Origin of the sequence: Pseudomonas sp. EL_65y_Pfl2_R96, assembly GCF_963970905.1 — a bacterium.
Lineage (GTDB): Bacteria > Pseudomonadota > Gammaproteobacteria > Pseudomonadales > Pseudomonadaceae > Aquipseudomonas.
Genome location: NZ_CAXAQH010000032.1, coordinates 1 through 57,671, shown reverse-complemented (window position 1 = coordinate 57,671; position 57,671 = coordinate 1). Strand labels below are relative to the sequence as shown.

51 protein-coding genes and 1 pseudogene (1 of these 52 running past the window's edge) are annotated in these 57,671 nt (G+C 59.2%); 30 read left to right on the top strand and 22 right to left on the bottom strand.

Going from position 1 to position 57,671, the window contains the following annotated elements; translation table 11 throughout:
• The 5 genes from rng to mreB form a co-directional block, all read right to left on the bottom strand.
• Positions 1–298 carry the 5' portion of a ribonuclease G gene (gene rng / locus AACY49_RS24980; RefSeq protein WP_339527042.1) on the bottom strand. Its footprint begins 1,160 nt before the window's first position, so 298 of the gene's 1,458 nt are visible here — the first part of the coding sequence; its start codon is at positions 296–298; its stop codon lies off the left edge, out of view.
• 57 nt (positions 299–355) lie between these two features.
• Positions 356–952, bottom strand: coding sequence for a Maf family protein (locus AACY49_RS24975; protein ID WP_339527040.1), 597 nt, complete (start codon positions 950–952; stop codon positions 356–358).
• 202 nt (positions 953–1,154) lie between these two features.
• Positions 1,155–1,646 carry a rod shape-determining protein MreD gene (mreD, locus tag AACY49_RS24970; protein ID WP_258697558.1) on the bottom strand — a complete coding sequence of 164 codons (492 nt, stop codon included), beginning with the start codon at positions 1,644–1,646 and terminating at the stop codon, positions 1,155–1,157.
• On the bottom strand, positions 1,646–2,788 hold the full coding sequence (gene mreC / locus AACY49_RS24965) for a rod shape-determining protein MreC (protein WP_339527054.1): 1,143 nt from the start codon (positions 2,786–2,788) through the stop codon (positions 1,646–1,648). Before mreC ends, mreD begins: the two co-directional genes overlap by 1 nt.
• A 142-nt stretch (positions 2,789–2,930) precedes the next feature.
• Complete coding sequence (mreB, locus tag AACY49_RS24960) at positions 2,931–3,968, bottom strand: rod shape-determining protein MreB (RefSeq protein WP_002555108.1); 1,038 nt, start codon at positions 3,966–3,968, stop codon at positions 2,931–2,933.
• A 210-nt stretch (positions 3,969–4,178) separates the two neighbouring features.
• On the opposite strand from mreB, the gene gatC reads away from it, so the two are divergent.
• The 6 genes from gatC to AACY49_RS24930 all read left to right on the top strand — a co-directional run bounded on the left by gatC (position 4,179) and on the right by AACY49_RS24930 (position 9,391).
• Complete coding sequence (gene gatC / locus AACY49_RS24955; protein WP_007941222.1) at positions 4,179–4,466, top strand: Asp-tRNA(Asn)/Glu-tRNA(Gln) amidotransferase subunit GatC; 288 nt, start codon at positions 4,179–4,181, stop codon at positions 4,464–4,466.
• A 16-nt stretch (positions 4,467–4,482) separates the two neighbouring features.
• Positions 4,483–5,934, top strand: coding sequence for an Asp-tRNA(Asn)/Glu-tRNA(Gln) amidotransferase subunit GatA (gene gatA / locus AACY49_RS24950; protein WP_258620073.1), 1,452 nt, complete (start codon positions 4,483–4,485; stop codon positions 5,932–5,934).
• 10 nt (positions 5,935–5,944) lie between these two features.
• A complete protein-coding gene (gatB, locus tag AACY49_RS24945; RefSeq protein ID WP_008008595.1) occupies positions 5,945–7,390 on the top strand; it encodes an Asp-tRNA(Asn)/Glu-tRNA(Gln) amidotransferase subunit GatB in 1,446 nt (481 codons plus the stop codon).
• A gap of 137 nt (positions 7,391–7,527) precedes the next feature.
• Positions 7,528–7,902 carry a septal ring lytic transglycosylase RlpA family protein gene (locus tag AACY49_RS24940; protein WP_258697559.1) on the top strand — a complete coding sequence of 125 codons (375 nt, stop codon included), beginning with the start codon at positions 7,528–7,530 and terminating at the stop codon, positions 7,900–7,902.
• Between the two features lie 50 nt (positions 7,903–7,952).
• Positions 7,953–9,014, top strand: a complete 1,062-nt coding sequence (locus AACY49_RS24935) for a calcium/sodium antiporter (protein WP_258697560.1) — start codon at positions 7,953–7,955, stop codon at positions 9,012–9,014.
• A complete protein-coding gene (locus AACY49_RS24930; RefSeq protein ID WP_095055134.1) occupies positions 9,011–9,391 on the top strand; it encodes a carboxymuconolactone decarboxylase family protein in 381 nt (126 codons plus the stop codon). The genes AACY49_RS24935 and AACY49_RS24930 overlap by 4 nt, the downstream gene beginning before the upstream one ends.
• Before the next feature lie 155 nt (positions 9,392–9,546).
• On the opposite strand, the gene AACY49_RS24925 is transcribed toward AACY49_RS24930, so the two are convergent.
• The 5 genes from AACY49_RS24925 to kdgD form a co-directional block, all read right to left on the bottom strand.
• Positions 9,547–10,488, bottom strand: a complete 942-nt coding sequence (locus AACY49_RS24925; protein WP_339527033.1) for an AEC family transporter — start codon at positions 10,486–10,488, stop codon at positions 9,547–9,549.
• 174 nt (positions 10,489–10,662) lie between these two features.
• Positions 10,663–12,216: a galactarate dehydratase gene (garD, locus tag AACY49_RS24920; RefSeq protein ID WP_339527032.1), complete on the bottom strand. Its 1,554-nt coding sequence runs from the start codon at positions 12,214–12,216 to the stop codon at positions 10,663–10,665.
• Between the two features lie 11 nt (positions 12,217–12,227).
• Entirely contained in the window at positions 12,228–13,595 is a 1,368-nt protein-coding gene (locus AACY49_RS24915; RefSeq protein ID WP_339527031.1) for an MFS transporter, read from the bottom strand.
• Between the two features lie 156 nt (positions 13,596–13,751).
• A complete protein-coding gene (locus tag AACY49_RS24910) occupies positions 13,752–15,197 on the bottom strand; it encodes an aldehyde dehydrogenase family protein (RefSeq protein ID WP_339527029.1) in 1,446 nt (481 codons plus the stop codon).
• A gap of 61 nt (positions 15,198–15,258) precedes the next feature.
• Positions 15,259–16,170: a 5-dehydro-4-deoxyglucarate dehydratase gene (kdgD, locus tag AACY49_RS24905; protein WP_258697564.1), complete on the bottom strand. Its 912-nt coding sequence runs from the start codon at positions 16,168–16,170 to the stop codon at positions 15,259–15,261.
• Between the two features lie 131 nt (positions 16,171–16,301).
• Between kdgD and AACY49_RS24900 the strand changes: the two genes are divergently transcribed.
• Together AACY49_RS24900 and AACY49_RS24895 are read left to right on the top strand one after the other, a co-directional pair.
• Positions 16,302–16,535 carry a hypothetical protein gene (locus tag AACY49_RS24900; RefSeq protein WP_320394592.1) on the top strand — a complete coding sequence of 78 codons (234 nt, stop codon included), beginning with the start codon at positions 16,302–16,304 and terminating at the stop codon, positions 16,533–16,535.
• A gap of 53 nt (positions 16,536–16,588) precedes the next feature.
• Positions 16,589–16,963, top strand: coding sequence for a hypothetical protein (locus AACY49_RS24895; protein WP_339527027.1), 375 nt, complete (start codon positions 16,589–16,591; stop codon positions 16,961–16,963).
• A gap of 71 nt (positions 16,964–17,034) precedes the next feature.
• Here AACY49_RS24895 and AACY49_RS24890 read toward each other — a convergent pair whose 3' ends face one another.
• The 4 genes from AACY49_RS24890 to AACY49_RS24875 form a co-directional block, all read right to left on the bottom strand.
• Positions 17,035–17,781: a FadR/GntR family transcriptional regulator gene (locus AACY49_RS24890; RefSeq protein ID WP_258697566.1), complete on the bottom strand. Its 747-nt coding sequence runs from the start codon at positions 17,779–17,781 to the stop codon at positions 17,035–17,037.
• Positions 17,782–17,970: 189 nt separating this feature from the next.
• Complete coding sequence (locus tag AACY49_RS24885; protein WP_258697567.1) at positions 17,971–19,698, bottom strand: ABC transporter ATP-binding protein/permease; 1,728 nt, start codon at positions 19,696–19,698, stop codon at positions 17,971–17,973.
• Between the two features lie 96 nt (positions 19,699–19,794).
• Complete coding sequence (locus tag AACY49_RS24880; protein WP_017336511.1) at positions 19,795–20,355, bottom strand: response regulator transcription factor; 561 nt, start codon at positions 20,353–20,355, stop codon at positions 19,795–19,797.
• Complete coding sequence (locus AACY49_RS24875; RefSeq protein ID WP_258697568.1) at positions 20,348–21,610, bottom strand: ATP-binding protein; 1,263 nt, start codon at positions 21,608–21,610, stop codon at positions 20,348–20,350. The genes AACY49_RS24880 and AACY49_RS24875 overlap by 8 nt, the downstream gene beginning before the upstream one ends.
• Positions 21,611–22,005: 395 nt before the next feature.
• Between AACY49_RS24875 and AACY49_RS24870 the strand changes: the two genes are divergently transcribed.
• Positions 22,006–22,722, top strand: a complete 717-nt coding sequence (locus AACY49_RS24870) for an SIMPL domain-containing protein (RefSeq protein WP_339527022.1) — start codon at positions 22,006–22,008, stop codon at positions 22,720–22,722.
• Positions 22,723–22,874: 152 nt separating this feature from the next.
• Here AACY49_RS24870 and AACY49_RS24865 read toward each other — a convergent pair whose 3' ends face one another.
• The gene (locus tag AACY49_RS24865; RefSeq protein ID WP_320392243.1) at positions 22,875–23,243 is read right to left on the bottom strand and encodes a DUF6124 family protein; all 369 of its coding nucleotides are present in this window, start codon (positions 23,241–23,243) and stop codon (positions 22,875–22,877) included.
• 207 nt (positions 23,244–23,450) lie between these two features.
• Complete coding sequence (locus tag AACY49_RS24860) at positions 23,451–23,801, bottom strand: NIPSNAP family protein (RefSeq protein WP_105340048.1); 351 nt, start codon at positions 23,799–23,801, stop codon at positions 23,451–23,453.
• Positions 23,802–24,108: 307 nt separating this feature from the next.
• Between AACY49_RS24860 and AACY49_RS24855 the strand changes: the two genes are divergently transcribed.
• The 9 genes from AACY49_RS24855 (at position 24,109) to AACY49_RS24815 (ending at position 36,739) form a co-directional block, all read left to right on the top strand.
• Positions 24,109–25,710 (top strand): ABC transporter substrate-binding protein, encoded by a 1,602-nt coding sequence (locus tag AACY49_RS24855; RefSeq protein WP_339527019.1) that lies wholly within the window; start codon positions 24,109–24,111, stop codon positions 25,708–25,710.
• A gap of 259 nt (positions 25,711–25,969) precedes the next feature.
• The gene (locus tag AACY49_RS24850) at positions 25,970–27,595 is read left to right on the top strand and encodes an ABC transporter substrate-binding protein (RefSeq protein ID WP_339527016.1); all 1,626 of its coding nucleotides are present in this window, start codon (positions 25,970–25,972) and stop codon (positions 27,593–27,595) included.
• 303 nt (positions 27,596–27,898) lie between these two features.
• Positions 27,899–29,500 carry an ABC transporter substrate-binding protein gene (locus AACY49_RS24845; protein WP_339527013.1) on the top strand — a complete coding sequence of 534 codons (1,602 nt, stop codon included), beginning with the start codon at positions 27,899–27,901 and terminating at the stop codon, positions 29,498–29,500.
• Positions 29,501–29,671: 171 nt separating this feature from the next.
• A complete protein-coding gene (locus AACY49_RS24840) occupies positions 29,672–31,087 on the top strand; it encodes an OprD family porin (RefSeq protein WP_258697575.1) in 1,416 nt (471 codons plus the stop codon).
• Positions 31,088–31,162: 75 nt separating this feature from the next.
• Positions 31,163–32,758 (top strand): ABC transporter substrate-binding protein, encoded by a 1,596-nt coding sequence (locus AACY49_RS24835; RefSeq protein WP_339527011.1) that lies wholly within the window; start codon positions 31,163–31,165, stop codon positions 32,756–32,758.
• A 73-nt stretch (positions 32,759–32,831) separates the two neighbouring features.
• Positions 32,832–33,842 (top strand): ABC transporter permease subunit, encoded by a 1,011-nt coding sequence (locus AACY49_RS24830; protein ID WP_258697577.1) that lies wholly within the window; start codon positions 32,832–32,834, stop codon positions 33,840–33,842.
• Positions 33,843–33,853: 11 nt separating this feature from the next.
• The gene (locus AACY49_RS24825; RefSeq protein ID WP_258697578.1) at positions 33,854–34,780 is read left to right on the top strand and encodes an ABC transporter permease subunit; all 927 of its coding nucleotides are present in this window, start codon (positions 33,854–33,856) and stop codon (positions 34,778–34,780) included.
• A gap of 10 nt (positions 34,781–34,790) precedes the next feature.
• Positions 34,791–35,759, top strand: coding sequence for an ABC transporter ATP-binding protein (locus AACY49_RS24820; RefSeq protein WP_258697579.1), 969 nt, complete (start codon positions 34,791–34,793; stop codon positions 35,757–35,759).
• Positions 35,759–36,739 (top strand): peptide ABC transporter ATP-binding protein, encoded by a 981-nt coding sequence (locus AACY49_RS24815; RefSeq protein WP_258697580.1) that lies wholly within the window; start codon positions 35,759–35,761, stop codon positions 36,737–36,739. Before AACY49_RS24820 ends, AACY49_RS24815 begins: the two co-directional genes overlap by 1 nt.
• A gap of 188 nt (positions 36,740–36,927) precedes the next feature.
• On the opposite strand, the gene AACY49_RS24810 is transcribed toward AACY49_RS24815, so the two are convergent.
• Positions 36,928–37,149 (bottom strand): hypothetical protein, encoded by a 222-nt coding sequence (locus AACY49_RS24810; protein ID WP_339527010.1) that lies wholly within the window; start codon positions 37,147–37,149, stop codon positions 36,928–36,930.
• A gap of 238 nt (positions 37,150–37,387) precedes the next feature.
• Positions 37,388–38,971, bottom strand: a complete 1,584-nt coding sequence (locus tag AACY49_RS24805) for a peptide chain release factor 3 (protein ID WP_258697582.1) — start codon at positions 38,969–38,971, stop codon at positions 37,388–37,390.
• A gap of 429 nt (positions 38,972–39,400) precedes the next feature.
• On the opposite strand from AACY49_RS24805, the gene AACY49_RS24800 reads away from it, so the two are divergent.
• The 7 genes from AACY49_RS24800 (at position 39,401) to AACY49_RS24770 (ending at position 46,755) form a co-directional block, all read left to right on the top strand.
• Entirely contained in the window at positions 39,401–40,117 is a 717-nt protein-coding gene (locus AACY49_RS24800; protein WP_339527009.1) for an ABC transporter permease, read from the top strand.
• Positions 40,118–40,137: 20 nt separating this feature from the next.
• Positions 40,138–41,031, top strand: coding sequence for a glycine betaine ABC transporter substrate-binding protein (locus tag AACY49_RS24795; protein ID WP_320392253.1), 894 nt, complete (start codon positions 40,138–40,140; stop codon positions 41,029–41,031).
• 12 nt (positions 41,032–41,043) lie between these two features.
• Positions 41,044–41,697 (top strand): ABC transporter permease, encoded by a 654-nt coding sequence (locus AACY49_RS24790; RefSeq protein ID WP_339527008.1) that lies wholly within the window; start codon positions 41,044–41,046, stop codon positions 41,695–41,697.
• Positions 41,694–42,851 (top strand): osmoprotectant ABC transporter ATP-binding protein OsmV, encoded by a 1,158-nt coding sequence (locus AACY49_RS24785; protein ID WP_339527006.1) that lies wholly within the window; start codon positions 41,694–41,696, stop codon positions 42,849–42,851. The genes AACY49_RS24790 and AACY49_RS24785 overlap by 4 nt, the downstream gene beginning before the upstream one ends.
• 466 nt (positions 42,852–43,317) lie before the next feature.
• Positions 43,318–44,481, top strand: coding sequence for a type III PLP-dependent enzyme (locus AACY49_RS24780; RefSeq protein WP_258697587.1), 1,164 nt, complete (start codon positions 43,318–43,320; stop codon positions 44,479–44,481).
• 175 nt (positions 44,482–44,656) lie between these two features.
• Positions 44,657–45,721: an alpha-xenorhabdolysin family binary toxin subunit A gene (locus AACY49_RS24775; RefSeq protein WP_320392256.1), complete on the top strand. Its 1,065-nt coding sequence runs from the start codon at positions 44,657–44,659 to the stop codon at positions 45,719–45,721.
• 35 nt (positions 45,722–45,756) lie between these two features.
• A complete protein-coding gene (locus AACY49_RS24770) occupies positions 45,757–46,755 on the top strand; it encodes an alpha-xenorhabdolysin family binary toxin subunit B (RefSeq protein ID WP_339527003.1) in 999 nt (332 codons plus the stop codon).
• Positions 46,756–46,805: 50 nt separating this feature from the next.
• Here the strand turns inward: AACY49_RS24770 and AACY49_RS24765 are convergent, their stop codons facing one another.
• Positions 46,806–47,564 carry a tetratricopeptide repeat protein gene (locus AACY49_RS24765; RefSeq protein ID WP_339527001.1) on the bottom strand — a complete coding sequence of 253 codons (759 nt, stop codon included), beginning with the start codon at positions 47,562–47,564 and terminating at the stop codon, positions 46,806–46,808.
• Positions 47,565–48,245, bottom strand: a complete 681-nt coding sequence (locus tag AACY49_RS24760; RefSeq protein WP_339526999.1) for a Fe2+-dependent dioxygenase — start codon at positions 48,243–48,245, stop codon at positions 47,565–47,567.
• A gap of 206 nt (positions 48,246–48,451) precedes the next feature.
• Here AACY49_RS24760 and AACY49_RS24755 point away from each other — a divergent pair, with 206 nt between their 5' ends.
• Together AACY49_RS24755 and AACY49_RS24750 are read left to right on the top strand one after the other, a co-directional pair.
• Entirely contained in the window at positions 48,452–50,710 is a 2,259-nt protein-coding gene (locus tag AACY49_RS24755) for a TonB-dependent receptor (protein WP_339526997.1), read from the top strand.
• A gap of 231 nt (positions 50,711–50,941) precedes the next feature.
• Entirely contained in the window at positions 50,942–53,470 is a 2,529-nt protein-coding gene (locus tag AACY49_RS24750; protein WP_339526995.1) for a sulfite reductase flavoprotein subunit alpha, read from the top strand.
• 139 nt (positions 53,471–53,609) lie between these two features.
• On the opposite strand, the gene AACY49_RS24745 is transcribed toward AACY49_RS24750, so the two are convergent.
• Both AACY49_RS24745 and AACY49_RS24740 read right to left on the bottom strand, forming a co-directional pair.
• Positions 53,610–55,151 (bottom strand): alkaline phosphatase D family protein, encoded by a 1,542-nt coding sequence (locus AACY49_RS24745; protein ID WP_339526993.1) that lies wholly within the window; start codon positions 55,149–55,151, stop codon positions 53,610–53,612.
• A gap of 163 nt (positions 55,152–55,314) precedes the next feature.
• The gene (locus AACY49_RS24740; protein WP_339526990.1) at positions 55,315–55,563 is read right to left on the bottom strand and encodes a DUF6124 family protein; all 249 of its coding nucleotides are present in this window, start codon (positions 55,561–55,563) and stop codon (positions 55,315–55,317) included.
• An 81-nt stretch (positions 55,564–55,644) separates the two neighbouring features.
• Here AACY49_RS24740 and AACY49_RS24735 point away from each other — a divergent pair.
• From AACY49_RS24735 to AACY49_RS24725, 3 genes and pseudogenes are all read left to right on the top strand, one after another.
• Positions 55,645–56,850 (top strand): annotated as a pseudogene (locus AACY49_RS24735) (colicin E3/pyocin S6 family cytotoxin).
• Positions 56,847–57,089, top strand: a complete 243-nt coding sequence (locus tag AACY49_RS24730; RefSeq protein WP_339526988.1) for a hypothetical protein — start codon at positions 56,847–56,849, stop codon at positions 57,087–57,089. The pseudogene AACY49_RS24735 and the gene AACY49_RS24730 overlap by 4 nt, the downstream one beginning before the upstream one ends.
• Positions 57,090–57,172: 83 nt before the next feature.
• The gene (locus AACY49_RS24725; RefSeq protein ID WP_339526986.1) at positions 57,173–57,403 is read left to right on the top strand and encodes a DUF7683 domain-containing protein; all 231 of its coding nucleotides are present in this window, start codon (positions 57,173–57,175) and stop codon (positions 57,401–57,403) included.
• The last annotated feature ends 268 nt before the right edge of the window (positions 57,404–57,671 follow it).

The window sequence follows — 57,671 nt, the reverse complement described above, 5'->3', positions numbered from 1 at the left end:
TGGTGACTTGCACCACCAGGCTCTGACCTTCGTGAACCAGCGCGCTGATGCTCTCCACCGACGGACCTTCGCGCAGGGAAATTTCCGAGGCATGAATGAATGCGGCGCGATCCAGACCGATATCGACGAAGGCAGCCTGCATGCCCGGCAATACCCGCACGACTTTCCCTTTATAGATGTTGCCGACGATCCCGCGCTTTTGCGTGCGCTCGACATGGACCTCTTGCAGCACACCGTTTTCGACCACCGCCACGCGCGATTCCATCGGCGTGATGTTGATCAGGATCTCTTCACTCATGGCAGGGTCTCGTTCAGGCATGTTCACGATAATGGCCGCATCTTGTCAGTACGACGCTCAGCGCGCGCTAAGGGTTTGCCAACAGGGTATGCCGAAATGGCCGAGTAGTTCTGCGGTTTCGCACAGCGGCAATCCGACCACCGCCGAGTAGCTGCCATTGAGCCCGGCGACGAACACCGCGCCCAGCCCTTGAATCCCATAGCCGCCAGCCTTGTCCCGAGGTTCGCCGCTGGCCCAGTAGGCCGCCGCTTCATCGCGGTCGATAGTGCGAAAACGTACCAGACTGCGCACCACCAAAGACTCGCAGCGCTCGCCGTCCTGCACCGCAATCGCCGTCAACACTTCATGTTCACGGCCGGACAACAGCATAAGCATGGCGCACGCCTGGGCTTCATCCACCGGTTTGCCGAGAATTTTCCCGTCCAGCACCACAGCGGTGTCGGCGCCCAGCACGCAGAAATTCGCGTCGGACACGACCGTCCCGCGCCCGGCTTCGGCCTTGCCGCGCGCCAGACGCTCGACATAGGCCGATGGAGATTCTTGAGGTAAAGGGGTTTCATCGATGTCCGCGCTGATGGCGGAGAACGGCACGCCGATCTGCATGAGCAGTTCACGCCGACGTGGCGAGCCTGAGGCGAGGTATAACGATTTCATCAAGACATCTCCCTGTCTAGTGCCCTGTCTCACAAATACTGTTCCTTTTTGGCGGCGTCTGCTGTTGCCATACTGCGTTGCCGCTCCTCGCCATAGCGAGCCATGACTCGTCGCGGCACCTTGTCTTGCAACAACAGCCACTCGCCAAAAAAGGAACGTATTTGCGAGACAGGGCACCGGTGCGGGCACATGCCTGACCGAATCAAGTGATTTTGTAGCGTCGACGCAAACCCCGCAAACCGAAGCTGATCCATGGCCAGAGCAATGCACTGACCAGCGCCGGCAACACCAGCGCCAGGGTCGGCTGACGATTGCCGGTCAGAGCACTCAGCCACAACTGAACCAGTTGGGCGAGGCCGAAGATCACCAGGATCACCAGGCTTTGTTGCCACATCGGGAACATGCGCAGGCGCTGTTGCAGCGACAGCACCAGAAACGTAATGAGCGTGAGGATCAACGCATTCTGGCCCAGCAACGTGCCATACAGCACGTCTTCGGCCAACCCCAGGCACCAGGCGGTCACCATGCCGACTTTCTGCGGCAAGGCCAATGCCCAGAAGGCCAACAGCAAGGCCAGCCACAGAGGACGCAGGATTTCCATGAATTGCGGCAGCGGCGAAACGCTGAGCAGCATGCCGATGGCGAACGTCAGCCAGACCATCCAGCCGTTACGAGATGCAGTTGTACCGCCCATTATTCTCTTCCCCCAGTGGTGGCCGGCGCGGAGACAGGCGGTTTGGCAGCAGGCTTCACGGCAGCGGGATGGGCCGCCGGTGGTTTAGTAGCCACTGGCGCCGCCGCGGGCGGTTTGGCGGCCGCAGGGTGAGCAGCGCCAGGCTTGACCGGGGTCGCCGCGGCAGGTGCTGCAGGTGCGGCTGCCGGCACAGCCGGAGCAGCAGCCGGGATCACCGACGCGGCCGGTTTCGGCACGGTCGCTGGAATGATCGGCCCACCGCCGTGTTGGTCCAGAGACTCCTGAGCCTGGGCCGCTTCGTTGGCGCGTTCCTCGGCTGTGCGGCCGTCACTGAACACCAGCAACAGATAACGGCTGCGGTTCAGCGCGGCGGTCGGCACCGCACGGACGATGGCAAATGGTTGGCCGGAGTCGTGGATCACTTCCTTGACCGTCGCCACCGGGTAACCCGCCGGGAAACGCTGACCAAGGCCGGAGCTGACCAGCAGATCGCCTTCTTTGATATCGGCGGTATCGGCCACATGACGCAGCTCAAGGCGTTCCGGGTTGCCGGTGCCGCTGGCAATCGCCCGCAGGCCATTACGGTTCACCTGCACCGGAATGCTGTGGGTGGTATCGGTCAGCAATAGCACGCGGGAGGTGTACGGCATCAACTCAACCACCTGACCCATCAGGCCGCGGGCGTCGAGCACCGGCTGACCGAGGATCACACCGTCGCGCTCACCTTTATTGATGATGATGCGATGGGTAAAGGGGTTGGGGTCCATGCCGATCAACTCGGCCACTTCGACTTTCTCGTTGACCAGCGCGGAAGAATTGAGCAGCTCGCGCAGCCGAACGTTCTGCTCGGTAAGGGCAGCAAGCTTTTGCATGCGCCCCTGCAACAGCAGGTTTTCGGTTTTGAGTTTTTCGTTTTCGGCGACCAGTTCGGTCCGGCTGCCGAATTGGCTGGCCACACCTTGCCATAGCCGCTGCGGCAGGTCGGTGATCCAGTAAGACTGCATCAGCACCAGCGACATTTGGCTACGCACTGGCTTGAGCAGTGTGAAGCGGGCATCGACCACCATCAGCGCGACCGATAGCACGACCAGCACCAACAAGCGCACGCCCAGTGAGGGGCCTTTGGTGAAAAGCGGTTTAATAAGCCGCTCCTCCCAGGCAAATGTTCTCTTTATTCATACGGCATCAAACCGGCCTGGATGCAGACTGACAGAAGATAAACGCCAACAGGCAGCACTGCAAAGTGCTGCCTGCGGGCCCACAGCATAGATGCAACCCAACGATTTATTCGCTGGAAAGCAGGTCCATGGTGTGTTTATCCATCATTTCCAATGCACGGCCACCGCCGCGAGCAACGCAGGTCAGCGGGTCTTCGGCGACGATCACCGGCAGACCGGTTTCCTGGGCCAGCAACTTGTCGAGGTCGCGCAGCAAGGCGCCACCACCGGTCAGTACCAGACCACGTTCGGCGATATCCGATGCCAGCTCCGGAGGCGATTGCTCCAGCGCGCTTTTCACAGCCTGAACGATGGTGGCCAGGGACTCTTGCAGAGCTTCCAGCACTTCGTTGGAGTTCAGGGTGAATGCACGTGGAACGCCTTCGGCCAGGTTACGGCCACGAACGTCGACTTCGCGAACTTCGCCGCCCGGGTACGCCGTACCGATTTCCTGCTTGATGCGCTCGGCGGTGGACTCGCCGATCAGGCTGCCGTAGTTGCGACGCACGTAGGTGATGATCGCTTCGTCGAAGCGGTCGCCGCCAACCCGTACGGATTCGGCATAGACCACACCATTGAGGGAGATCAGCGCGATTTCAGTGGTACCGCCACCGATATCGACCACCATCGAACCACGGGCTTCTTCAACCGGCAGGCCGGCACCGATCGCGGCAGCCATCGGCTCTTCGATCAGGAACACTTCGCGTGCACCGGCACCAAGGGCCGATTCACGGATGGCACGACGCTCAACCTGGGTGGATTTGCATGGAACGCAGATCAGCACACGAGGGCTAGGCTGCAAAAAGCTGTTTTCGTGAACCTTGTTGATAAAGTACTGCAGCATCTTTTCGCAGACGCTGAAGTCGGCGATCACGCCGTCCTTCATCGGACGAATGGCAGCAATATTGCCCGGCGTACGACCGAGCATGCGCTTGGCCTCGGTGCCGACAGCCACGACACTTTTCTGGTTACCGTGTGTCCGAATAGCCACAACGGAGGGCTCATTCAGGACGATACCGCGCTCGCGCACGTAAATAAGGGTGTTGGCAGTGCCCAGGTCAATGGAGAGATCGCTGGAAAACATGCCACGCAGTTTCTTGAACATGGGAAAGGGACCCTAGGCAACGCGTGGGTAAAAAAGTGCGGCAAACTCTAACAACGACAGGGATTTTGGGCAAGGCGCCAATATGTTAAATTGGCCGCTTTTCTGTGCACCAAGCCCCACAATCGCGGCCTTGAGACCGTAGAAATGCGGTAGTGTTCCGACAATCTAACACACGGACGCCGTCCGTTCTGTTTTCCACTGGAGATTCCCATGGCGCTTGAACGCTCCGACGTGGAAAAAATCGCTCATCTGGCCTGCCTTGGCCTCGATGATGCCGATCTTCCACACATCACTTCGGCCCTGAACAGCATTCTCGGGCTGGTCGACGAAATGCAAGCGGTCAATACCGACGGTATCGAGCCGCTGGCCCACCCACTGGAAGCCAGCCAGCGCCTGCGTGCAGACGTCGTGACCGAAACCAATCATCGTGAGGCCTATCAGTCCATCGCACCAGCGGTCGAAAACGGCCTGTACCTGGTTCCGAAAGTCATCGACTAAAGGGAAAGAGCCTGCAATGCATCAATTGACTCTGGCCGAGATCGCCCGCGGACTCGCCGATAAAAAGTTTTCTTCCGAAGAGCTGACCAAAGTCCTGCTGGCGCGCATCGCCCAGCTCGACCCGCAGCTCAACAGTTTCATCAGCCTCACCGAAGACCTGGCGCTTGAGCAGGCGAAAGCCGCTGACGCTCGTCGGGCCAATGGTGAGAGCGGCGCCCTGCTCGGCGCGCCGATCGCCCACAAAGACCTGTTCTGCACCCAGGGCATCCGCACCAGCTGCGGCTCGAAGATGCTCGACAACTTCAAAGCACCGTACGACGCCACCGTGGTCGCCAAACTGGCCGCTGCCGGGGCCGTGACCCTGGGCAAGACCAACATGGACGAATTCGCCATGGGGTCGGCCAACGAGTCGAGTTACTACGGCGCAGTGAAAAACCCGTGGAACCTGGAACACGTTCCGGGCGGTTCGTCTGGTGGTTCGGCTGCTGCAGTTGCCGCTCGTCTGTTACCGGCCGCGACCGCCACCGATACCGGCGGCTCGATCCGCCAACCGGCAGCGTTCACCAACCTCACCGGTCTGAAACCGACGTACGGTCGCGTTTCGCGTTGGGGCATGATCGCTTACGCGTCCAGCCTCGATCAGGGCGGCCCATTGGCCCGCACCGCCGAAGACTGCGCGATCCTGCTGCAAGGCATGGCCGGTTTCGACCCGCAGGACTCCACCAGCATCGACGAGCCCGTGCCAGATTACTGCGCCGGCCTCAACGGTTCGCTGCAAGGCCTGCGCATCGGCGTGCCGAAGGAATACTTCAGCGCCGGTCTCGACCCACGCATCGCCGACCTGGTCATGGCCAGCGTTGAAGAGCTGAAAAAGCTCGGCGCCGTGGTCAAGGAAATCAGCCTGCCGAACATGCAGCACGCAATCCCTGCGTACTACGTGATCGCTCCGGCGGAAGCGTCTTCCAACCTGTCGCGTTTCGACGGCGTGCGTTTCGGCTATCGCTGCGAAGCCCCGAAAAACCTGGAAGACCTGTACAAGCGTTCCCGTGGCGAAGGTTTCGGCCCGGAAGTGCAGCGCCGGATCATGGTCGGTGCCTACGCGCTGTCGGCCGGTTACTACGACGCCTATTACCTGAAGGCACAGAAGATCCGTCGCCTGGTGAAGAACGATTTCATGGCTGCCTTTAATGAGGTCGACGTCATCCTCGGCCCAACCACGCCGAACCCGGCCTGGAAGCTTGGTGCCAAGAAAGACGATCCTATTGCCGAGTACCTGGAAGACTTCTACACCATCACCGCCAACCTCGCCGGTCTGCCGGGCTTGTCCATGCCAGCAGGTTTTGTCGATGGCCTGCCGGTCGGCGTGCAGTTGCTCGCCCCGTATTTCCAGGAAGGCCGCTTGCTCAATGTTGCCCATCAGTACCAACTGAACACTGACTGGCACACTCGCACCCCAACCGGCTTCTGAGGAGAAACACATGCAATGGGAAGTCGTGATCGGGCTGGAGATTCATACCCAGCTCACCACCCGGTCGAAAATCTTTTCCGGTAGTTCCACCACCTTCGGTTCCGAGCCGAACACCCAGGCCAGTCTGGTAGACCTGGGCATGCCCGGCGTATTGCCGGTGCTGAACCAGGAAGCGGTGCGCATGGCAGTGATGTTCGGCCTGGCCATCGATGCCGAGATCGGTCAGCACAACGTGTTCGCCCGTAAAAACTACTTCTACCCGGACCTGCCCAAGGGCTACCAGATCAGCCAGATGGAATTGCCGATCGTCGGCAAGGGCCACTTGGACATCGCCATGGAAGACGGCACGATCAAACGTGTCGGTGTGACCCGTGCGCACCTGGAAGAAGACGCCGGCAAAAGCCTGCACGAAGAGTTCAACGGCGCCACCGGCATCGACCTGAACCGCGCCGGCACGCCGTTGCTGGAAATCGTTTCCGAGCCGGACATGCGCAGCGCCAAGGAAGCCGTGGCCTACGTCAAGACGATCCATGCGCTGGTGCGTTACCTCGGCATCTGCGACGGCAACATGGCCGAAGGCTCGCTGCGTTGCGACTGCAACGTGTCGATCCGTCCAAAGGGCCAGGTTGAATTCGGTACACGCTGCGAGATCAAGAACGTCAACTCGTTCCGCTTCATCGAAAAGGCGATCAACAGCGAAGTGCAACGTCAGATCGAGCTGATCGAAGACGGCGGCAAGGTGATCCAGCAGACCCGTCTGTACGATCCGAACAAGGACGAAACCCGTCCGATGCGCAGCAAAGAGGAAGCCAACGACTACCGTTACTTCCCCGATCCGGACCTGTTGCCGGTGGTTATCGAGGACTCATTCCTCGACGACGTACGCGCCACCCTGCCGGAACTGCCACCGCAGAAACGCGAGCGCTTCCAGGAACAGTTCGGTCTGTCGGTCTACGACGCCAGCGTCCTGGCCACCAGCCGCGAACAAGCCGATTACTTCGAGAAAGTCGTGAGCATCGGCGGCGACGCCAAACTGGCGGCCAACTGGGTGATGGTTGAACTGGGCAGCCTGTTGAACAAGCAAGGTCTGGACATCGACCAGTCGCCGGTGTCGGCCGAGCAACTGGGCGGCATGCTGTTGCGCATCAAGGACAACACCATCTCCGGCAAGATTGCCAAAGTGGTGTTTGAAGCCATGGCCAACGGCGAAGGCAGCGCGGACGAGATCATCGACAAGCGCGGCCTCAAGCAAGTGACCGACACCGGCGCAATCTCGGCGGTGCTGGACGAAATGCTCGCGGCCAACGCCGAACAGGTCGAACAATACCGCGCGGCAGACGAAGCCAAACGCGGCAAGATGTTCGGCTTCTTCGTCGGCCAGGCCATGAAAGCCTCCAAAGGCAAGGCCAACCCGCAACAGGTCAACGAACTGCTTAAAAGCAAGCTCGAAGGCTGATTGCGATCAATGGTGAGGGTGGGATGTTGTGTCCGACTCAAACCTTGTGGGAGCGGGCTTGCCCGCGATGGCGGTGTATCAGATACATTGCCATCGCGGGCAAGCCCGCTCCCACATTTATTTTGGGAGCCTTTTAAATGAAGCGTCTGCTCAGTGCCTGCGCCCTGCTCTCTCTGCTGGCCGGTTGCGCCAGCACGGACACCATCGATCCACACGGCTACGACAAAACCGGCGTAGCGTCCTACTACGGCGCCAAACACCAAGGTAAACGCACCGCCAGTGGCGAGCGTTTTGACAAGAACTCCCTGACCGCCGCCCACCGTCAGTTACCGTTCGGTACGCGGGTGAAAGTCACCAATCTGAATAACGACAAATCCTGCGTGGTGCGTATCAACGATCGCGGGCCGCACACTCGTGGGCGTCTGATCGATGTTTCACACGAGGCCGCGGAACAACTGGGTATGCTCAGAAGTGGCACCGCGCAGGTTCGCGTGCAAGCCCTCGACGACTGATAGACGGAGCGCTGACTATTTTCGGACTTGCCGATTTACCCCTGATCAGCGTGATTGAATTGCTCAGCGGTCTGTTTTTACTGATCGCCGGCGCAGAACTGATGGTACGCGCCGCCGTTCGCCTGGCTGCGCGACTGCATGTGCGGCCGCTGATCATCGGCCTGACCATCGTGGCCCTCGGCAGCAGCGCGCCGCAGATGGCGGTCAGCCTGCAAGCCACCCTGGCGCAAAACGCCGACATCGCCGTCGGCAGCGTGATCGGCAGCAGCATCTTCAACATCCTCGTCACCCTCGGGCTCTCGGCACTGATTATTCCGCTGCGGGTTTCGCGGCAATTGGTGCGCCTGGATATTCCACTGATGATCGGCGCCAGCCTGCTGGTGTTCGTGCTGGCGTGGAATGAAGAACTGACTCGGGTCGACGGTGTGATGCTGCTGACAGCGCTGGCTCTGTATCTGGGCTTGCTACTGCGCCAGTCGCGACACTCGGCCCGTCCGCTATCGGGGGCTCATGAAGCGCCGCAGGCACCGTGGTTCAGCAGCCTGCTGATGATCGTCGCCGGGCTGGCGATGCTGATATTCGCCGGGCACTTGCTGCTCGGCGCCGCCGTTGCGGTCGCCACCGACCTGGGGTTGTCGGAGCGGATCATCGGCCTGACCATCGTCGCCGTCAGCACCTCCCTGCCGGAGCTCGCCACGTCTTTGATCGCCGCATTGCGCGGTCAGCGGGACATTGCGGTGGGCAATGTGATCGGCAGCAACCTGTTCAACCTCTTGGGGGTGCTCGGGCTTACCACATTGGTCGCGCCGTCGCCGCTGTCGGTCTCGCCGAATGCCCTGGATTTCGACCTGCCGGTGATGCTTGGTGTCGCGGTGTTGTGCCTGCCGGTGTTTTATTCCGGCTACCGGGTGACTCGCGCCGAAGGCCTGCTGTTTTTGGGCTTGTACCTGGCCTATGGGCTGCATGTGGTGTCGTTCACTACCGGCATGCCGCTGGCCGGCAAGCTTGAACACCTGATGCTGTTTTTCGTCCTGCCGGCGCTGATGGCGTTTTTGCTGTTCACCTCGCTGCGCGCCTGGCGTCGCCAACACCACAAGAGGGAATTGCCATGAGCACTGATAAAAAGGCTGGGGTTGAAGTCCGCCGCCAAGTGATGGGCGACGCGTTCGTCGACCGCGCCTTGGGCAATGCCACCGAGTTCACCCAACCGTTGCAGGATTTCGTCAACGAACACGCTTGGGGCGGTGTGTGGAATCGCGAAGGTCTGCCGCTGAAAACCCGCAGCCTGATCACCCTCGCTGCGCTGACCGCGTTGAAGTGCCCGCAAGAATTGAAGGGCCATGTGCGCGGAGCGCTGAACAACGGCTGCACCGTGGAAGAGATCCGTGAGGCACTGCTGCATTGCGCGGTGTATGCCGGCGTGCCGGCGGCGATCGATGCGTTTCGGGCGGCGCAGGAAGTGATTGATAGCTACCAGAAGCCGGAGTGAGTCCCCGGATTTTCGCCGTCAGTGACAACGCCATCGCGGGCAAGCCCGCTCCCACAGGGATCTGCCTTGTTGCATGAATTGCATAAGCACTGAAGACCTTTGTGGGAGCGGGCTTGCCCGCGATGAGGCCCTGGAGAACACTGCAGCTCCCGAGGTTAAATCCACCCACCCCACTGCAACAAAAAGATCCCGATGTTGGTGGTGACCGCCGCCATCAGCGTGGTAATCACGATGATCGCCGCCGCCAGCTCATGATTGCCATTGGCCTGTCGGGCCATGACGAAACTGGCCGCGGCGGTCGGGCTGCCGAAGTACAGAAACAGAATCCCCAACTCCGCCCCGCGAAAGCCCCAGAGCCAGGCGCCCAGTGTCGCCAGCACCGGCAGGCCGATCATCTTCACCAGGCTTGAACTCAGCGCAATCGTGCCGCTTTTGCGCATTGCCGCCAGCGACAACGTGCCGCCGATGCAGATCAGCGCCAAGGGCAAGGTGGTTTGTGCCAGGTATTGGCCGGACGTTTCCAGCCACCCCGGCAGGCTGATCTTGAACCAGGCAAACGGTGCCGCCGAAAACACGCTGATGATCAAGGGGTTCATCATCACGCTCTTGCAGATGCTCCACGGATCAGACTTGATCACCGGGCTGTAGACCGCCAGCACGATGGTCGAGAGCGTATTGTAAAACAGGATCACCAGCGCCGCGAGAATCGCCCCGAGGGAAATCCCGTAGTCGCCGTACATACTCGCCGCCAGGGCCAGACCGATAACGCCGTTGTTGCCGCGAAACGCGCCTTGGGTGTAGATGCCTCGGTCTTCGCGCGGGCATTTCCAGATCGCCCAACCCCAGGCAATCGCAAAGCCCATCAGGGTCGCGATCGAAAAGTACATCAGCAGCGCCGGTTGCAACGCGGCGTGCAGGTCGGCATGCAAGATGCCCAGAAACAGCAACGCCGGCATGCTGACGTTGAACACCAGGGCCGACGCGGTATGAATGAAATTGTCGTTGATCCAGTCGATGCGCTTGAGCAGCACACCCAGAAACAGCATGGCAAACACCGGCGCGGTGATATTCAGGGTTTCGAGGAAAATAGCCAGCATGCCGGGGGAACCTTGGGTGAGCGTCGTTAGGGGGCTAATGATAAGCCACTTTCACCCGGATCGTTCCCACGCTCTGCGTGGGAATGCCTCTTGTGACGCTCTGCGTCACGCTTTTGGGACGCAGAGCGTCCCGGGCTGCATTCCCACGCAGAGCGTGGGAACGATCACTCGGTCTCAGGTAATCGGCGCAGGGTTGAACAGGGTGATGTCGTTATGCAGCTTGTGCCGCTGCGCCCACGTCTGTTTCTTGCCGCTGGCCACGTCCAGGTAATAGTGGAACAACTCCCAGCCGAGCTCTTCAATCGACGCCCGCCCGGTGGCAATCCGCCCGGCATCGATATCGATCAGGTCCGGCCAGCGCTGTGCCAGTTCTGTGCGGGTCGACACCTTCACCACCGGCGCCATGGCCAAACCGTAAGGCGTACCCCGCCCGGTGGTGAACACATGCAGGTTCATCCCTGCCGCCAATTGCAACGTCCCGCAGACAAAATCACTGGCCGGGGTCGCGCAGAAAATCAGCCCTTTGCGCTTGAACCGTTCCCCAGGGCCGAGCACTCCGTTGATCGCGCTGCTACCGGATTTGACGATCGAGCCCAACGACTTCTCGACAATGTTCGACAACCCGCCCTTCTTGTTCCCCGGCGTGGTGTTGGCACTGCGATCCGCTTCGCCCTTGGCCAGGTAACGGTCGTACCAGTCCATTTCCCGCACCAGTTCCTGAGCCACTTCCTCGGTTTCGGCGCGAGACGTCAGCAGGTAAATCGCATCACGCACTTCGGTGACTTCGGAAAACATCACCGTCGCACCGGCCCTCAGCAACAGGTCCGAGGCATAACCCAGCGCGAGGTTGGCGGTGATCCCGGAGAACGCATCGCTGCCGCCGCACTGCATACCAAGGATCAGCTCGGACGCCGGCACGGTTTCCCGACGACGCAGATCGAGCTTCTTCAAACGGGTTTCGGCCAGCGCCATGATCTGCTCGATCATCTCGGTGAAACCGTGGCTGGAATCCTGCAAGCGATACAGCCACGGCTCGCTCAAATCCACCGAGCTGTCGTTCTCGTGCATCACCTGTCCGGCCTGCAATTTCTCGCAGCCCAGGCTGATCACCAGCGCTTCGCCACCCAGGTTCGGGTTGCGCGCCAGATTGCGCACGGTGCGGATCGGGATGTACGCGTCGGTGGCGGTGATCGCCACGCCGCAACCGTAACTGTGGGTCAGCGCCACCACGTCGTCGACGTTCGGGTACTTGGGCAACAACTCGTCCTTGATGCGCTTCACCGCGTGATCCAGCACCCCGGTGACGCACTGCACGGTGGTGGTGATACCGAGAATGTTGCGCGTGCCGACGGTGCCGTCGGCGTTGCGATAACCCTCGAAGGTGAAGCCTTCCAGCGGTGCCTGCGCGGCCGGTACTTCGGTGGACAGCGGCAAGCTGTCCAGCGGTGGCGCGGTCGGCATGCGCAGTTGATCTTCCTTGACCCAGCTGCCGCGAGGAATCGGTTGCAACGCGTAGCCGATCGTCTGGCCATAACGAATCACCTGGCCGCCCTCGGGGATGTCCTCGAGAGTAACTTTGTGGCTCTGCGGCACAAAATCCACGGTGACCAGGCCATCGGGGAATTCGGTGCCGGCCGGCACGCCCTGATCATTGACCACAATCACTACGTTGTCCCGCTCGTGCAGGCGGATGTAGCGCGGCGAGTCGGAATGTTCAATCAACTGCATGACGCCGCTCCTCAGGAATGCGCTTCAGATAACTTGTTGTTCGTTTCAGGACCGCTGACTGGCGGCTCTTTGAGCACAACGCGTTTGATCGGGCCAACGATCACCAGATAGCTGAAGACGGCCACCAGCGCGTTGCAACCGACGAACACTAGCGCCCATTTGAACGAGCCGGTGGAGCTGATGATGTAACCGATGACAATCGGCGTGGTGATCGACGCGATGTTGCCGAAGGTGTTGAACAGGCCACCGCTGAGACCGGCGATCTGTTTCGGCGAGGTGTCGGACACCACCGCCCAGCCCAACGCACCGACGCCTTTGCCGAAGAAGGCCAGGGCCATGAAGCCGACGACCATCCATTCAACGTCCACATAGTTGCAAGCCACGATGCTGCTGGAAACCAGCAAGCCAGCGATGATCGGCGCCTTGCGGGCGAAGGTCAGCGAGTGACCTTTGCGCAGCAGGTAATCGGAAATCACCCCGCCGAGCACACCACCGATAAATCCGCAGATCGCCGGCAGCGAGGCAATGAAACCGGCCTTGAGAATGGTCATGCCGCGTTCCTGCACCAGGTACACCGGGAACCAGGTCAGGAAGAAGTAGGTGATACCGTTGATGCAGTACTGGCCCAGATACACGCCGAGCATCATGCGGTTGGTCAGCAACTGGCGGATGTAGTCCCACTTCGGACCGTCGCCTTTTTTGCCTTTGCCTTTGTCCGAGTCCATATCGACCATGCCGCCGTTGTCGGCGATGTGTTTGAACTCGGCGTCGTTGATCATCGGGTGTTGGCGCGGGCTGTGGATAACCTTCAGCCAGATCCCCGAGAAGATGATGCCGATCACCCCCATGACGATGAACACGTGCTGCCAACCGAAGCTGTAGACGATCCAGCCCATCAGCGGTGCAAACAACACGGTGGCAAAGTACTGCGCCGAGTTGAAGATCGCCGACGCTGTACCGCGTTCAGCGGTCGGAAACCAGGCCGCCACGACGCGTGCGTTGCCAGGGAAGGATGGCGCTTCGGCCAGGCCCACCAAAAAGCGCAGCATGAACAGCGCAACCACCGCCGTGGACATGCCGAACTCACCAACATAGCCCTGCAGCACGGTGAACAGCGACCAGGTGAAGATGCTCAGCGCATAGACTTTTTTCGAACCGAAACGGTCCAGCAGCCAGCCACCGGGAATTTGCCCGGCCACGTAGGCCCAACCGAATGCGGAGAAGATATAACCGAGGGTGACCGCGTCGATGCCGAGGTCTTTTTGCAGGCTGGAGCCGGCAATTGCGATGGTGGCCCGGTCGGAGTAGTTGATCGTGGTCACCAGAAACAGCATGAGCAGGATCAAATAGCGGACGTGAGTCGGCTTGGTCGATTGCATTGTAGATGTACTCCCACTGATTATTTTTATGCGCGGGTGAATCTTCTTTGGTCTTTTGTGGGAGCTGGCCTGCCAGCGATGACATCACCGCGATGCAACTGACAGACCGAGGTGCCCGCATCGCTGGCAAGCCAGCTCCCACAGGTATTGCGTGTATCAGGAGCCGATGTAGCTGGTCTTCACGACCGTGTAGAACTCTTGCGCATAGCGACCTTGCTCACGTGATCCATAGGATGAACCTTTACGCCCACCAAACGGAACGTGGTAATCCACGCCGGCGGTCGGCAGGTTGACCATCACCATCCCGGCCTGGGAGTGGCGCTTGAAGTGGTTGGCATACTTCAGCGACGTGGTAGCGATGCCCGCCGACAGACCGAACTCGGTGTCGTTGGCCATGACCAGCGCCGCCTCGTAGTCGGCCACGCGAACGATGTTGGCCACCGGGCCGAAGATCTCTTCGCGGCTGATGCGCATCGCGGCTTCGCTATCAGCAAACAGGGTTGGCGCGAGGTAGTAACCTTCGGTGTCGCATGTCACCAAACCACCGCCACTGACCAGACGCGCGCCTTCGGACCGGCCGATGTCGATGTACTTCATGTCTTGTTCAAGCTGAGCCTGCGAGACGACGGGACCGATATCAGTGCCGGTTTTCAGCGCGTGGCCGACCTTGATCGACTTCATGCGCTCGGCCATGGCCTCGACGAATTTGTCGTGGATGCCACCGGTGACGATGAAGCGGCTCGATGCCGTGCAGCGCTGACCGGTGGAGTAGAACGCGCTCTGTACCGACAGCTCGACCGCTTGCTTGAGGTCGGCGTCATCGAGAATGATCTGCGGGTTCTTGCCGCCCATTTCCAGCTGGACCTTGGCCTGGCGCGACACGCAGCTGACAGCGATCTGACGACCCACGCCCACGGAACCGGTGAAGCTGATGCCATCAACTTTCGGGCTCTGCACTAGCGCATCACCCACCACGCGGCCGCTGCCCATCACCAGGTTGAACACGCCGGCCGGGAAGCCTGCGCGGGAGATGATTTCCGCCAGCGCCCAGGCACAGCCCGGAACCAGATCAGCAGGTTTCAGGACGACGCAGTTGCCGTAAGCCAGAGCCGGAGCGATCTTCCACGCCGGGATCGCGATCGGGAAGTTCCACGGGGTGATCAGGCCGACCACACCCAACGCTTCACGGGTCACTTCAACGTTGACGCCCGGACGCACCGACGGCAAATAGTCGCCGGACAGGCGAAGGCATTCACCGGCGAAGAACTTGAAGATGTTGCCGGCGCGAGTCACTTCGCCGATGGCTTCGGGCAAGGTCTTGCCCTCTTCCCGGGCCAGCAAGGTGCCGAGTTCTTCGCGGCGGGCGAGGATTTCGCTGCCGACTTTATCCAGGGAATCGCTGCGCGCCTGAATGCCCGAAGTCGACCAGGCCGGGAATGCGGCGCGAGCGGCGTCGACGGCGGCGTGGACCTGAGCCAGATCAGCCTTGGCGTAGTGGCCGATGGTATCGGTCAGCTCGGACGGGTTGATGTTGGCGCAGTAATCACTGCCCGCCACCCATTCGCCGTTGATGTAGTTATCGAAACGCATTGCATCTGCCATCTGGAAATCTCCTCACGCAAAAGGCCGCTGATCACTCAGCGGCCTTGTTTAATCGGGTGTGTTACTGCGCACCTTGCTTGTCGATCAGCGCGGCGAGCATTTCGTACTCTTCGCCCGTCAGATCGGTCAGCGGCGCACGCACAGGACCTGCGTCATAACCGGCGATTTTCGCCCCGGCCTTGACGATGCTCACGGCGTAACCAGCCTTGCGGTTACGGATGTCCAGGTACGGCAGGAAGAAGTCGTCGATGATCTTGCCGACGGTGGCGTGATCTTCGCGAGCAATGGCGTGGTAGAAATCCATCGCGGTTTTCGGGATGAAGTTGAACACCGCCGAGGAGTAAACCGGCACTCCCAGCGCCTTGTAGGCCGCGGCGTAGACTTCAGCGGTCGGCAAACCGCCCAGATAGCTGAAACGATCACCGAGGCGGCGACGGATCGACACCATCAACTCGATATCGCCCAGGCCATCCTTGTAACCGATCAGGTTCGGGCAGCGCTCGGCCAGACGTTCCAGCAAAGGAGCGGTCAGGCGGCAGACGTTACGGTTGTAAACCACCACGCCGATGTTCACCGATTTGCACACCGCTTCAACGTGGGCGGCAACACCGTCCTGGCTGGCTTCGGTCAGGTAGTGCGGCAGCAGCAACAGGCCTTTGGCGCCCAGACGCTCGGCTTCCTGAGCATATTCGATGGCCTGGCGGGTGGCGCCACCGACACCGGCAAGGATCGGCACGCTGGTGGCGCAGGTGTCGACGGCAGTCTTGATGATTTCCGAATATTCGCTGGCCGCCAGAGAGAAGAACTCACCGGTGCCGCCCGCGGCGAACAATGCCGAGGCGCCGTATGGGGCCAGCCATTCGAGACGTTTGATGTAGCCCGCGCGATGAAAATCGCCCTGAGCATTGAAGTCGGTGACCGGGAACGACAGCAGGCCGGAAGAGAGGATGGACTTCAGTTCTTGTGGATTCATTATTCGAACACCCTGGGTAGCACGTTGTGTGAAGAAATCGTTCAGCCTTCGCTGAAGTTGTAGGTCATCGTACAACTTAAAATACAACCGTCAACTGCATTTCATCGCCGCCCTCAGAATTTGAGTCAGAAATGTCAGGTCTACACGCTCAACCGAAGGAATACACCCGACAGATCATTGCCGATCTGGATGATCTTTTTACTGAGCACGGCATCGCCGTTTCCGGCGATGGCGCCACGCTTAAACGCTGGCGAGTTGGCCGTGAGGGTGGATCGTTCGATCCTGACACAAGGCTCAGCCGTCACAACCGGAAACGGTTGGTCATGATCATTTTCGGCACACCTGGCAAGAGCCTCCTACAGTGATAAAACCGCCGTGAAGGAATCATGGCCCACCTCGCATGGAGAGCGAACCCATCATGACTTTTGCCCCACCCATTCTTCCCCAGCTTCTGAAACACGAACCTGAAAAAGCAACCGTAAAACTGTCGCACCTGGGCGATGACTTGATAGTCCGCGTCCCGGATCCGAGAGATATTCCGCCGAATTGGGAGGTCTATCCAATCCTCGGCGCAGATACGGAAGAGCCCGACTGGAAGGGCCTCGAAGGGCCTACCGGCGCCTGGGATGACGCCAGTGACGACATGGCAAAGCTGACAGGAATTGAATTGCGAATCCCGAAAGTTGAGCTGGAAAAGTACAAGAACACAGAAGTCGAATTGCGTTACAAATTCGCGGATGAGTCCAGTCTGGAGCCGTGTTCGGAGCCCCTGAGACTGTATATCGAAACCTGATCTCTCTTCGCGCCTGATCGTTTAGCGGTCAGGCGCGTTTTTGTGCCAGGCGTCTTCCTGGCACGCGCAATTTAACGCTGGGCCTGCGCCTCTTCATGGGCCTGGCGCAGCCGTTCGCGGCTATTGGTCAGGTGCAAGCGCATCGCCGCCCGCGCCGCATCGGAGTCCTGCCGCGCGATCGCGTCATAAATCTCTTCATGTTCACGGCTCAGGCGACTCATGTAGTGCTGCTGGTCGTCATGGGCCAGGCGCGCGGAGTTGAGGCGTGTGCGCGGAATGATGCTGGTGCCCAGGTGGGTCATGATGTCGGTGAAGTAGCGGTTGCCGGTGGCCAGGGCGATTTGCAGGTGGAACTGGAAGTCTGACGCCACGGCATCGCTGGCATGGGAGACACTTTCATTCAACGCGTCCAGCGCCGCTCGCATCAACGCCAACTGTTCAGGGCTGCGACGTTGCGCGGCAAGGCCGGCGGATTCCACTTCCAGGCTGATGCGCAGTTCCAGAATCGCCAATACGTCGCGCAAGGTCACCACGGTGGCCGGGTCGATACGAAAACCGCTCGGGCTTGGGGTGTCGAGCACGAAGGTGCCGATACCGTGACGGGTTTCCACCTGGCCTGCGGCCTGCAAACGGGAAATCGCTTCGCGCACCACGGTGCGGCTGACGCCGTGGGCATCCATGATCGCCGACTCGGTGGGCAACTTGTCGCCACGCTTGAGCTGACCGTCGCGGATCTGCTCGGAGAGCACCGTCACCAGTTCCTGAGCGAGGCTGCGGCGCTTGCGAGGGAGGCGAGGTGCGTCGATCGGGTTTTCCATGGTGAACATCTGTCTCGAAAAAACGGCTGAACCCGCATCATAGCTCAACACGGTTGTACGATCACCGTCAGCATCCACTATCCCCTATGGGAGCGGGCTTGCTCGCGAAGGCGGTGTGTCAGACACCTCAATACTGGATGTCAGACCGCTTTCGCGAGCAAGCCCGCTCCCACAAGGGGATTGCGGTGTTCAGGCGGTCACGGTTTGGTCCACCAAATGGCCATTCTCGATACGCACATGCCGTGGATGGAAACGCTTCAGGCTGCTGCGATGCCCGACGCTGACAATGCTCAGCCCCGGCAATTCATCGATCAACGCCTGATACAGCGACGCTTCATCCTCTTCATCCATCGCCGAAGTCGCTTCATCCATGTACAGCCATTGCGGCGCATAAAGCAGCGCTCGGGCGAAGGCCAGGCGTTGCTGCTCACCCGGCGAGAGCATGCGCTGCCAGTGATTAGCCTCATCCAGACGCGAAACCAGGTGCGGTAAGCGACAGGCTTCCAGTACGTGGACGTAGCGCTCGTGCGGGTAGGTGTCGCCGGGCTGTGGATAACTCAGCGCCTCGCGCAAGGTACCAATCGGCAGATACGGTTTTTGCGGCAGGAACAGATAACGCCCCGTCGGCAGGCGGATGCCGCCGTGCCCGGCCGGCCAAAGGTGCCCCATCGCCCGTAGCAAGGTTGATTTGCCGCTGCCGGAACGACCGCTGAGCATGACGCGCTCGCCCTCCTCCACGGTCATGTCGGCGTTGGTCAGCAGATGACGGCCGTCAGCCAGGTCGAGGCCAAGGTTATGCACCCGTAGCGCCGAACCCTGATTCTGCACATCGATGGCCGGTGCGCGTTCTTCGTTGTCGGTCATGGCCTGACGGAAACTCAGCAGACGATCACAAGTGGCACGCCACTCGGCGAGATCCTGGTACGCACTGATGAACCAGCTGAAGTTCTCCTGCACGTTACCGAACGCCGAGTTGATTTGCATCAGCTCACCGAGTTCGATCTTGCCGGCAAAGTAACGCGGCGCCGCGACCATGAACGGGAAGATGATCGCGATCTGGGCATAACCGGAGGTGAAGAAGGTCAGGCGCTTGGACACTTTCATGATGTCCCAGAAGTTGTGCCAGACCAGGCCGAAGCGGCTGCTCAGACGACGGTTCTCATTGGGCTCGCCGTTGTACAGCGCAATGCTTTCGGCGTTCTCGCGGACCCGCACCATGGAGAAACGCAGGTCGGCTTCGAAACGTTGCTGGTTGTTGTTGAGGCCAATCAGGCGACGACCGATCAAATGCGTGAGCCAACTGCCGACGGCGGCGTAAACCAGTGCACACCAGAACATGTAGCCGGGAATCGTGAAGCCAAGCACTTCGATACTGCCCGACACGCCCCACAAAATGATCGAGAACGACACCAGGCTGACGATGTTACGGATCAAACCCAAGCCCAGGCCCAAGGTATTGGTGGTGAACTTGTTGAGGTCTTCGGAAATCCGCTGGTCCGGGTTATCGGTGTAACCGCCCTGCTCCAGCTGGTAGTAGTTCTTGTTGCCGAGCCAACGGGCGAAGTGCTTCTCGGTGAGCCAGGCCCGCCAGCGAATCGTCAGCATCTGGGTCAGGTAGAGCCTGTACACCGCGCCGAGGATCGCCACGGCCGCGATGCCGCAAAAGTACAGGATCAATTGCCAGAACGCTGCTTCGTCTTTCTTCTGCAGGGCGTTATAGAAATCCTTGTACCAACTGTTGATCCACACCGAAATCGCCACGCTGAACAATGACAGCGCGATCACGGCGATCAACAGCGTCCAGGCCTTGCCCTTCTCTTCGCTGCGCCAGTAAGGCGTGGTCATCGCCCAGACTTTGCGAAAAAACTGCCCGCGCACAGCATCGTTGACCGCGGAATATTCAGCGTTCTGATTCATGAATAAGGCTCGATAAAGAAAAGAACACACACGAGCCGATCATAAATGAACGGCTCGGCTTGTAGCGAAGTGTGACAACAATTGTTCAGCGCCGGTTCAGCGACGGACCGGACGCTTTTGCAGTTTGCGCTGCAGCGTACGGCGGTGCATGCCCAAGGCACGGGCGGTGGCGGAGATGTTGCCTTCATGCTCGGTCAATACGCGCTGGATGTGCTCCCACTGGAGGCGGTCCACGGACATCGGGTTTTCCGGCACCAGGGTGTCGAGGTCGGCATGCTCGGAGAGCAACGCAGCCAACACGTCATCGGCGTCCGCCGGTTTGCACAGGTAATTGCAGGCGCCACGCTTGATTGCCTCGACGGCGGTGGCAATGCTCGAGTAACCGGTGAGGATCACCACGCGCATGTCCGGGTCGAGTTCGAGCAGCTTGGGCAGCAACACCAGGCCCGAGTCGCCGTCCATTTTCAGGTCCAGGGCGGCGTAATCCGGGATGTCGGCCTGGGCGATGGTCAGGCCCTCTTCGGCAGAACCTGCCGTGCTGACGCGAAAACCGCGGCGGGCCATGGCGCGGGCCATCACGCGGGTGAAGGTTGCATCGTCGTCTACCAGCAGCAAATGCGGCAGTTCTTCGCCTTCGACTTGGATCTCGTCACTCATGTTCGTCTCCTCGGGCGACACGGGGCAGGCGCAGCTCGGTGAGCGTGCCACCTTCCTCATGACTGTAGAGTTTCACTGAGCCGCCGGCGCGTGTCACGCTGGCCTTGCTCAAAAACAGGCCCAGGCCGAAACCTTTGCCCTTGGTAGTAAAAAACGGTTTGCCGATCTGCTCGGCAATGGCCAATGGCACACCGGCGCCATGGTCGCGAATGCTGATGGTCAGGTCCTCGGCATTCCAGTCCAGGGTCACTTGCAAGCCTTCGGGGCATGCATCGGCGGCGTTGTTCAGCAAATTCAGCAGGGCCTGGGTCAGGTCCGGCGGTGGCGCCATGCGCGGCACGGTCCCTTGGCCCAGGCGCTGGAAGCGATAACTGGCTTCCGGGCGCATCAGGTGCCAGCGGTTCAGGGCTTCGTCGAGCCAGTCGGTGACGTCCTGCATCTCCACCGCCAAACGACGATTGGCTTCCGCCGCCCGTACCAGCTGCTGCAAGGTTTCTTTGCAGAGTTTGACCTGATCCTGCAACACGCTCAAATCGTCCTGCAGCAACGGGTCGGGATGATCCTGGCGCATTTCCTTGAGCAATACACTCATGGTCGCCAGCGGCGTGCCCAGTTCATGGGCGGCGCCGGCAGCCTGGGTCGCGACAGCCAGCAATTGTTGATCGCGCAGGCCTTCTTCGCGACGAATGGCACGCAGTTCCTCCTGACGGCGCAACTCTTCGGCCATGCGCGCGGCGAAGAACGTGATGACCGCCGCCGCCAGGGCGAAGCTCAGCCACATGCCGTAGATCTGCAGGTTCTCCCGGGCGATCGGGAACGTTTCCAGCGGGTAGAACCGCGCCAGCAGCAACGTATACAGCGCCAGGGCAATACCGGACAGAATCACCGAAAAACGCCATGGCAAGGTCACGGCGGCGATGGTCAGCGGCACCAGGTAATAAGAGACGAACGGGTTGGTCGAACCGCCGGAGAAGTACAGCAAGGCACTGTGGATAAACAGGTCGCAGGCCAGTTGCACGGCGTACTCGAGCTCGGTCACCGGCCACGACGTGCGCAGGCGAATCGCGGTCAGGGCGCAGAGCACCATGGAAAAACCGAGGGTGATCGCCAATTGCATCCACGGCAACGGCAGCAGGTGGAACCAGTAGGCCAGGCCCACGGAACCGGCCTGCGCGGCCAGCACCAACGTGCGGATGAACGTGAGCCGCCAGAGGTTCTGGCGAGTGGCGGAAGTGATTTGAACGGGGGCGAGCATGAGCTCTCCTGATGAGCGCTCCAGGCGGATCGCACGGAGTATAACCAAGCCACGGGCCTGAGAGGCGAAAGTGCGGCAAACGACCACAGCCAAAGACCATTGATCTGTGGAAATACATCTGTGGCGAGGGAGCTTGCTCCCGCTCGGCTGCGCAGCAGTCGTAAACCTGTATGCAAGGTGAACCAGGCTCACTCGGTCGACTGACTTGGGCCTGCTTCGCAGTCCAGCGGGAGCAAGCTCCCTCGCCACAGAAGCCCCACTCACCACCGAAGTTCTTGTTGGTTGTCGATCTGTATAGAAGTTGTAACTGTGCGAACCGGACCATTGAAGCTAGAGTCTGATGGTTTCACGCAGGTTCGGACCTTAACCCCTGCGCACTGTCCAAGGAGCTTTTCATGCACACATTGCGCCGCAGCGCCGCCCTTCTTGCCTTAAGCGTTGGCACCGTCGCCAGCCTCCCGGCCCTGGCCGTCGACGAACTGCATTACAACCAGATCTCCCTGCGCGCCGAAGTCAGCCAGGAAGTGGCCCGCGACCTGATGATCGTGACCCTCTACACCGAAGAGCAAAACACCGACCCGGCCAAACTCGCCGCCGACGTCAGCACCACCATGAACAAGGCATTGGCCCAGGCCAAACAGGTCAAGGACATCACCCTGCGTCAGGGCAGCCGCAACAGCTACCCGATCTACGACACCAAAGGCCAGAAAATCACCGGCTGGCGTGAACGCGCCGAACTGCGCCTGGAAAGCTCGGACTTCGCCGCCCTGTCCAAACTCACCGGCGAACTGCTCACCGACCTGAAAATGGGCGGCATGGACTTCGCCATCGCCACCTCAACCCGCAAGGCCAGCGAAGACGCCCTGCTCAAAGAAGCCGTGACCGCCTTCAAGTCCCGCGCCCAACTGACCACCGACGCCTTGGGCGGCAAGGGCTACAAAATCGTCAACCTGAACCTCAACAGCAACGGTTATCCACAACCGTACATGCGCGGGCCGATGATGATGAAAGCCGCCGGCATGGATTCCGCGCCGGTGACGCCGGAGGTTGAAGCAGGGACCAGCCAGGTCAACATGACGGCGGATGGGGCGATTGAAGTGTTGATGCCTTGATGCGGTGGTGGATCAGTCAGTTTTGCAGTGACCGATCCGCCGCCTTCGCGGGCAAGCCCGCTCCCACAGTTGATATGTGTCGTACGCTGAATCTGTGAACGACGATGAACCACTGTGGGAGCGGGCTTGCTCGCGAAGAACGATAACGCGGTCTATGCCGGATCGACGTTATCCAACGCCCGGTTCACCGCCAACCCCGCCAGCATGATGATCTGTTGAATCGCCAACGCCGTATTGCGCTGCGGGCCGATCAGGTTTGTTGCGAAATCGCTGGCCAGGACACTGGCCGAGGCCAATGACTCGCAAGCTTGAGCCAGGAGACTTTCGGTGTCGCTGTCCGGGAAAACCAGGAACATCGTACTGGGGCGACGAGGTTTTGCGGAGTAAGGCTTGGGCGAATCGAGGTAGTAGTCGAGCGCACGTTTTATGGCTTCGCGGTCTTTGTGTAGCTCTTCGGTACGCAAAGCTTCGGCGTTGGGTGTGGAGGTGTTGAAGGGTAGGTCGGGGATTAACTTATCCATACAAACTTCCTTTTGATATTGGAGCCATCAATTTCCGATCTCACTCGGCGAAGAGGTGGCAGCTATGTGCGGTGTGAGATTACCGGCAAAAGGAACCCGGCCCGGGAAAGGTCTGCGCACTGAGACATCAATTAAACATTCAAAAGCGGAACGCGGAGCATCCCTGGCGGCGTTCCCACGCGGGAGCGTGGGAACGATCATTGAGCATCAGCTCTGGATAGATTTATGGGAAGCTCTGATGGCATCAATCGCCTCTTGAGTGAGCGTCATAACAGTCGTTGTGCTTACTTCAATCCGACTGATGATGTCTGCTCTCGGACCTTGCTTCCAATCAGTACTTGAGTAAAAAAGATCTTGAGAGGCTTGCCGATGATTCTCGCTCTCGTAGGAGCGAATTAAGTGATAACTGTCATCGTCATGCAAAGAGCCGCCATAAGAAACAACATCCATACCCGCCTTTAAGTGAAGCGGAACGCTTACTTCCCGCATTATTCGATGGAAATCCAATCCTGATCCCGGTTTCAAGGTGTACATCAGGATTTCAACAATTCGAGTCATTCCAAATCTTCCATGTGGGATTTCAGTTCCTGCCTAAGGATATGTGCTGGCTGATCCGCCGCCTTCGCGGGCAAGCCTCGTCCCTACAGTAGGACGGTGTACATCTGGGGGAGATTGAGACTGTCAGGCCGCCAAGATCAAGGTCAAAAGATCGCAGCCTTCGGCAGCTCCTAACCGTCCGCCATCAACGTAAAAACCGGCCAACTATGCCCGGATAGAGGGTTCCCCTCAAAAAACGATATTTCCGCCCGCCCCGCCAACAACGCTACCCTCAAAAAAACACCACCGCCCAAACCCCGGGGACTCCATGGAAAGAACCACCGTCAAACCACTCCTGCTCGCACTCGCCCTCGCCACAACCGCACCACTCGCCCAAGCCGCCACCACCCTGGTCTACTGCTCCGAAGCCAGCCCCGCCGGCTTCGACCCCAGCCAATACACCAGCGGCACCGACTTCGACGCCTCGGCCGAAACCGTCTTCAACCGCCTCACCCAGTTCAAACGCGGTGGCACCGAAGTCGAACCCGGCCTGGCCACAAGCTGGGATGTCTCGAAGGACGGCCTCGCCTACACCTTCCACCTGCGCGACGGCGTGAAGTTCCACACCACCGACTACTTCACCCCCACCCGCGACTTCAACGCCGACGACGTGCTGTTCACCTTCCAGCGCTTGCTCGACCCGGAAAACGCATTCCGCAAAGCCTATCCCGCCGAATCGCCGTACTTCACCGACATGGACCTGAACAAAACGATCAAGAGTGTCGACAAAATCAACGATCACACCGTGCGTTTCAGCCTGAACAACATCGACGCCGCGTTCATCCAAAACCTGGCCATGAGTTTCGCCTCGGTCCAGTCCGCCGAGTACGGCGCGCAGTTGTTAAAACAAGGCAAAGCGGCGGACATCAACCAGAAACCGGTCGGCACCGGCCCGTTCGTCTTCAAGCGTTATCAAAAGGACTCGCAGATCCGCTATGCCGCCAACAAGGCCTACTGGAAACCCGAGGATGTGAAGCTCGACAACCTGATTTTCTCGATCACCCCGGACGCCGCCGTGCGCTTGCAGAAGCTCAAGGCCGGCGAGTGTCAGGTCAGTGGCTACCCGCGCCCGGCGGACATAGAAGTGATGGAGAAAGACCCGAACCTGACCGTGCTCAAGCAGGCCGGTTTCAACCTCGGTTTCCTCGCCTACAACGTGACCCACCCGCCGCTGGACCAACTCAAGGTGCGTCAGGCGCTGGACATGGCCATCGACAAGCCCGCCATTATCAAAGCTGTCTACCAGAGTGCCGGGCAACTGGCACAGAACGCCTTGCCACCGGCGCAATGGTCCTATGACCCGACCATCAAAGACGCACCCCACGATCCGGCCAAAGCCCGCGCGCTACTAGAAGAAGCAGGAGTTGCACCCGGCACCACCATCGATTTGTGGGCCATGACTGTGCAGCGCGCGTCCAACCCCAACGCGCGGATGTCGGCACAGATGATCCAGCAGGATTGGGAGAAAGTCGGGATCAAGGCCAACATCGTCAGCTATGAGTGGGGCGAGTACATCAAACGCGCCAAGAATGGCGAACACGACGCAATGATCTACGGCTGGACCGGCGACAACGGTGACCCGGACAACTGGCTCGGCGTGCTCTACAGCTGCGCTGCGGTGAAAGGTAGCAACTACGCCAAATGGTGTGACCCGGCCTACGACAAACTGGTGCAGCAAGCCAAGGTGTCCACGGACAAACAGCAGCGAGTCAAACTGTACCAACAGGCACAGCAAATCCTTAAGCAACAAGTACCTATCACACCGATTGCCAACTCGACGGTGTTCCAGCCACTGCGCAAGGAAGTCACCGACTTCAAGATCAGCCCGTTCGGCCTCACCCCCTTCTATGGCGTGGGTATAAATAAGTAACACCAGGCTCCAACCGGGTGCGTCACACGCCTTGGGCGCCCCTTATCAGTGCGCGTTTTGCACCGTAAAAAACCTGCGCAAACGGTCAAATATGTCGCTATTTATACATATGCGACATTAAGGTACGTTCGTGCCACTCTTTAAGGCTTGTGGCCATTCAGGATCTTGCAATGGGTACGGCCCCTGCATAAGTATCCGCAGGGTCGACTCACGAGGTCGTCCTCTAATTCCAAAAATGACAACAAATCATGAGGCCACCATGCTTAAACACGCGGTCATTCCGTTTTTAGTCGGCGCAAGTCTGTTAGCCAGCGCACCTTTCGCCTTCGCTGCGACTAACCTGGTGTTTTGCTCCGAAGGGAGCCCGGCCGGTTTCGACCCTGGTCAGTACACCACCGGAACCGACTTCGACGCCTCTGCAGAAACCATGTTCAACCGCCTGACCCAGTTCGAGCGCGGCGGCACCGCCGTGATTCCTGGCCTGGCGACCAAGTGGGACATTTCCGATGACGGCCTGACTTACACCTTCCACTTGCGTGAAGGCGTCAAGTTCCACACCACCCCGTATTTCAAGCCGACGCGTGAGTTCAACGCCGACGACGTGCTGTTCACCTTCAATCGCATGATTAACAAGGATGACCCGTTCCGTAAGGCGTACCCGACCGAATTCCCGTACTTCACCGACATGGGGATGGACACCAACATCACCAAGATCGATAAAGTCGACGACCACACCGTCAAGTTCACCCTCAAGGATGTAGACGCCGCGTTCATCCAGAACATGGCCATGAGCTTCGCCTCGATCCAGTCCGCCGAGTATGCTGCCCAGCTGCTCAAGGAAGGCAAGGCCGCCGACATCAACCAGAAGCCAATCGGCACTGGCCCGTTCGTGTTCAAGAGCTACCAGAAAGACTCCAACATCCGCTACACCGGGAACAAGGACTACTGGAAGCCTGACGACGTGAAGATCGACAACCTGATCTTCGCCATCACCACCGACCCGTCGGTACGCATCCAGAAGCTGAAGAAGAACGAGTGCCAGATCACCCTGTTCCCGCGTCCAGCCGACCTGAAAGCGCTGAAAGAAGACAAGGATCTGAAGCTGCCTGACCAGGCCGGTTTCAACCTGGGCTACATCGCCTACAACGTGATGGACAAGGTCAAGGGCAGCAACGAGCCGAACCCGCTGGCCGACCTGCGTGTTCGTCAGGCGCTGGACATGGCGGTCAACAAGCCGCAGATCATCGACTCGGTTTATCAGGGCGCGGGCCAACTGGCCGTCAACGCCATGCCGCCGACCCAATGGTCCTATGACACCACCATCAAGGATGCCAAGTACGATCCTGAGAAAGCCAAGGCGCTGCTCAAGGAAGCCGGCGTCAAGGAAGGCACCGAGATCGTTCTGTGGGCGATGCCGGTACAGCGTCCGTACAACCCGAACGCCAAGCTGATGGCTGAAATGCTGCAATCCGACTGGAAGAAGATCGGCCTGAACGTCAAGATCACCAGCTACGAATGGGGCGAGTACATCAAACGCTCCAAAGGCGGCGAGAACCAGGCGATGATCATCGGCTGGAGCGGCGACAATGGTGACCCGGACAACTGGCTCAATGTGCTGTTCGGCTGCGACTCGCTGAGTGGCAACAACTTCTCCAAATGGTGCGACAAGAAATTCGACGGCCTCGTCAAGGAAGCCAAGCGCACCACCGATCAGGCCAAGCGCACCGAACTGTACAAACAGGCGCAACACGTCCTCAAAGATGCTGTTCCAATGACACCTATCGCTCACTCGACGGTGTTCCAACCCATGCGCGCCAACGTGCAGGACTTCAAGATCAGCCCATTCGGCTTGAACTCCTTCTACGGCGTCAGCGTCAGCAAATAAGAAAAAGCAGCGGCGACGTTTTCAGCGTCGCCGCTGCTTTTTTCTGCCGAGAAGCTAGGAATTTGCCTACATCCAAATCCGCTGTCTGACGCAGCCAGGGGTTAGGACGCGTTGCCTTTTCCTACGAGTCTTTAGGACTCAGCGCATTTACTGCCAGACCCACGGCACCTACCGTCGGGTTCTGACCAGTGACTGCGTGGGCTATCGGTTTGCTGCCCCGTATTGGTTTGGGCTCAATGCAGCCACAACGTCCCCGGACGGGATCCCGGCGCATTGAATAACACTACAAAAAGAGGGAGCGTCATGCGCCATACCTTGGTTTTATCCGCATTGCTGGGCACCGGCCTGCTGGCCGCCACTTCCATCAGCCAGGCCGCCAACAACAGCCTGGTGTTCTGCTCCGAAGGCAGCCCCGCCGGTTTCGATACCGCGCAGTACACCACTGCGACCGATAACGACGCCGCTGAGCCGCTGTACAACCGATTGGCAGAGTTTGAAAAAGGCGCCACCAACGTCGTACCAGGCCTGGCAACGAGCTGGGATATTTCCGAGGACGGTCTCAAGTACACCTTTCACCTGCGCGAAGGGGTGAAATTTCACACGACCAAATACTTCACGCCGACCCGCGACTTCAACGCCGACGACGTGCTGTTCACGTTCAATCGCATGCTCGATCCGCTGCAACCCTTCCGTAAGGCTTATCCGACCGAGTTCCCGTATTTCAACGGGATGAGCCTGAACAAGAACATCGCCAAGGTCGAGAAGACCGGGCCGCTGACCGTGGTGATGACGCTCAACAGCGTCGACGCCGCGTTCATCCAGAATATCGCCATGAGCTTCGCCGCCATCCTGTCTGCCGAGTACGCCGACAAACTGCTCGCCGAAGGCAAGCCGAGCGACATCAACCAGAAGCCGATCGGCACCGGGCCGTTCGTGTTCAAGAGCTACCAGAAAGACGCCAACATCCGTTACAGCGGCAACAAGCAGTACTGGGATCCGAGCCGGGTCAAGCTCGACAACCTGATTTTCGCCATCAACACCGACGCCTCGGTGCGCGTGCAGAAGCTCAAGGCCAACGAATGCCAGATTACCCTGCACCCGCGCCCCGCCGACGTGACCGCACTGAAGAACGACCCGACCCTCAAGCTCATCGAGAAGCCCGGCTTCAACCTCGGCTACATCGCCTATAACGTGCGCCACAAACCGTTCGACCAGCTCGAAGTGCGCCAGGCACTGGACATGGCGGTGAACAAACAAGGCATTCTCAACGCTGTCTACCAAGGTGCCGGTCAACTGGCGGTCAACGCCATGCCGCCGACCCAATGGCCCTACGACGAAACGATTAAAGACGCCGCCTACAACCCGGAAAAAGCCAAGGAACTGCTCAAGGCTGCCGGCGTCAAGGAAGGCACCGAAATCACCCTTTGGGCCATGCCGGTTCAGCGTCCGTACAACCCCAATGCCAAGCTGATGGCCGAAATGCTCCAGGCGGATTGGGCGAAGATCGGCCTCAAAGTCAAGATCGTCAGCTACGAATGGGGCGAGTACATCAAGCGCACCAAGAACGGCGAGCACGACATCAGCCTGATCGGCTGGACCGGTGACAACGGCGACCCGGACAACTGGCTCGGCACGCTCTACAGCTGCGACGCCATTGGCGGCAACAACTACTCCATGTGGTGTGATCCGGCCTACGACAAGCTGATCAAGCAGGCCAAAGTCGTCACCGATCGCGACCAGCGCACCGTGCTCTACAAACAGGCGCAACAGTACCTCAAGCAGCAGGTGCCGATCACGCCAGTCGCCCATTCAACGGTTAACCAGCCGTTGAGCGCCAAAATCGAAGGATTCAAGGTGAGTCCTTTCGGTCGCAACGTGTTCTCGGGTGTCAGTATCGACCAATAACCCATTAGCCAGAAACGCTGGGGGCGGATTCCGCCCTCACGCAAGCGTATTGCCGTAATTCGTCAATCTGGCCTGTAGCAAACGTTTGCGATGCCTTGAGTGTGTTTTAAACCAAATAGCCGGATCACCCAAAAAGACCGGCATTAAAAAAGAAAGAAAGGAGCTTCACCCATGAAACTGAGCAGCACCGCGTTATTGGCCTTGGCCATCAGCAGCGTGACCGCCACGGCGTACGCAGAATCCCAGAGCCAGGCGTTCACCCCGGTTACCGTGAAAGAGAAAAGCGCCCAAAGCGAAGCCACTGGTTTTGTCGAAGGCCAGTCGATCACCGGCAGCACGCGTAACTGGTACGCCAACGAGCATTTCAAGCGGGGTGCGACACTCAACTACCGTCAGAACGGTGAAACGCGCCAGACTGACCGTCGCATCAACTGGCTGCAAGGCACAATCATCAAGTACAACTCGGGGTTCACTGAAGGCACCGTCGGCTTCAGCACCGAAGTAGCGGCCTACAACGCCATTGCCCTGGATCGTGATCGCAAGGATCTGGCGTCCAACAACGGCGGTGCGCCGACCACGCGTCCTGGCGCGGGTAACAACCGTACGCTGACCAAAGAAGGCGGCGACGCCGTCGGCCAGTGGAGCAAACTGGGCCTGGCCAACGTCAAGGCCCGTATCTCCAACACCACGCTGACCGCCGGTCGCCAGAACTTCAGCAGCCCACAGGTAGACGTTATCGGTAACCGTGCCCTGCCTTCGAGCTTCGAAGGTGTGACCCTGCACAGCGAAGAGCTGGAGAACCTGTCCTTCGACCTTGGCACCTTCGACCGCAACTCACCGCGTACCGAACAAAGCCAGCGCAAGTTCCGTTCCGAATACGGCGACACCAATGCCGAGGCCGATCACGTCCACACTGCCGGTATCACCTACCAGCCGTTCGCCAGCCTGACCACCAGCCTTTGGGGCACCCAGGCTGAAGACTTGTGGAATCAGTACTACTTCGGCGCCACCCATGTACTGGGCGACAGCCAGGTCCTGAGCCTGACCACCGGCCTGAACTACTACAAAACCGTGGATGAAGGTAAAGCCAAGCTCGGCCAGATCGACAACGACACCTACTCCCTGTCGTTCGGCCTGACCCACCAGGCCCACAGCCTGACCTTCTCGTACCAGGAAGTGAACGGTAACGAGTACTTCGACTACCTGCACGAAACCAACGGCATCTACCTGGCCAACTCCCTGCTGTCGGACTTCAACGGCCCGAACGAGAAGTCCTTCCAGATCGCCTACGGCCTGAACATGGCCGAATACGGCGTGCCAGGCCTGAAGTTCAACATCTACCAGGCTCGCGGCTGGGGTATCGACGGTACTCACTACAACAGCACCGGCTACACCGATGTGAAGGCGATGGACGGCGAGCACCACTATGAATACGGCATCGGTGCTTCGTACGCCGTGCAGAGCGGCCCACTCAAGGCCACCGCTATCCGTGCGACGTACACCGCGCACCGTGCCAGCGAAAACCAGGCGGACGGCAGCCTCAACGAGTTCCGTCTCGTGACCACCATCCCGTTCAACATTTTGTAAAACCCATGCCTGCGGCTGACTCATGACGAGTCGGCCGCCTGGCTTTTCCGTTCAACCGATTGCAGAGGGCTCTAGATGAAAATGCTTCCCCTACGAGCAGCCATCGCTGCCGCGTTGCTGAGTGTCGCCGTTGGCGTCTCGGCCAAACCCTTGGTGGTCTGTACCGAAGCCAGCCCGGAAGGCTTCGATATGGTCCAGTACACGACTGCAGTCACAGCCGATGCGGTGGCCGAAACCATCTTCAATCGTCTGGCGGACTTCAAGCCCGGCACCACTGAAGTGATCCCGGCACTGGCCGAGTCCTGGGACATCAGCGACGACGGTCTGACCTACACATTCCACCTGCGCAAAGGCGTCAAGTTTCACACCACCGACTACTTCAAGCCGACTCGCGACATGAATGCCGACGATGTGGTCTGGAGCTTCCAGCGCCAGCTGGACCCGAATCATCCGTGGCACAAGAAATCGAGCGTGGGCTTCCCGTACTTTGAAAGCATGGGCTTCAAGGAACTGCTCAAAAGCGTCGAGAAAGTCGACGACAATACGGTCAAATTCAACCTGACCCGCCGTGAAGCGCCGTTCCTGGCCGACATCGCCATGGCCTTCTCCTCGATCTACTCCGCCGAGTACGCCGATCAGTTGCTCAAGGCCGACAAGACCGGCGACCTGAACAACAAGCCAGTCGGCACCGGCCCGTTTGTCTTCCAGCGTTACGCCAAAGACGCTCAGGTCCGCTTCAAGGCCAACCCGGGCTACTTCCGTGGCAAGCCACCGGCTGACGCGCTGGTGCTGGCGATTGCCACCGACAACAACGTACGCCTGCAAAAGCTCAAGGCCAACGAGTGCCAGATCGCGCTGTATCCGAAACCGGATGACATCCCGAGCATCAAGAAAGACGCCAACCTGAAGGTCGATGAACTGAACGCGATGACCGTTTCCTATATCGCCATGAACACCACCCACAAGTACATGAGTGACGTGCGGGTGCGCAAAGCGATCGACATCGCGTTCGACAAAGAAGCTTATGTCAACGCGCTGTTCGGCAAAGGCAATGCGACAGTGGCGGTCAACCCCTACCCGGACACCCTTCTGGGCTACAACCATAAACTGACCAACCCGCCTCGCGACCTCGACAAGGCTCGCGCCCTGCTCAAGGAAGCCGGTGTACCGGATGGCACCACGTTCACCCTGTTCACCCGTAACGGCGGCGGCACGACCAACCCGAACCCGATGCTCGGTGCGCAGATGATGCAGGCCGACCTGGCCAAGGTCGGGATCAAGGTCGATATTCGTGTCATGGAATGGGGCGAAATGCTCAAGCGCGCGAAAAACGGCGAGCACGATATGGTGTCCGCTGGATGGGCGGGCGATAACGGCGACCCGGATAATTTCCTGACGCCTATGCTCAGTTGTGAGGCCGCCAAAAACGGCGAAAACTATGCACGCTGGTGCAATGAAAAGTTCCAGGCGCTGATCGACGAAGCGAGGGCTAAAGTGAACCCGGACGAACGCGCGGCGCTCTACGAACAGGCCCAGGCCATTTTCAACCAGGACCAGCCATGGATCAGCATGGCGCACACCCGCATGTTCACTGCAATGCGCACCAATGTAGAGGGCTATCAAATTAGCCCCCTCACCACTAATAACTTCGCCACCACCCAGGTGAAGTAGATAAAAAACGCCCGGCATCGCTGACCCCAGCGCCGCCGGGCACGCCTAACCGGCTGATGAGGTACAACACACGATGTTTAGTTTTATTGCCCGCCGATTGGGATTACTGATCCCCACGTTCTTCGGCATCACCTTGCTGACTTTCGCGTTGATCCGCATGATTCCTGGCGACCCCGTAGAAGTGATGATGGGAGAACGTCGGGTCGACCCCGAAATGCATGCTCAGGCAATGGAACGCCTAGGTCTGAACAAACCGCTGTATGCCCAATACCTGGATTACATTGGCAAACTGGCCCACGGCGATCTCGGCGAATCCCTGCGTACCCGTGAAAGCGTGTGGAGTGAATTCAAGGTGTTGTTCCCGGCCACCTTCGAGCTGTCGATGGCGGCCCTGTTATTTGCCGGAGTCCTCGGACTGCTGGCCGGTGTAATCGCCGCGTTGAAGCGAGGATCCCTGTTCGACCATGGGGTCATGGGCATCTCCCTCACGGGATACTCGATGCCGATCTTCTGGTGGGGCCTGATCCTGATTATGTTCTTCTCGGTCAGCCTGGGTTGGACGCCGGTCTCCGGGCAGAACGACTTGTTGATCGACGTGGAGCGCAAAACCCATTTCATGCTGATCGACACCTGGCTCAGCGATGAACCGGGCGCGCTACTCGACTACCTGCATCACTTGATCCTGCCGGCCATCGTGCTGGGCACCATTCCGCTAGCGGTGATTGCCCGGATGACCCGTTCCTCCATGCTTGAAGTGCTGCGTGAGGACTACATCCGCACCGCTCGGGCCAAAGGCCTGTCGCCGGCACGCGTCGTGTTTGTCCATGGCCTGCGCAACGCGTTGATTCCGGTGCTGACCGTGGTCGGCCTGCAAGTCGGCACACTGCTGGCTGGCGCTGTTCTGACCGAAACGATCTTCTCCTGGCCCGGCATCGGCAAATGGCTGATCGAAGCCATCGGCGCCCGGGACTATCCCGTCGTGCAAAACGGCATCTTGTTGATTGCCTGCATCGTGATCCTGGTTAACTTCGTGGTGGATATCCTCTACGGCTTTGCCAACCCACGCATTCGTCACCAGCGCTGAGGTAAATACCCATGAGCACTCCAACTTCCTCAGCAGTCACGTCTACCTCCGCCGTGGATCAAAGCCTGCTGTATCCATCACCGTACAAAGAGTTCTGGCATGCATTTTCGAAGAATAAAGGCGCCGTGGCCGGCCTGATGTTCTTCACCCTGATTGTGTTCTGCGCGATTTTTGCCCCTTGGGTTGCGCCGCACAATCCAAGCGAGCAATACCGTGATTTTCTGCTGACGCCTCCGGTGTGGCTCGATGGCGGGCAATGGCGCTTTTTCCTCGGCACCGATGAACTGGGCCGCGACCTGCTGTCGCGTTTGATTCACGGCTCGCGCCTGTCGCTGTTGATCGGCCTGTCCTCGGTGGTCATGTCGCTGATTCCCGGCATCATGATGGGATTACTGGCCGGGTTCTTCCCACGCGTGCTCGGCCCGACCATCATGCGTCTGATGGACATCATGCTGGCGCTGCCGTCCCTGCTGCTGGCCGTGGCGATTGTCGCCATCCTCGGCCCTGGCCTGATCAACACCGTGATCGCCATCGCCGTGGTGTCCCTGCCGTCCTATGTTCGTCTGACCCGCGCCGCGGTGATGGGCGAGCTGAACCGCGACTACGTGACCGCCGCGCGCCTGGCCGGTGCCGGTCTGCCACGCCTGATGTTCATCACCGTGCTGCCCAACTGCATGGCGCCGCTGATCGTGCAGGCAACCCTGAGCTTTTCCTCGGCGATTCTCGATGCCGCGGCACTGGGCTTTCTCGGCCTTGGCGTACAACCGCCAACCCCTGAGTGGGGCACCATGCTGGCTTCGGCCCGCGACTACATCGAACGCGCCTGGTGGGTGGTGAGCTTGCCTGGTTTGACCATTTTGCTCAGCGTGCTGGCAATCAACTTGATGGGCGACGGCCTGCGCGATGCGCTGGACCCGAAACTCAAGAACGCCGCCTGAGGAGATTCAAATGTCACTGTTAGAAATCAAGAATCTCAACGTTCGCTTCGGCGACGCCAACGCCGTTCCGGTGGTCGACGGTCTCGACATAACCGTGGACAAGGGCGAAGTGCTGGCCATTGTTGGCGAATCGGGTTCTGGCAAGTCCGTGACCATGATGGCGCTGATGGGCCTGATTGAGCACCCGGGGATCGTCACTGCCGATGCCCTGAATTTCGACGGCAAGAACATGCTCAAGCTCAGCAACCGTCAGCGTCGGCAAATCGTCGGTAAAGACCTGGCCATGGTGTTCCAGGACCCGATGACCGCACTGAACCCGAGCTACACCGTCGGTTTCCAGATCGAAGAAGTGCTGCGTCTGCACCTGAAGATGTCCGGCAAGCAAGCCCGCAAGCGCGCCATCGAACTGCTGGAAAAAGTGGAAATCCCGGGCGCCGCCAGTCGTATGGATGCCTACCCGCATCAGCTCTCCGGCGGTATGAGCCAGCGCGTGGCGATTGCCATGGCGATTGCCGGCGAACCGAAACTGCTGATCGCCGACGAACCGACCACGGCACTGGACGTCACGATTCAGGCGCAGATCATGGACCTGCTGCTGGCCCTGCAGAAAGAGCAGAACATGGGCCTGGTGCTGATCACTCACGACCTCGCGGTCGTGGCCGAAACCGCCCAGCGCGTGTGCGTGATGTACGCCGGCCAAGCGGTTGAAGTCGGTCAGGTGCCACAGCTGTTCGATATTCCGGCGCATCCGTACAGCGAAGCACTGCTGGCGGCGATTCCGGAACACAGCATGGGTGCCGCGCGCCTGTCGACATTACCGGGCATCGTTCCCGGTCGTTACGACCGCCCGCAAGGCTGCCTGCTGTCGCCGCGCTGCCCGTATGTGCAAGACAACTGCCGCGTGCAACGTCCGGCCCTTGACCAGAAAAGTAACAGCCTCGCCCGCTGCTTCTACCCGTTGAACCAGGAGGTGGCGTAATGGCCGTCGTACTTACCGCCCGCGACCTGACCCGTCACTACGAAGTGTCCCGTGGCCTGTTCAAGGGCCATGCGATCGTGCGCGCCCTCAACGGTGTGTCGTTCGAACTGGAAGCCGGCAAGACCCTCGCCGTTGTGGGCGAATCGGGCTGCGGTAAATCCACCCTGGCCCGCGCCCTGACGCTGATCGAAGAACCGTCCTCCGGCTCCTTGAAAATCGCCGGGCAGGAAGTCGCCGGCGCTAACAAGGCCCAGCGCAAGCAACTGCGCAAAGACGTGCAGATGGTGTTCCAGAGCCCGTACGCGTCGTTGAACCCACGGCAGAAGATCGGTGATCAGCTTGCAGAGCCATTATTGATCAACACCAACCTCAGCGCCTCGGAACGTCGCGACAAAGTCCAGGCGATGATGAAGCAGGTGGGCTTGCGTCCCGAGCACTACCAGCGCTATCCGCACATGTTCTCTGGCGGTCAGCGCCAGCGGATCGCCCTGGCCCGCGCAATGATGCTGCAACCGAAAGTGCTGGTGGCGGACGAACCGACCTCGGCGCTGGACGTGTCGATTCAGGCACAGGTGCTCAACCTGTTCATGGATTTGCAGCAAGAGTTCAACACCGCCTACGTGTTCATCTCCCACAACCTCGCCGTGGTGCGCCACGTCGCCGATCACGTGATGGTGATGTACCTCGGCCGGCCGGTGGAAATGGGCCCGAAAGAGGACATCTACACCCGTCCTCTGCACCCGTACACCCAGGCGCTGCTGTCGGCCACTCCGACCATCCACCCGGATCCGGACAAACCGAAAATCAAGATCGTTGGCGAACTGCCCAACCCGCTGAACCCGCCGTCCGGCTGCGCCTTCCACAAGCGCTGCCCGTATGCGACCGAGCGCTGTGCCATCGAAGAGCCGGCCCTGCGCCTGCTCGACACCCGCCAGGTGGCTTGCCACTACGCCGAGCAATTCCTCGACGGCGCGGCATAAGATGTGGGAGCGGGCTTGCTCGCGAAAGCGATGTGTCAGGCGATATCAATGTTGATTGTGACGCCGCCTTCGCGAGCAAGCCCGCTCCCACAGAGATTTCGCTTAACTGACTGGCATTGACCAGTTGCCCCCTTTTATTCCGATTGCGCATCAGTCGGGGGAGAAGGGGGGGTTCTTTTGTCTGTCATTTACGTTTGCTTGTCTTCCTCATCCTCATCGGTGTCTGGGTCGTCAGTGGTTGAGTCGTCATCGCCTGTTTGGGACGCAGCGATCATCAACTGGCTGTGCGTACCTTGCCCGTACCAAGCCTGCTCATCATGGTTCGTGCATTGCGCCCATGCCGCCGACGTGCCGATGGACAGCATCACCAAAACCTTAAGCAGCAACATAATGCGTTGAAAAATGCTCATAGCCGATTCCATCCTTTGTTGGGTGAAGCATGGGACGCCTGACAGGTGCTGAGTGAAATCTAGTTCCGATTGACCGGGTTCTCCAGACAGGACGCTACCGGGTAGCAGAAAATGCCACTGGCAAGGAGATTGGTTTGGAATAGGTGTTATGCCGAACCGATATTACTGTGGCCCGAGGCAGATACCAAAAAGCCCCGCAGCTTTCGCAACGGGGCTTTTGATTTTCGCAACTCAGCGCTTAGTGATGCTCACGCGTCGCACGGAATTTCACGTCCGGCCAGCGCTCTTCCATCAGCGCCAGGTTGACCCGGGTCGGGGCCAGGTAGGTCAGGTGACCGCCGCCGTCCAGTGCCAGGTTTTCCACAGCCTTGTTGGAGAATTCCTCAAGCTTCTTCTTGTCGCTGCACTCGATCCAGCGCGCGGAATACACGGTGATCGGCTCGTAGGAGCACTCGACCTTGTATTCCTCTTTCAAGCGGCTGGCGACCACATCGAACTGCAGCACGCCGACCGCGCCGAGGATGATGTCGTTGCTGCGCTCGGGGAAGAACACCTGGGTGGCGCCCTCTTCCGCCAACTGCTGCAAGCCCTGGCGCAGTTGCTTGGATTTCAGCGGATCACGCAGGCGCACGCGACGGAACAGTTCCGGGGCGAAGTGCGGGATGCCGGTGAAGCCCAGGGCTTCACCTTCGGTGAAGGTGTCACCGATCTGGATGGTGCCGTGGTTGTGCAAACCGATGATGTCGCCAGCGAAGGCCTCTTCCAGTTGCTCACGCTCGGAGGAGAAGAAGGTCAGCGCGTCGCCGATCCGTACGTCCTTACCCGTGCGTACGTGGCGCATCTTCATGCCTTTTTCGTACTTGCCGGAGCAAATGCGCATGAAGGCGATGCGGTCGCGGTGTTTGGGGTCCATGTTCGCCTGGATCTTGAACACGAAACCTGAGAACTTCTCTTCCACCGGTTCCACGGTGCGCTCGTTGGCGACTCGGGCCAGCGGTTTCGGTGCCCAATCGACCACGGCGTCGAGCACGTGATCGACACCGAAGTTGCCCAGTGCGGTACCGAAGAACACCGGGGTCAGTTGGCCGTCGAGGAATTCCTGTTGATTGAATTCGTGGCAGGCGCCCTGCACCAGTTCCAGCTGTTCGACGAAGCGATCGTACTCGTCGCCCAAGTGCGCGCGGGCTTCGTCGGAGTCGAGCTTCTCGATGATTTTCACATCGGTGCGCTCGTGGCCGTGGCCGGCGGTGTAGACAATGATGTAGTCGTCGGCGAGGTGATAAACGCCCTTGAAGTCGCGGTAGCAACCGATCGGCCAGGTGATCGGCGCCGCCTTGATTTTCAGGACCGCTTCGATTTCGTCGAGCAGTTCGATCGGGTCGCGGATATCACGGTCGAGTTTGTTGATGAAGCTGACGATCGGCGTGTCACGCAGACGGCAGACGTCCATCAGCGCGATGGTGCGTGGTTCAACACCTTTACCGCCGTCGAGCACCATCAAGGCCGAGTCCACCGCCGTCAGGGTGCGATAGGTATCTTCGGAGAAGTCTTCGTGGCCCGGGGTGTCGAGCAGGTTGACCATGTGGTCGCGATACGGGAACTGCATGACCGACGTGGTAATGGAAATACCCCGTTGTTTTTCCATTTCCATCCAGTCGGAGGTGGCATGGCGGTCGGACTTGCGAGACTTCACCGTGCCGGCTACCGCAATCGCCTTGCCCATCAGCAAGAGCTTCTCGGTGATGGTGGTTTTACCGGCATCGGGGTGGGAAATAATGGCGAAAGTGCGGCGTTTCGCGACTTCGGCGGCCTGTTTGGTCATGGGAAATCGCCTGGCGGTGATTCAAAAAAGGGCGGCGAGTATAGCTTAAAAAGTGACCTACGGACCACCATCCACAGGGCTGACGGAGGTTGCGATCCAACGTTGGAGCTGCCGAAGGCTGCGATCTTTTGATCTTCGCTTCTAAAAGCAACATCAAAAGATCGCAGCCTTCGGCAGCTCCTACCCGGTGGCTAAATGCTGCTGATTATGGAACCTTTTAAAAGGTGGAGGCGTCCACTCCCCTGTTACGACCCATCGTCAGGGGCTGAAAAATCAGCAAGTCAGCCTGACGAGGCTGCGCTTATGGCTCGATTTCATGCGGTTTCATCACCGTGTAGAGCTGCTTCTCGCGAACGTTGTTTTCCCGGCAGCCAGGCATGGCATTGCCACTCGGGACTGCGTCCGCCGACAGAAAAAAGGAGTCCGCCTGTGGCTATTCGCTATGGCAAAGGGCTGACAGGAGGTGCGGTTGTCGTCGCCCTTCTGGCCCTGCTGATCCACTGGATTGGCATCAACACGATCGAACAGTACCGCGACGATTTGTTGTTTTACCTGCAAGCTCATCTGATTCTCGTCCTCGCTTCCATGCTGGCCGCCCTCATTGTGGGCATACCCGCTGGCATCTTCCTCAGCCGCCCGACCATGGTTGGCCGCGCCGAACGTTTCATGCAGATCTTCAACATCGGCAACACCGTGCCGCCTCTCGCCGTACTGGCCATCGCCCTGGGTATCCTCGGCATTGGCAGCGGTCCTGCGATTTTCGCTTTGTTCCTCGCCTCACTGTTGCCGATTGTGCGCAACACCTACGAAGGGCTGAAAAACGTCCAGGGCTCACTCAAGGAAGCGGCCGTCGGCATCGGCATGACGCCGACTCAGGTGCTATGGCGGGTCGAACTGCCGAACGCCGTGCCGATCATCATCGGTGGCGTGCGCGTGGCGCTGGCGATCAACGTCGGTACCGCACCGCTGGCGTTCCTGATCGGCGCCAACAGCCTGGGCAGCCTGATTTTCCCCGGTATCGCCCTGAACAATCAGCCGCAACTGCTGCTCGGCGCGGCCTGCACCGCCCTGCTGGCCTTGCTGCTCGACGGACTGGTGACACTCGCCAGCCGCCTCTGGCTCGAACGCGGCCTGCGCCCGTCTTAAGCCCCGGCAAAGGAATTTTCATGAAGACATCAAGCTTTTTACTAGGCTGCGTTCTGCTGTTCGCAGGATTTGCCCAAGCCGCTGAAAAACCCGTGATCCGCATTGGCGCCCGGGTGTTCACCGAACAAACCCTGCTGGCGGAAATCACCTCCCAATACCTGCGCGCCAAAGGTTACGACACTCAAGTGACGGGCGGTCTGGGCAGCAACCTCGCCCGCAGCGCCCACGAAAGCGGTCAGCTGGATTTGATGTGGGAATACACCGGCGTGTCGCTGGTGGCTTACAACCACGTCACTGAAAAACTCGACAGCGCTCAGTCCTACGCCAAGGTGAAAGCACTCGACGAAAAAAAAGGCCTGATCTGGCTGACCCCGTCGAAGTTCAGCAACACCTACGCCCTGGCGCTGCCGGAAAAAACCGCGAAGGCTTACCCGCAGATCAACACGATCAGCGAGCTGAACACGGTGTTGCAGGCTGAGCAGAAGCAAAATCATCTGGTAGCGCTGGATACCGAATTCGCCAACCGCTCCGACGGCCTAGCCGGCATGGTCGACCTCTACGGCATGAACCTGACCCGCAACAACATCCGCCAGATGGACGCCGGGCTGGTCTACACCGCCCTGCGTAACGGCCAGGTGTTTGCCGGTCTGGTTTACACCACCGACGGTCGCCTGAACGCCTTCAAGCTCAAATTGCTCGAAGACGACAAGCATTACTTCCCGGACTACACCGCCGCGCCGGTGGTGCGCCAGGCCTACCTCGATGCCCACCCGAAACTCACCGAAGAGCTCAAGCCACTGGCCCAGCTGTTCGACGACGCCACCATGCGCCAGCTCAATGCACGGGTCGATGTCGATCACGAAAGCCCTTCATCGGTTGCCGCAGATTTCCTGCGCCAGCATCCGTTGAACTAAAGAGGAAAAGTCATGGATTTTCTCAACGCCTTTTCCCATCTCGACGGGCCGCAGGTTTTGCACCTGACCTGGCAGCACATCACCCTGGTCGGCATCGCGGTAACACTGGCGATTCTGGTCGGCGTGCCGCTGGGCATCCTGATGACGCGCTTCCCGACGCTGGCCGGTCCCTTGCAAGCCAGCGCCACGGTGCTGCTGACCGTGCCGTCGATTGCGCTGTTCGGCCTGCTGCTGCCGTTCTATTCCAAGTTCGGTCAGGGCCTCGGCCCGATGCCGGCGATCACCGCCGTGTTTCTGTATTCGCTGCTGCCGATCATGCGTAACACCTACCTGGCACTGACCGGCGTGGAACCCGGCATTCGCGAAGCGGCGCGTGGCATCGGCATGACCTTCGGCCAGCGCCTGCGCATGGTCGAACTGCCCATCGCGGTGCCGGTGATCCTCGCCGGCGTACGCACCGCCGTGGTGATGAACATCGGCGTGATGACCATCGCCGCGACCATCGGCGCCGGCGGCCTTGGTGTACTCATTCTCGCTTCCATCAGCCGCAGCGACATGTCGATGCTGATCGTCGGCGCCGTGCTGGTCAGTCTCCTGGCCATCTTCGCCGACCTGCTTCTGCAATGGCTGCAACGCACGCTGACTCCAAAAGGACTCCTGAAATGATCGAACTTCAAAACCTCAGCAAGACCTTCCAAAGCAACGGCAAAGATGTGAAAGCCGTGGACTCGGTGAGCCTGACCGTCAATGAAGGCGAGATCTGTGTGTTCCTCGGGCCATCGGGCTGCGGCAAGAGCACCACGCTGAAGATGATCAACCGGTTGATCAAACCGACTTCGGGCAAGATCCTGATCAACGGTGAAGACACCACTGACCTCGACGAAGTGACCCTGCGTCGCAACATCGGTTACGTGATCCAGCAGATCGGTCTGTTCCCGAATATGACCATCGAGGAAAACATCACCATCGTTCCGCGCCTGCTCGGCTGGGACAAACAGAAGTGCCATGACCGCGCCCGCGAGTTGATGAGCATGATCAAGCTTGAGCCCAAGCAGTACCTGACTCGCTATCCCCGTGAATTGTCCGGTGGCCAGCAGCAACGGATCGGCGTGATTCGAGCGCTGGCGGCGGATGCGCCGCTGTTGCTGATGGACGAACCGTTCGGCGCGGTCGACCCGATCAACCGCGAGATGATCCAGAACGAGTTTTTCGAAATGCAACGGGCGCTGAACAAGACCGTGATCATGGTCAGCCACGACATCGACGAAGCGATCAAGCTCGGCGACAAGATCGCGATTTTCCGCGCCGGCAAACTGTTGCAGATCGACCACCCGGACACCTTGCTCGCGCATCCGGCGGACGACTTTGTCAGCAACTTCGTCGGCCAGGACAGCACGCTCAAGCGTCTGTTGCTGGTGAAGGCTGAAGATGCGGCGGACAACGCGCCATCGGTAAGCCCGGAAACCCCGGTGGCCGATGCACTTGAATTGATGGACGAACTGGACCGTCGCTACGTGGTGGTCACCTGCGCCGAGAACAAGGCCTTGGGCTATGTGCGTCGGCGCGACCTGCATCGCCAGGCCGGCACCTGCGCGCAATACCGGCGCGAGTTCAACGCCACCGCGGCCTACGACGAACACCTGCGCATCCTGTTGTCGCGCATGTACGAGTTCAACCGCTCGTGGCTGCCGGTGATGGACGCCGAGCGGGTGTTTCTGGGGGAAGTGACTCAGGAATCGATTGCCGAGTATTTAAGCTCTGGCAAGTCCCGTGGGGGCAAGACCAGCATTGTTTCGCCGGCTGAGACTGCTGTCGCCTGATCTGACGCCTTCGCGGGCAAGCCCGCTCCCACAGGGTTCTTGGCGTACACAAGATTTGTGTACGACAGAAATCACTGTGGGAGCGGGCTTGCCCGCGATTGGGGGCACTACAAACCCCTCTGACACTCCTCAAATATCCCTTCTACGGGAACATCACACTGTCATGCAGGTCGGTTACATCAGTAGCTGTCGGGGACCGCACGACGGAAGCGTGCAAAAACGCGACATTTTTTGTTGATCTCAAGCCCCTCACGCCCTAAAGTTCGCGCCGAACGTCCATGCTGGAAACGATCCATCCGGCTCAAGTACTGACGACGAGACAGCAAGGCCAAGGGAAAGCACCGCCTCCCATGGCCTTTTTGCTTTCGGCGACATGCCTTGGGAAGTAGGCGAACCAAAGTGGGGATACGGAGGACGTTCATTTGCACCCATTGTTAATTTCAGTTTGCCAGTAGGAGTTCCCAGCATGTCGATCAACGTCGAAGACTATTTCGCGCGCGATACCTTCAACAAAATGAAGGCCTTCGCCGACAAACAAGAAACCCCGTTCGTGGTGATCGACACCGCGATGATCGCCCAGGCCTATGACGACCTGCGCGCCGGTTTCGAATTCGCCAAGGTCTACTACGCGGTAAAGGCCAACCCGGCCGTGGAAATCATCGACCTGCTCAAAGAGAAAGGCTCGAACTTCGACATCGCCTCGATCTACGAGTTGGACAAAGTGCTGAGCCGCGGCGTCGGCCCGGATCAGATCAGCTACGGCAACACCATCAAGAAATCCAAAGACATTCGTTACTTCTACGACAAAGGCGTTCGCCTGTACGCCACCGACTCCGAAGCCGACCTGCGCAACATCGCCAAGGCAGCTCCGGGCTCGAAAGTCTACGTACGTATCCTGACTGAAGGCTCGACCACCGCCGACTGGCCACTGTCGCGCAAATTCGGCTGCCAGACCGACATGGCCATGGACCTGCTGATCCTCGCTCGCGACCTGGGTCTGGTGCCATACGGCATCTCGTTCCACGTCGGTTCGCAGCAACGCGACATCAGCGTCTGGGACGCGGCGATCGCCAAGGTCAAAGTGATCTTCGAACGCCTGAAAGAAGAAGACGGCATTCAACTGAAGCTGATCAACATGGGCGGCGGCTTCCCGGCCAACTACATCACCCGCACCAACAGCCTGGAAACCTACGCTGAAGAAATCATCCGTTTCCTCAAGGAAGACTTCGGCGACGACCTGCCGGAAATCATCCTGGAGCCAGGCCGCTCGCTGATCGCCAACGCCGGCATTCTGGTCAGTGAAGTGGTGCTGGTGGCGCGTAAATCCCGTACCGCTGTCGAGCGATGGGTGTACACGGATGTGGGCAAGTTCTCCGGCCTGATCGAAACCATGGACGAAGCCATCAAGTTCCCGATCTGGACCGAGAAGAAAGGCGAGATGGAAGAAGTGGTCATCGCCGGCCCAACCTGCGACAGCGCCGACATCATGTACGAAAACTACAAGTACGGTTTGCCGTTGAACCTGGCTATCGGTGATCGCTTGTACTGGTTGTCGACCGGTGCTTATACCACCAGTTACAGCGCTGTTGAGTTCAATGGCTTCCCGCCGCTGAAGTCGTTCTACGTGTAAACGTAACGCGCCCACAAAAAAGCCCGTGATAAATCACGGGCTTTTTTGTGGGCGATAGTTTTTAAAAAACATTAACTAACAACAACTAAAAACCGGTTACAGACAAAACATACACTTATTCTGAAAGCACCATTACCTTAGCCACTCGGACCACATATTAAATGGAATTAGACAAATGCAAACCAATAGCAACCCACCGACACCCATCATTACTAAAGACGACATCCAAAAAATCAAGCGCTATGTAACTACCGCCAAGGCCCTGCCCATTACCCTGAACGAAGTTGAGCAACAATTAAACACCCAAAAGACCGGCATTATCGGACTGGAACCGTTTGATGTGCTCAGCCTATATCACAAGATCATCAACAACGCCAATTCGTGGACAGATATAGAGTCTTCCATGAAGCGCGTAAGTGGCAGTCTTGCGACGTTCTCGGAAGATCTGGAAAGTTTTGGCCAGGACATTATCGACGCCATTGTGACCATGCCAGGTTATCAGAACTACATAGGCACGCTCGACAATATGAGCGAGGAAGAGATCAGCCTTCTTCCCCCGCTCGAAATTGGTCGAACGGAAAAAAACCGCTTTGGTTCAATCCAGGAATCTCTGAAATTTATCGCCAGTTCGATTGATGAAAAAAAGTTGAGCAGCCTGGATGTCCTGACCCGTCTGAAGTTTTTCAAGGACGAGATGAGTAACGAAGTCCAGCCCGGCATCGGCTCCAAATTGAAACTGGCCAATAGTGAAGACATCAACAGGCAAATCACGGCGCTGAACAAGGTAATCGACGAAGCCCAGAAGCGCATCGACGAAAAGATGCGGGAAACCTCGCCCAATTTCTTTGATTACATTTTCTCCGGCTACAGCCCGGTAGGTTTCCTGCACTCCGGCAACCTTGAACTATTGCAGAAAACCCACGTGGCGCCGCTGCTCAGGCAGCGTGAACAGCTGACGCAGCAAATCAAACAGAAAAGCATTCTCGCCGGCACCCTGGTGGAACTTCACGGCGACCTGGACAGTTTACTGACCTACGTTCAGGGTGCAATCACCAGCACCGCACAACTTGAAACCTTATGGATCTCAATCTCTGAATACATTAATGCCTCCAGAAACAAAGTTGCAGGCATTAACGACTTTCTAACCCTGAGAAGTTTTGTTTCCAGTCTCAAGATCATTCTCAAAAACTGGAAAACCATTCAGAACAATGCGAACACGATGATTGTCGCGTTCGACTAACCACGCCTTATAAAAACCGAAAAAAGGATTTCCCCATGACTAATCTTGCTTATGCTGTTCCTGACTTCGCCCAGCTTCGTGAAAGCCGCGCAGCCATTCGTTATCAGTCGATCGTCGGTTCCGCCAACCTGTACATCAAAGCTTTGAGTGACGAATTGATCAGCCTCAACGCCGCTATCAGCAGCACCGATCAACTGGTCGCCAACGCCATTACGTCAGCTATAACCGCGTTGGAAACCGATGATCTTCGCGAAAACCTGGAAGCGCTGGCGGTATTGAACGCTCGTGAGCCAGACCACAATACTAAAAAAGCAATTGCGCTCTATTCGAAAATTGCCAACCAACTGATGGAAATGTGCATCGACCAACTGTCACAACTGCACATTAAATTACACACCGGACTGTTCAATGTTCAGAGCGTGTCCATCAGTGACAATCGGTTCAGGCTTGCCGAACTGGCTGATTCCCGGATCGGCCTGGCCAAAGAACTGAGCGTCGAACAGGCGGCGCTGAACGAAGTGGTCAGTGACGAACGCATCTTGAATGAAGCGATCAAGCTGTTCGAAAAGATGACGTTTATCGATCGTATCAAGCCCCTTTTTGAACAACTGGCTGGACTGGCCGGCAAGCCTCAAACACCGGAGACCGCCGCGATGGAAGCTGGATTGGCAGTCGCCTTCAAGTTTCTGGATGAGGCCAATGAGTTGGTCAAGTACAGGGATTTGCTGAGGGCACGGCAGATTGTCCAGACTCGCATTGGCCAGCGACAGGAACGAGTGTCATCGCTGGAACAACAACTGCGCACCAACGAAAACCACACTCGACAGCTCAATGACACGCAGAAGGTCATTCCTCACCAACACACCTACGTCAGTGAAACCACCAAACTGGTCGATACACTGTCGATGTTCCTTAAGTCGATCATGCCTGGCACTGACGATGACATGTTGAAAACCGGTGAGCGCCTGATCGAACGTAGTCAGAGTTTGCTCGCGTACATGAATATTCTGCAGGGTCGCTGGTTACGCGGTTGATCTCATCCGTTGCCGCCCATCTGACGGTGGGCAGCAACGGAAGATGTCGGCTAACGCCCGGAAAGCTTAGCCATATGCGTGCGATAAGCTTGGCCCATCGCACGCATCTGCGGATGACAAGCGCCGAGCAGCGACTCACTGCTGACCCGCAGAAAATTCAGATTGCCGCCGACCAGCGCCCTCTCCAGCCACACGAGCGCTTCATCGACATGGCCTTCATCAGCCAGCACCGTGGCATAACTGAACTGCCCCCGAAAATCCCCACCCTCGGCCGAACGCCGATACCAGTCGCGAGCCCCCGCCAGATCCGCCGGGCACACCTGCCCTTCTTCCAGATAACGCCCCAGCAGATTCATCGATTTGGCGTGGCCTGCCTCAGCGGCGCGTTGATACAACGCCAGTGCCTGAAGATGATCCTCAGCCACACCGCGCCCGGTCGCCAGCAGATTGGCGAAGTTGTACATCGCCCAATCCAGTCCGGCCTCTGCCGCGACTCGATAATGCCGTGCAGCCACCGAAGCATTGACCGGGCAACCCCAACCCTGTTCATGGCAACGCCCAAGCATATTGCGCGCCATCAGATGACCTTGGCCCGCGGCGATCTCGAACCAGCGCAGAGCCAACGGTTGATCCTGAGCGATGCCCTGACCGTCGAGCAGAATCTGCCCGAGCAACGCCTGCGCTTCGAGCACGCCTTCGCCGGCGGCCAGCAGAATCGCCTGGGCCGCGCGGGCCGGGCTTTCTGCGAGCATGGCCGTAAACCGCTCGCCGTCGAGGACTTCCTCGCGGCGCAAACGAAAGTCCGCCACTTACACCTCGACCCAGCGGCGCAACAGGTTGTGGTAAGTGCCAGTGAGACGAATCAGTGAAGGATGCTCGGGCATGTCCTGGGTCAGCTGCTGAATCGCCCCGTCCATCTCGAATAGCAAGGTGCGCTGGCTGTCTTCACGCACCAGGCTCTGGGTCCAGAAAAACGAGGCGTAGCGGGTTCCGCGCGTAACCGTGTTGACCTTGTGCAGGCTGGTGCCGGGGTACAGGACCATGTCGCCGGCCGGTAACTTCACGCGCTGGGTGCCGAAGGTGTCCTGGATTTCCAGTTCGCCGCCGTCGTAGTCCTCCGGTTCACTGAAGAACAGCGTCGCCGACAGGTCGGTGCGCACCCGCTCGATGCTGCCCTTGGGCTGACGCACGGCGTTGTCGATGTGGAAGTCGAAACTGCCACCGGCCGTGTAACAGTTCAGTAACGGAGGGAAGACCTTGTGCGGTAACGCCGCTGACATGAACTGCGGATTTTTCCACAACCGTTCGAGCATCGCAGCACCGATCTCCTGGGCCAGCGGGTGACCTTCAGGCAGTTGCAGATTGTGCTTGGCCTTGGCCGACTGGTAACCGGCGGTAATCTTGCCATCAGCCCAATCCGCTTGCGCCAGGGCCTCGCAAATGCGCTGCACTTCTTCTTTCGCGAACACGCCGGGAATGTGCAGCAACATGGAAAGACACCTGAAGGCAAAGGAATGCCAATGGTATTGATTCTTATTGCCTGTGTAAAACCCGAGAGACGAATGACACCGTAAAAACCGTAAAGGTAAATTGTAAAGAATGTAAATTCGTCGCGAATAGCAATACTTCGCAATTGATACAAATACGTATTTACCCTATATTCCGCGGCCTCAAATCCTTGGGGAGGGGAATTCACATGTCACGCCTACAACTACAATTACCGGTCGGTTCACCACGTTTGCTCGCGTCTGCAATAGGCGTGGCGATCACCGCCGGCTCTGCGGGCCATATGGTTTTCGCGGCCGAGAAGACCGATGAAAAGGCACCCGGCAATACAATTTCCCTGGACGCGACCAGCGTTGTAGGCGAGCAGGATGACACCTCCTACAAGACCGATACCTCGGCCTCCAAGAAGTACACCGCGCCACTGCGCGAAACGCCGAAAAGCGTCACCGTGATCCCGCAACAAGTGATTCGCGACACCGGCGCCACCAGCCTGGTCGACGCCCTGCGCACCACCCCGGGCATCACCTTCGGTGCCGGCGAGGGCGGCAACCCGGCCGGCGATCGTCCGATCATTCGCGGCTTCAACGCCGAAAGCGACACGTTCGTCGACGGCATGCGCGACCCGGCGTCCCAGAGCCGCGAGATCTTCAACGTTGAATCGGTCGAAGTCAGCAAGGGCCCGGGGTCAGCCTTCACCGGCGCCGGTTCCACCGGTGGCAGCCTGAACCTGGTGAGCAAGACCGCCAAGCTGGGCAACGCCTATAACGGCGGCTTCACCTGGGGCTCGGACCAGACCAAGCGCACCACCCTCGATCTGAACCAGCAGATGACCGACACCTCGGCCGTGCGCCTGAACCTGATGAAACACGAAGCCAACGTCGCCGGCCGTGATGCCGTGGACGTCAGCCGTTGGGGTGTGGCGCCGTCCTTCGCCTTCGGCCTGGGCACCGATACCCGTCTGACCGTCGGCTACTACCACGTCGAAACCGACGACATGCCCGACTACGGCATCCCGCTGACCTTGAGCCCCAACCGCAGCAAGTACAACGTCGACAAGCCGGCCAACGTTAACCGCGACAACTTCTACGGCCTCACCGGTCGCGACTATCGCCAGACCAGCAACGACAGCGGCACGATCAAGATCGAACACGATCTGAACGATAGCCTGACCGTGTCGAACAGCTTCCGCATGTCCCGTTCGACCCTGGACTACATCGTCACCAACCCTGACGACAGCAAGGGCAACGTGGCCAATGGCAGCGCTTACCGTGGCGCGAAGACCCGTAACTCGACGTCCAGCGGCTGGATCAACCAGACCGACCTGAGCGCCAAGTTCAACACCGGCGCTATCGAGCACAGCCTGGTGACTGGCCTGGAGTTCTCCTATCAGGACACCCACAACCGCCCGTACCTCCTGACCTCCACCGCCAGCGGCACCCGCTGCAACCGCGCCCTGTTCAACTCCGGCGACTGCACCAGCCTGTACAACCCGACGCCTGGGGATAACTGGAATGGCACGATCACCGACAGCAACGCCTTCACCGACACCGACACCAAGACCGCCGCGGCGTACGTGTTCGACACTCTGAAGTTCAACGAGCAATGGTCCCTGAACCTGGGCCTGCGTTATGACAACTATCAGGTTGAATCCAGCGGCTTCGCCAACGCCAGCAGCACGGCCACAGCGGGCAGTTTCTCCCGTGAGAACACCAGCGACCTGGTGAACTACCAGATCGGCGTGGTCTACAACCCGTTGCCTAACGGCAGTATCTACGCGGCGTACTCGACCTCCAGCAACCCGGCCGGCGAAACCAGCGGCAACGGTGGCCTGGAACTGGCGGCGAACAACAGCAATCTGGACCCGGAAAAAAACCGCAACTACGAGATCGGCACCAAGTGGGACTTCTTCAATGACAACCTGTCGCTGACCGCCGCGCTGTTCCGCACCGAGAAAACCAACGCGCGTATCAACGATCCAAGCGGCGGCACCACTCAAGTGCTGGACGGCGAACAGCAGGTCAATGGCCTGGAGCTGGGCTACACCGGCAAGCTGAGCCATAACTGGAGAGTCTTCGGCGGCTACACCTACATGGACAGCGAAGTGGTCAAGACCACCCTCGCCGCCGATGAAGGCAACCACATGCCAAGCACCCCACGGAACAACTTCACGTTCTGGTCGACCTACGACCTGGTACCGGACAAGTTGACCGTCGGTGCCGGTGCGACCTTCGTCGATTCCCAGTTCGGCAACGTCGCCAACTCGGTGGAGATCCCGTCCTACTGGCGTTACGACGCAATGGCCAGCTACCGCCTGACCAAGAACGTCGACCTGCAACTCAACGTCCAGAACCTGACCGACAAGCGTTACTTCGACCAGATACTCCAGAACCACTACGCCCACGTGGCGGCGGGCCGTACCGCCCTGCTGAGCGCCAACTTCCACTTCTGATCCTGTGGGAGCGAGCCTGCTCGCGAATACGGTGTCTGTCGCACTTTATCTGTCGCGGCTGACATAGCCTTCGCGAGCAGGCTCGCTCCCACACTAGAGTGGTGGGCAAGACGCCCTGGCCCCGTTCATCGAACTGAACGGGGCTTTTGTGTGTAAAAAAGAATGCTTCTCGACAACTCACGGCATAATGCGCGCCGTGATGATGACTTTTGAACGAACAAGGCGAGCGACGTGTTGAAGAAATCCCTGTTCCAGTTGCACTGGTTTTTCGGCATCAGCGCCGGACTGGTCCTGGCCCTGATGGGCATCACCGGGGCGACGGTATCGTTTCAGGATGAAATCCTGCGGGCGCTGAACCCCTCTGTGCTGCACGTCGAGAAGCAGATTGCCGGCGTACTGCCGCCTGCCGAGCTGGTGGAGAAAATCGAAGGGGCTTCGGGCAAGAAAGTCTCGATGCTCTGGGTCGAGACCGACAGCGGCAACGCCGCGCGGGTGATCTTCACCGCGCCACCCGGCGAACGTCGCGGGCCGATGCGTTACTTCGACCCGTACACCGGCGAGTTCATGGGCGACGTCACGGGCCAGGATTTCTTTGGCCTGATGCTGCAACTGCACCGGGTCCTGGCCATGGGCGATATCGGCCGACAGATCACCGGCGCCTGTACCCTGATTCTGCTGTTCTTCTGTCTATCCGGCTTGTACCTGCGCTGGCCGCGCCAGTGGAAAAGCTGGCGCGCCTGGCTGACCCTCGACTGGAAGAAAAAGGGTCGCAGCTTCAACTGGGACCTGCACTCGGTGGCCGGTACCTGGTGCCTGGTGTTCTACCTTTTGGCGGCGCTGACCGGGTTGTCCTGGTCGTACGAGTGGTACAACAAGGGCCTGACCAGGCTGCTTTCCGATTCGCCGCAAAACGAGCGGGTACGCAGTGGTCGAGGCCCTGCGCCAAGCGGCCCGGCCCCCACCGCCGATTACGCCGCCATGTGGAGCAGCATCTACAGCGCCGCTGGCCCTGGTCTTTCGTCTTACAACGTTCGTATGCCGCCCGTGGTCGGGCAACCGGCAACCGTGTTCTACCTGCTGAAGCATTCACCCCACGACCGCGCGCTGAACCAGATCATCCTCGATCCGGCGACCGGCACCGTCAGCCGTCATGACCGTTACAGCGACAAGAGCCTCAAGGCGCAGCTGCTGACCAGTATCTATGCGCTGCACGTCGGCAGTTATTTCGGGCTGATCGGGCGGATCATCCTGACCGTCACCGCGCTGAGCATGCCGCTGTTTTTCGTCACGGGCTGGTTGCTGTACCTGGACCGTCGACGCAAGAAACGCCAGATCAAGGACGCCCGCAAAGGCCTCGCGCAACCAGGCAGCGACGCGCCAGCATGGCTGGTCGGCTTCGCCAGCCAGAGTGGATTCGCGGAACAATTGGCCTGGCAGACCGCCGGGCAATTGCAGGCCGCCGGGTTACCGGTGAAGGTTCAACCGTTGGCGAATGTCAGCGAACAGGACCTGCGAAATTCCAGCAACGCGCTGTTCGTGGTCAGCACCTTCGGTGACGGTGAAGCCCCGGACAGCGCCCGAGGATTCGAACGCAAAGTGCTGGGTCGTGCGCTGAGCCTGGACAGCTTGAACTATGCCGTGCTCGGCCTCGGCGACCGCCAGTATCAACACTTCTGCGGCTTCGCCCGCCGCTTGCATACCTGGCTGGGCGAGCACGGCGGCAAGACCTTGTTCGCCCCGGTAGAAGTCGACGGCGGCGACCCCTACGCCCTGCGTCACTGGCAACAGCAACTCGGCCTGTTGACTGGCCAGGCGCCGGTGGACACCTGGCAAGCGCCCAGCTACAGCAACTGGACCCTGACCCGCCGCGAATTGATGAACCCGGACAGCAGCGGTTCGCCCGTGTACTTGCTCGGCCTCAGCGCCCCTACCACCAGCAGCTGGCTGGCTGGTGACCTGGTGGAAGTGCTGCCGCGCAATTGTTCGTGGGCCATCGAGCATTTCCTCGACGGCCTGGGGATTGACGGTCGGGCCACGGTTGAGTTCGATGGTCTGTCGCAAACACTGGAACAAGCCTTGGCCAGCCGCCAACTGCCCGAGAACCGCGCTCATCTGGTCGGCCTGCACGCGCAAGCACTGGCGGACGCTCTGGTGCCGTTGGCCATGCGCGAATACTCCATCGCTTCGATCGCCGCCGACGGCGTGCTGGAATTGATCGTGCGTCAGGAATTGCATGCCGACGGTAGCCTGGGCGTCGGTTCCGGCTGGTTGACCGAACACGCGCCCGTGGGTAGCAGCATCAGCCTGCGGGTACGCCGCAACAGTGGTTTCCATCTACCGAACGAACCGGTGCCGATGATCCTGCTGGGCAACGGCACCGGGCTGGCCGGGTTGCGCAGTTTGCTCAAGGCACGGATTGCCGATGGGCAGCAGCGTCACTGGCTGCTGTTCGGCGAGCGTAATCGCGAGAACGACTACTTGTGCCGTGCGGAACTGGAAGAGTGGTTGATCAACGGTGATCTGGCGCGTCTGGACCTGGCGTTTTCCCGCGATCAGGCACACAAGATCTACGTGCAGGATCGCCTGCGCGAGTCTGCCAGCGAGTTGAAAAAATGGCTGGCCGATGGCGCCGTGATTTACATCTGCGGCAGTTTGCAGGGGATGGCGTCAGGGGTGGATCACGTGCTCAACGAATTGCTGGGCATTGAAGAAGTCGACCGCTTGATCGAACAGGGCCGCTACCGTCGCGACGTGTACTGACACCTTTGATCCCCTGTGGGAGCGGGCTTGCCCGCGATGAGGCCATCACATCTAACATTGATGTTGCTGACAGTCCGCAATCGCGGGCAAGCCCGCTCCCACATTTGATTGATGTCCACTCAAACGATAGTTGCCAGCCTCACACCGGCTGCAACTTGCGCTCAAACACTCCCACCCCATCCAGATCCCGCAACACAACGGTCAGCTCCCCCGTCTGCCCATCGATATTCACCTCGCCAAAAAACTGAAACCCGGCAAACGGCGAGGTGTTCTGCGCCGCTGGTGCCTTCTCGAACACCACTTCAGGGCCGAAGGTTTTATCCAGCGCATTAGGCCCGAAGCTCCCCGCGTTCAGCGGCCCCGCGACAAACTCCCAGAACGGTTCGAAGTCCTGAAACGCCGCGCGGTCCGGGTGGTAATGATGCGCCGCGCAGTAATGCACATCCGCCGTCAGCCAGACGAAATTGCGCACCTGCTGCACCCGCAGAAAACCGAGCAATTCAGCGATCTCCACTTCACGGCCCTGAGCCGGGCCCGGATCACCGTTGGCCACCGCTTCCCAACGCGCCACGCCGGGGCTGACTTCACCGTCCGGCACGCCGAGGCCAATGGGCATGTCGGCGGCGATGACTTTCCATTGGGCCTGGGAGCCTTTCAATTCACGTTTGAGCCAATCCAATTGCTCTCGACCGAGGAACGGCTTGGCGGCACCGAGGTTATCGTCATTGGCACCGCGATAACTGCGCATGTCGAGCACGAACACGTCGAGCAGCGGCCCATAGCTGAGCTTGCGATAAATCCGTCCGCCACCGTCGGCGCTCTGCAAGCGCATCGGCGCATATTCGAGCCAGGCCTGCCGCGCGCGACCCACCAGGCTGTGGATATCTTTGCTCTTGTAGCGATCATCCAGTTGCTTGCCCGGCGACCAGTTGTTCACCACTTCGTGGTCGTCCCACTGCCAGATCTGCGGCACTTCGGCGTTGAAGCGGCGGATGTTTTCGTCCATCAGGTTGTAGCGATAATTGCCGCGATACTCGTCGAGGGTTTCGGCGACTTTGCTCTTGGCTTCGCTGGTGAGGTTGCGCCACACACGGCCGCTTTCGGTGGTCAGTTGCGCCGGCACCGGGCCGTCGGCGTAGATGGTGTCGCCGCTGTGGATAAAAAAGTCCGGCAGGCGCAATCGCATGGCTTCGTAGATGCGCATGCCGCCGATGTCCGGATTGATGCCGAAGCCCTGGCCAACCGTGTCGCCGCTCCAGACGAACCGAATATCCCGCCGCGCGTTTGGCACACTGCGCAGATGACCGAACCAGGGTTCACTGGCGACTCCGCTCTGGGCGTCTTCGAACGTCACGCGGTAGAAAATCGCCTGATCGGCGGGCAGGCCAGTGAGCTCGACCCGGGCGGTGAAGTCGGTACGGGCATCGGCCAAGGGCGAGACGAATCGACGAGGGTTACTGAACAGGCTGCGCGTATCCCATTCCACCACCATCCGCGCCGCACGGTCGCTACGGCTCCAGATCATCGCCCGGTCGCCCAGCAAGTCGCCGGACTGCACGCCATCGGTGAGTTGCGGCCGATCCTTGACCGAAGCGATCACCGCCGGCGCCAGGCCAGGCATCAACAGCCCGGCCCCAACGACCTGCATGACACGACGACGGCTGAGGTCGAATTCGCTCATGGTGTTCTCCCTGAAAAAAAGAAAACTTAAGCATGGCTGTGTGAATCCGGCATGACACAAAAAAGATCGCAGCCTCCGGCAGCTCCAGGTTCGATGTACGCCGCAATATCACGGTCAAACACAATCCCGGGCAGGAGCTGCCGAAGGCTGCGATCTTTTGCTTTTAGGCGTTGGCCGGTTCCAGCGCCCGATTCACCGCCAGCTCACCAAGCATGACCACTTGCTGAATCCCCAACAGGGTGTTGCGATGCGGCCCTTCCATCAATCCCGCGAAATCACTGAGCGTCACACTCGCCGAGGCCAGTGACTCACAGGCGTTGGCCAGCAAGGTTTCGCTGTCGACCTCCGGGACTAATACGAAAGGATCGCGGCTTGCGGTAACGCCATGGATTAGGAAATTTCCGCACCACATTTAGGAAACGTCCTAACGCCAGCCCTTGAACGTCCCAGTTAGGTTTGCGGCTTTCCCAGCCACACGCAGAAAAGGACACCTATGGCTCGCAACAAGGACATACCCCAAGTCTGGGAACATGGCGGTGGTGGTGGCGGCTCGGGCATTGGATATCGTTACCTGCGAGACATGACCCCGACTGAGCTAGCCGAGCGCAACGCCAGACAAACGTCTTACGACGGTATGCTTGCCAGACAACAAGCGTTTGAAGACCGTCTCGTCAGACCATTGGAAAAGCAGGACCGACCCAATACCAGAGGTTGCGTATTCGCCAAAAGCTGCAACCTCCCCGACGGTCTAATCAATCACAACAACCCAGCCGGATTTGTCCCCGTCGAGAAATTGGCTGATTACGGATTGTGGGCCGTACTCGGTACCGGCGCAGCGATTACAGTCGAAGGGATTCCCCTGAAACTGGTGGGCGGCTCAGCAACGGGCGGCGTCATCGCCCAACGTCTCGGCGGCTCTCTTGCACTCACTCTACTAACAGGCTCAACGGTTGTTGCGACTAGTGCAGCGGTTGGGACAGTTGCACTACTGATGCCGAACACCAGCCTTTCGCCCGACAGTGCCTTCTACAACAAAGAACAGTACGCGGTGCTTGATACGGGGCGAACTCGTGTCCGCATCAATGTGAAGACATTGCCGGATGGCTCCGTCAGCGCTTAGGGTTTCTACACGGGCGGGAAAAAAGACTGGGAGTTTGTCCCTGTCATCAAGGCAACCCAGCAAGACAGAAAGTTTGTCGCAGACATCGGCAGCGGGATCGGCCTCACCTGGACGCCGGCGGTGAATCCTGATGAGGCACTCGGCATTCCCGCACTGGAAGGCGCCCCACAACTGCCGTCTGTGTGGGTGTACCCGCCCACAGAGCAAGCCAACAAAGCACTGGTGAACCCAGAGCATCCACCCGAGTATCAGGATGCGATCATCTGGTTTCCTGCCGACGTGGGTCTTGAGCCAATCTACATTGTGCTGAACGTGCTGCCGGGGGATCACAGCTATCACCCAAGACCGAGCAGCTTTCCTGCATTCCCTGGGCTCAAGCGCGCAACACCTAAAACGCCAAAAAAAGGCGGTGGATTACGCGATAGATGGAAAGATGAAGACGGTACGATCTACGAATGGGACTCTCAACATGGGGCGCTGGAGAAGTACAACAAGCGTGGCAAACACCTCGGCGAGTTCAACCCGCAGACCGGAGCACAGACAAAACCTGCAAACAAAACCAGAGAGGTTGAACCATGAAATATGAACTGAAGTTTCAGATTTACGGAATACCTGAAAACGGTGACTTGGCTGTATTCGAGGTGGATTTGCCCCGCTCCGTTACCACGGATGCCCTGATGCCGATAATGGCTTGGCATGAAGAAGAGGATGCCATGGAGAGCCATCCTCTATCCGCCGGACAGGTTACGGCAATAGAGAGTCTCGCAATGATCGAACTTCCCAAGGAGCTAATGCTGTATCTCAGCAGCCACGAGTGATCCTTGGGCGTCCCGCACTTGAACTCTCAAGTGTTTGATGCTTCAACCGGCGCAAGAAGAAGTAGGCACAGGAAAGTAGAAAAATGAAGCATGTCATAGAGGTCTTCGACAAACAGACCGAAGAACTACTCCTGAGTGTCGAAATACCCCGCAACCGCCACGATAAGCTAGCAAAACTAATGGATTGGCAAACAGTGGAGGATGAGTTTGATGGCTACGACCTTTCTCCAGAACAAGTGCAAACACTTGAAGCGTGGACCGGAAAAAGCCTGAAAGACGCGAACCACATCGTGCAATTGGTGTGCATCGAATAATCCCGCGCGCAACGTGCCCGGGGGAGCAAACGAGGCCGCCGACCTGGCTCGATATCGGGATGACAAGAAAAATATCGTAGCCTTTGGCAGCTCCTTGGTTCGAGGTACGCCGCAATATCACGGTCGAACACAATATCCCGGGTAGGAGGGTCCGCCCCGTCTTCGACGCCGCGCTGTCGCGCAGCAAACTGGGGGGATCTAAAGTTGAGAGCGCGCGCGGGGCAGAGACCGTCATTAGCACTGGTGTGTCCGCACCCGAGTAGGAGAG

Bases quoted from the DNA above. Each gene is read 5' to 3' on its own strand.
- kdgD (WP_258697564.1), bottom strand. From the start codon at position 16,170: ATGAATCCACAAGAACTGAAGTCCATCCTCTCTTCCGGCCTGCTGTCG.
- AACY49_RS24880 (WP_017336511.1), bottom strand. From the start codon at position 20,355: ATGAGTGACGAGATCCAAGTCGAAGGCGAAGAACTGCCGCATTTGCTG.
- AACY49_RS24745 (WP_339526993.1), bottom strand. From the start codon at position 55,151: ATGAGCGAATTCGACCTCAGCCGTCGTCGTGTCATGCAGGTCGTTGGG.
- AACY49_RS24940 (WP_258697559.1), top strand. From the start codon at position 7,528: ATGAAGCGTCTGCTCAGTGCCTGCGCCCTGCTCTCTCTGCTGGCCGGT.
- AACY49_RS24805 (WP_258697582.1), bottom strand. From the start codon at position 38,971: ATGACCAAACAGGCCGCCGAAGTCGCGAAACGCCGCACTTTCGCCATT.
- AACY49_RS24870 (WP_339527022.1), top strand. From the start codon at position 22,006: ATGCACACATTGCGCCGCAGCGCCGCCCTTCTTGCCTTAAGCGTTGGC.
- AACY49_RS24875 (WP_258697568.1), bottom strand. From the start codon at position 21,610: ATGCTCGCCCCCGTTCAAATCACTTCCGCCACTCGCCAGAACCTCTGG.
- AACY49_RS24780 (WP_258697587.1), top strand. From the start codon at position 43,318: ATGTCGATCAACGTCGAAGACTATTTCGCGCGCGATACCTTCAACAAA.
- AACY49_RS24825 (WP_258697578.1), top strand. From the start codon at position 33,854: ATGAGCACTCCAACTTCCTCAGCAGTCACGTCTACCTCCGCCGTGGAT.
- mreB (WP_002555108.1), bottom strand. From the start codon at position 3,968: ATGTTCAAGAAACTGCGTGGCATGTTTTCCAGCGATCTCTCCATTGAC.
- AACY49_RS24930 (WP_095055134.1), top strand. From the start codon at position 9,011: ATGAGCACTGATAAAAAGGCTGGGGTTGAAGTCCGCCGCCAAGTGATG.
- AACY49_RS24815 (WP_258697580.1), top strand. From the start codon at position 35,759: ATGGCCGTCGTACTTACCGCCCGCGACCTGACCCGTCACTACGAAGTG.
- AACY49_RS24775 (WP_320392256.1), top strand. From the start codon at position 44,657: ATGCAAACCAATAGCAACCCACCGACACCCATCATTACTAAAGACGAC.
- AACY49_RS24795 (WP_320392253.1), top strand. From the start codon at position 40,138: ATGAAGACATCAAGCTTTTTACTAGGCTGCGTTCTGCTGTTCGCAGGA.
- gatB (WP_008008595.1), top strand. From the start codon at position 5,945: ATGCAATGGGAAGTCGTGATCGGGCTGGAGATTCATACCCAGCTCACC.
- AACY49_RS24830 (WP_258697577.1), top strand. From the start codon at position 32,832: ATGTTTAGTTTTATTGCCCGCCGATTGGGATTACTGATCCCCACGTTC.
- AACY49_RS24850 (WP_339527016.1), top strand. From the start codon at position 25,970: ATGCTTAAACACGCGGTCATTCCGTTTTTAGTCGGCGCAAGTCTGTTA.
- AACY49_RS24915 (WP_339527031.1), bottom strand. From the start codon at position 13,595: ATGCAATCGACCAAGCCGACTCACGTCCGCTATTTGATCCTGCTCATG.
- AACY49_RS24855 (WP_339527019.1), top strand. From the start codon at position 24,109: ATGGAAAGAACCACCGTCAAACCACTCCTGCTCGCACTCGCCCTCGCC.
- AACY49_RS24885 (WP_258697567.1), bottom strand. From the start codon at position 19,698: ATGAATCAGAACGCTGAATATTCCGCGGTCAACGATGCTGTGCGCGGG.
- AACY49_RS24755 (WP_339526997.1), top strand. From the start codon at position 48,452: ATGTCACGCCTACAACTACAATTACCGGTCGGTTCACCACGTTTGCTC.
- AACY49_RS24770 (WP_339527003.1), top strand. From the start codon at position 45,757: ATGACTAATCTTGCTTATGCTGTTCCTGACTTCGCCCAGCTTCGTGAA.
- AACY49_RS24810 (WP_339527010.1), bottom strand. From the start codon at position 37,149: ATGAGCATTTTTCAACGCATTATGTTGCTGCTTAAGGTTTTGGTGATG.
- AACY49_RS24860 (WP_105340048.1), bottom strand. From the start codon at position 23,801: ATGACTCGAATTGTTGAAATCCTGATGTACACCTTGAAACCGGGATCA.
- AACY49_RS24900 (WP_320394592.1), top strand. From the start codon at position 16,302: ATGTCAGGTCTACACGCTCAACCGAAGGAATACACCCGACAGATCATT.
- AACY49_RS24790 (WP_339527008.1), top strand. From the start codon at position 41,044: ATGGATTTTCTCAACGCCTTTTCCCATCTCGACGGGCCGCAGGTTTTG.
- mreD (WP_258697558.1), bottom strand. From the start codon at position 1,646: ATGGGCGGTACAACTGCATCTCGTAACGGCTGGATGGTCTGGCTGACG.
- gatA (WP_258620073.1), top strand. From the start codon at position 4,483: ATGCATCAATTGACTCTGGCCGAGATCGCCCGCGGACTCGCCGATAAA.
- AACY49_RS24725 (WP_339526986.1), top strand. From the start codon at position 57,173: ATGAAGCATGTCATAGAGGTCTTCGACAAACAGACCGAAGAACTACTC.
- AACY49_RS24925 (WP_339527033.1), bottom strand. From the start codon at position 10,488: ATGCTGGCTATTTTCCTCGAAACCCTGAATATCACCGCGCCGGTGTTT.
- AACY49_RS24975 (WP_339527040.1), bottom strand. From the start codon at position 952: ATGAAATCGTTATACCTCGCCTCAGGCTCGCCACGTCGGCGTGAACTG.
- AACY49_RS24890 (WP_258697566.1), bottom strand. From the start codon at position 17,781: ATGGAAAACCCGATCGACGCACCTCGCCTCCCTCGCAAGCGCCGCAGC.
- AACY49_RS24910 (WP_339527029.1), bottom strand. From the start codon at position 15,197: ATGGCAGATGCAATGCGTTTCGATAACTACATCAACGGCGAATGGGTG.
- AACY49_RS24845 (WP_339527013.1), top strand. From the start codon at position 27,899: ATGCGCCATACCTTGGTTTTATCCGCATTGCTGGGCACCGGCCTGCTG.
- AACY49_RS24760 (WP_339526999.1), bottom strand. From the start codon at position 48,245: ATGTTGCTGCACATTCCCGGCGTGTTCGCGAAAGAAGAAGTGCAGCGC.
- garD (WP_339527032.1), bottom strand. From the start codon at position 12,216: ATGCAGTTGATTGAACATTCCGACTCGCCGCGCTACATCCGCCTGCAC.
- AACY49_RS24785 (WP_339527006.1), top strand. From the start codon at position 41,694: ATGATCGAACTTCAAAACCTCAGCAAGACCTTCCAAAGCAACGGCAAA.
- AACY49_RS24835 (WP_339527011.1), top strand. From the start codon at position 31,163: ATGAAAATGCTTCCCCTACGAGCAGCCATCGCTGCCGCGTTGCTGAGT.
- AACY49_RS24730 (WP_339526988.1), top strand. From the start codon at position 56,847: ATGAAATATGAACTGAAGTTTCAGATTTACGGAATACCTGAAAACGGT.
- AACY49_RS24740 (WP_339526990.1), bottom strand. From the start codon at position 55,563: ATGTGGTGCGGAAATTTCCTAATCCATGGCGTTACCGCAAGCCGCGAT.
- AACY49_RS24840 (WP_258697575.1), top strand. From the start codon at position 29,672: ATGAAACTGAGCAGCACCGCGTTATTGGCCTTGGCCATCAGCAGCGTG.
- AACY49_RS24865 (WP_320392243.1), bottom strand. From the start codon at position 23,243: ATGGATAAGTTAATCCCCGACCTACCCTTCAACACCTCCACACCCAAC.
- gatC (WP_007941222.1), top strand. From the start codon at position 4,179: ATGGCGCTTGAACGCTCCGACGTGGAAAAAATCGCTCATCTGGCCTGC.
- AACY49_RS24895 (WP_339527027.1), top strand. From the start codon at position 16,589: ATGACTTTTGCCCCACCCATTCTTCCCCAGCTTCTGAAACACGAACCT.
- AACY49_RS24820 (WP_258697579.1), top strand. From the start codon at position 34,791: ATGTCACTGTTAGAAATCAAGAATCTCAACGTTCGCTTCGGCGACGCC.